Annotated in this window: 53 protein-coding genes (2 of these 53 only partly in view); 26 read left to right on the top strand and 27 right to left on the bottom strand. The window is 69.4% G+C overall.

All coding sequences use genetic code 11. The features are described 5' to 3' along the window. The 6 genes from BUE42_RS21190 to BUE42_RS21215 form a co-directional block, all read left to right on the top strand. Positions 1–648, top strand: the 3' portion of a protein-coding gene (locus BUE42_RS21190) for a helical backbone metal receptor (protein ID WP_073467284.1). It extends 120 nt beyond the left edge of the window; only the last 648 of its 768 coding nucleotides appear in the window; its start codon lies off the left edge, out of view; it ends in the stop codon at positions 646–648. A gap of 28 nt (positions 649–676) precedes the next feature. Beyond that, positions 677–1,315 carry a MarC family protein gene (locus BUE42_RS21195; RefSeq protein ID WP_056802809.1) on the top strand — a complete coding sequence of 213 codons (639 nt, stop codon included), beginning with the start codon at positions 677–679 and terminating at the stop codon, positions 1,313–1,315. An 87-nt stretch (positions 1,316–1,402) separates the two neighbouring features. Further along, complete coding sequence (gene creD / locus BUE42_RS21200; protein ID WP_073467285.1) at positions 1,403–2,794, top strand: cell envelope integrity protein CreD; 1,392 nt, start codon at positions 1,403–1,405, stop codon at positions 2,792–2,794. Between the two features lie 72 nt (positions 2,795–2,866). Then, positions 2,867–3,826, top strand: coding sequence for a quinone oxidoreductase family protein (locus BUE42_RS21205; protein WP_073467286.1), 960 nt, complete (start codon positions 2,867–2,869; stop codon positions 3,824–3,826). Between the two features lie 13 nt (positions 3,827–3,839). Beyond that, on the top strand, positions 3,840–5,519 hold the full coding sequence (locus BUE42_RS21210; protein ID WP_073467287.1) for a GMC family oxidoreductase: 1,680 nt from the start codon (positions 3,840–3,842) through the stop codon (positions 5,517–5,519). Next, positions 5,516–7,831, top strand: coding sequence for a putative bifunctional diguanylate cyclase/phosphodiesterase (locus BUE42_RS21215; protein ID WP_073467288.1), 2,316 nt, complete (start codon positions 5,516–5,518; stop codon positions 7,829–7,831). The genes BUE42_RS21210 and BUE42_RS21215 overlap by 4 nt, the downstream gene beginning before the upstream one ends. On the opposite strand, the gene BUE42_RS21220 is transcribed toward BUE42_RS21215, so the two are convergent. Together BUE42_RS21220 and BUE42_RS21225 are read right to left on the bottom strand one after the other, a co-directional pair. Next, a complete protein-coding gene (locus BUE42_RS21220; RefSeq protein WP_073467289.1) occupies positions 7,819–9,930 on the bottom strand; it encodes a TonB-dependent siderophore receptor in 2,112 nt (703 codons plus the stop codon). The genes BUE42_RS21215 and BUE42_RS21220 overlap by 13 nt on opposite strands. Positions 9,931–10,227: 297 nt before the next feature. Next, positions 10,228–10,671, bottom strand: a complete 444-nt coding sequence (locus tag BUE42_RS21225; protein WP_073467347.1) for a universal stress protein — start codon at positions 10,669–10,671, stop codon at positions 10,228–10,230. A gap of 131 nt (positions 10,672–10,802) precedes the next feature. Between BUE42_RS21225 and BUE42_RS21230 the strand changes: the two genes are divergently transcribed. From BUE42_RS21230 to BUE42_RS21275, 10 genes are all read left to right on the top strand, one after another. Then, on the top strand, positions 10,803–12,002 hold the full coding sequence (locus BUE42_RS21230; RefSeq protein WP_073467290.1) for an acyl-CoA dehydrogenase family protein: 1,200 nt from the start codon (positions 10,803–10,805) through the stop codon (positions 12,000–12,002). A 5-nt stretch (positions 12,003–12,007) separates the two neighbouring features. Continuing rightward, positions 12,008–12,826 carry a methionine ABC transporter ATP-binding protein gene (locus BUE42_RS21235; protein WP_073467348.1) on the top strand — a complete coding sequence of 273 codons (819 nt, stop codon included), beginning with the start codon at positions 12,008–12,010 and terminating at the stop codon, positions 12,824–12,826. Next, a complete protein-coding gene (locus BUE42_RS21240) occupies positions 12,819–13,481 on the top strand; it encodes a methionine ABC transporter permease (protein ID WP_073467291.1) in 663 nt (220 codons plus the stop codon). Before BUE42_RS21235 ends, BUE42_RS21240 begins: the two co-directional genes overlap by 8 nt. 26 nt (positions 13,482–13,507) lie before the next feature. Further along, positions 13,508–14,320, top strand: a complete 813-nt coding sequence (locus BUE42_RS21245; RefSeq protein ID WP_073467292.1) for a MetQ/NlpA family ABC transporter substrate-binding protein — start codon at positions 13,508–13,510, stop codon at positions 14,318–14,320. A gap of 20 nt (positions 14,321–14,340) precedes the next feature. Beyond that, complete coding sequence (locus BUE42_RS21250) at positions 14,341–15,690, top strand: LLM class flavin-dependent oxidoreductase (protein WP_073467349.1); 1,350 nt, start codon at positions 14,341–14,343, stop codon at positions 15,688–15,690. Positions 15,691–15,713: 23 nt separating this feature from the next. Further along, the gene (locus BUE42_RS21255; RefSeq protein WP_073467293.1) at positions 15,714–16,688 is read left to right on the top strand and encodes an aliphatic sulfonate ABC transporter substrate-binding protein; all 975 of its coding nucleotides are present in this window, start codon (positions 15,714–15,716) and stop codon (positions 16,686–16,688) included. Continuing rightward, complete coding sequence (locus BUE42_RS21260; protein WP_073467294.1) at positions 16,678–17,505, top strand: ABC transporter permease; 828 nt, start codon at positions 16,678–16,680, stop codon at positions 17,503–17,505. The genes BUE42_RS21255 and BUE42_RS21260 overlap by 11 nt, the downstream gene beginning before the upstream one ends. Before the next feature lie 30 nt (positions 17,506–17,535). Further along, positions 17,536–18,327, top strand: a complete 792-nt coding sequence (locus BUE42_RS21265) for a MetQ/NlpA family ABC transporter substrate-binding protein (RefSeq protein WP_073467295.1) — start codon at positions 17,536–17,538, stop codon at positions 18,325–18,327. Positions 18,328–18,413: 86 nt separating this feature from the next. Then, positions 18,414–18,947 carry a GrpB family protein gene (locus BUE42_RS21270; protein ID WP_073467296.1) on the top strand — a complete coding sequence of 178 codons (534 nt, stop codon included), beginning with the start codon at positions 18,414–18,416 and terminating at the stop codon, positions 18,945–18,947. Beyond that, the gene (locus tag BUE42_RS21275; protein ID WP_073467297.1) at positions 18,944–19,714 is read left to right on the top strand and encodes a fumarylacetoacetate hydrolase family protein; all 771 of its coding nucleotides are present in this window, start codon (positions 18,944–18,946) and stop codon (positions 19,712–19,714) included. The genes BUE42_RS21270 and BUE42_RS21275 overlap by 4 nt, the downstream gene beginning before the upstream one ends. On the opposite strand, the gene BUE42_RS21280 is transcribed toward BUE42_RS21275, so the two are convergent. The 14 genes from BUE42_RS21280 to BUE42_RS21355 form a co-directional block, all read right to left on the bottom strand. Beyond that, complete coding sequence (locus BUE42_RS21280) at positions 19,699–20,154, bottom strand: GNAT family N-acetyltransferase (RefSeq protein WP_073467298.1); 456 nt, start codon at positions 20,152–20,154, stop codon at positions 19,699–19,701. The two genes, BUE42_RS21275 and BUE42_RS21280, sit on opposite strands and share 16 nt — an antisense overlap. 7 nt (positions 20,155–20,161) lie before the next feature. Further along, positions 20,162–20,623, bottom strand: a complete 462-nt coding sequence (locus BUE42_RS21285) for a GNAT family N-acetyltransferase (protein ID WP_073467299.1) — start codon at positions 20,621–20,623, stop codon at positions 20,162–20,164. 13 nt (positions 20,624–20,636) lie between these two features. Further along, the gene (locus BUE42_RS21290) at positions 20,637–21,191 is read right to left on the bottom strand and encodes a DUF1697 domain-containing protein (RefSeq protein ID WP_073467300.1); all 555 of its coding nucleotides are present in this window, start codon (positions 21,189–21,191) and stop codon (positions 20,637–20,639) included. An 18-nt stretch (positions 21,192–21,209) separates the two neighbouring features. After that, the gene (locus tag BUE42_RS21295; protein ID WP_073467301.1) at positions 21,210–21,542 is read right to left on the bottom strand and encodes a DUF2845 domain-containing protein; all 333 of its coding nucleotides are present in this window, start codon (positions 21,540–21,542) and stop codon (positions 21,210–21,212) included. A 29-nt stretch (positions 21,543–21,571) separates the two neighbouring features. Further along, positions 21,572–22,579, bottom strand: a complete 1,008-nt coding sequence (locus BUE42_RS21300; protein WP_073467302.1) for a 2-dehydropantoate 2-reductase — start codon at positions 22,577–22,579, stop codon at positions 21,572–21,574. A gap of 10 nt (positions 22,580–22,589) precedes the next feature. Further along, a complete protein-coding gene (locus BUE42_RS21305; RefSeq protein ID WP_073467303.1) occupies positions 22,590–24,110 on the bottom strand; it encodes a tripartite tricarboxylate transporter permease in 1,521 nt (506 codons plus the stop codon). A gap of 58 nt (positions 24,111–24,168) precedes the next feature. Next, a complete protein-coding gene (locus tag BUE42_RS21310; protein WP_073467304.1) occupies positions 24,169–24,666 on the bottom strand; it encodes a tripartite tricarboxylate transporter TctB family protein in 498 nt (165 codons plus the stop codon). A 25-nt stretch (positions 24,667–24,691) separates the two neighbouring features. Further along, positions 24,692–25,642, bottom strand: a complete 951-nt coding sequence (locus BUE42_RS21315; protein WP_073467350.1) for a Bug family tripartite tricarboxylate transporter substrate binding protein — start codon at positions 25,640–25,642, stop codon at positions 24,692–24,694. A gap of 193 nt (positions 25,643–25,835) precedes the next feature. Next, positions 25,836–27,359: an acyl--CoA ligase gene (locus tag BUE42_RS21320; protein WP_073467305.1), complete on the bottom strand. Its 1,524-nt coding sequence runs from the start codon at positions 27,357–27,359 to the stop codon at positions 25,836–25,838. 341 nt (positions 27,360–27,700) lie between these two features. Continuing rightward, the gene (locus BUE42_RS21325; RefSeq protein ID WP_056802860.1) at positions 27,701–28,342 is read right to left on the bottom strand and encodes a peroxiredoxin; all 642 of its coding nucleotides are present in this window, start codon (positions 28,340–28,342) and stop codon (positions 27,701–27,703) included. Positions 28,343–28,366: 24 nt separating this feature from the next. Next, entirely contained in the window at positions 28,367–28,969 is a 603-nt protein-coding gene (locus BUE42_RS21330; RefSeq protein WP_073467306.1) for an RBBP9/YdeN family alpha/beta hydrolase, read from the bottom strand. A 26-nt stretch (positions 28,970–28,995) separates the two neighbouring features. After that, positions 28,996–29,214 (bottom strand): TOBE domain-containing protein, encoded by a 219-nt coding sequence (locus tag BUE42_RS21335; RefSeq protein ID WP_073467307.1) that lies wholly within the window; start codon positions 29,212–29,214, stop codon positions 28,996–28,998. Positions 29,215–29,390: 176 nt separating this feature from the next. Next, on the bottom strand, positions 29,391–31,169 hold the full coding sequence (locus tag BUE42_RS31725; RefSeq protein WP_083614363.1) for a carbohydrate-binding protein: 1,779 nt from the start codon (positions 31,167–31,169) through the stop codon (positions 29,391–29,393). 266 nt (positions 31,170–31,435) lie between these two features. Beyond that, positions 31,436–33,538: a glycoside hydrolase family 52 protein gene (locus BUE42_RS21355; protein WP_073467309.1), complete on the bottom strand. Its 2,103-nt coding sequence runs from the start codon at positions 33,536–33,538 to the stop codon at positions 31,436–31,438. Between the two features lie 136 nt (positions 33,539–33,674). Between BUE42_RS21355 and BUE42_RS31730 the strand changes: the two genes are divergently transcribed. Continuing rightward, positions 33,675–34,538, top strand: coding sequence for an AraC family transcriptional regulator (locus BUE42_RS31730; RefSeq protein WP_073467310.1), 864 nt, complete (start codon positions 33,675–33,677; stop codon positions 34,536–34,538). Here the strand turns inward: BUE42_RS31730 and BUE42_RS21365 are convergent. From BUE42_RS21365 to BUE42_RS21405, 9 genes are all read right to left on the bottom strand, one after another. Next, positions 34,492–35,214: an amino acid ABC transporter permease gene (locus tag BUE42_RS21365; RefSeq protein WP_073467311.1), complete on the bottom strand. Its 723-nt coding sequence runs from the start codon at positions 35,212–35,214 to the stop codon at positions 34,492–34,494. The two genes, BUE42_RS31730 and BUE42_RS21365, sit on opposite strands and share 47 nt — an antisense overlap. Positions 35,215–35,232: 18 nt before the next feature. Further along, positions 35,233–35,928, bottom strand: coding sequence for an amino acid ABC transporter permease (locus BUE42_RS21370; RefSeq protein WP_073467312.1), 696 nt, complete (start codon positions 35,926–35,928; stop codon positions 35,233–35,235). Between the two features lie 92 nt (positions 35,929–36,020). Further along, entirely contained in the window at positions 36,021–36,854 is an 834-nt protein-coding gene (locus BUE42_RS21375; protein WP_073467313.1) for an ABC transporter substrate-binding protein, read from the bottom strand. 113 nt (positions 36,855–36,967) lie between these two features. Then, complete coding sequence (locus BUE42_RS21380) at positions 36,968–38,143, bottom strand: trans-sulfuration enzyme family protein (RefSeq protein WP_073467314.1); 1,176 nt, start codon at positions 38,141–38,143, stop codon at positions 36,968–36,970. Further along, positions 38,140–39,513: a pyridoxal-phosphate dependent enzyme gene (locus BUE42_RS21385; RefSeq protein ID WP_073467315.1), complete on the bottom strand. Its 1,374-nt coding sequence runs from the start codon at positions 39,511–39,513 to the stop codon at positions 38,140–38,142. The genes BUE42_RS21380 and BUE42_RS21385 overlap by 4 nt, the downstream gene beginning before the upstream one ends. A 117-nt stretch (positions 39,514–39,630) precedes the next feature. Then, positions 39,631–41,310 (bottom strand): family 2A encapsulin nanocompartment cargo protein cysteine desulfurase, encoded by a 1,680-nt coding sequence (locus BUE42_RS21390; protein ID WP_073467316.1) that lies wholly within the window; start codon positions 41,308–41,310, stop codon positions 39,631–39,633. Positions 41,311–41,317: 7 nt separating this feature from the next. Then, positions 41,318–42,247 carry a family 2A encapsulin nanocompartment shell protein gene (locus tag BUE42_RS21395; protein WP_073467317.1) on the bottom strand — a complete coding sequence of 310 codons (930 nt, stop codon included), beginning with the start codon at positions 42,245–42,247 and terminating at the stop codon, positions 41,318–41,320. A gap of 63 nt (positions 42,248–42,310) precedes the next feature. Further along, positions 42,311–43,195: a serine O-acetyltransferase EpsC gene (gene epsC, locus BUE42_RS21400; protein WP_073467318.1), complete on the bottom strand. Its 885-nt coding sequence runs from the start codon at positions 43,193–43,195 to the stop codon at positions 42,311–42,313. A 2-nt stretch (positions 43,196–43,197) separates the two neighbouring features. Further along, on the bottom strand, positions 43,198–43,680 hold the full coding sequence (locus tag BUE42_RS21405; RefSeq protein WP_073467319.1) for a rhodanese-like domain-containing protein: 483 nt from the start codon (positions 43,678–43,680) through the stop codon (positions 43,198–43,200). A gap of 187 nt (positions 43,681–43,867) precedes the next feature. On the opposite strand from BUE42_RS21405, the gene tauA reads away from it, so the two are divergent. Genes tauA through tauC form a run of 3 tightly spaced genes read left to right on the top strand, consistent with a single transcriptional unit; the run spans position 43,868 to position 46,638 of the window. Continuing rightward, positions 43,868–44,899, top strand: coding sequence for a taurine ABC transporter substrate-binding protein (gene tauA / locus BUE42_RS21410; protein ID WP_073467320.1), 1,032 nt, complete (start codon positions 43,868–43,870; stop codon positions 44,897–44,899). Positions 44,900–44,945: 46 nt separating this feature from the next. Further along, entirely contained in the window at positions 44,946–45,764 is an 819-nt protein-coding gene (locus BUE42_RS21415; protein ID WP_073467321.1) for a taurine ABC transporter ATP-binding protein, read from the top strand. 7 nt (positions 45,765–45,771) lie between these two features. Next, positions 45,772–46,638 carry a taurine ABC transporter permease TauC gene (gene tauC / locus BUE42_RS21420; protein ID WP_083614369.1) on the top strand — a complete coding sequence of 289 codons (867 nt, stop codon included), beginning with the start codon at positions 45,772–45,774 and terminating at the stop codon, positions 46,636–46,638. On the opposite strand, the gene BUE42_RS21425 is transcribed toward tauC, so the two are convergent. Then, positions 46,639–49,065, bottom strand: a complete 2,427-nt coding sequence (locus BUE42_RS21425; protein WP_143171670.1) for a tetratricopeptide repeat protein — start codon at positions 49,063–49,065, stop codon at positions 46,639–46,641. It lies immediately after the preceding gene. 260 nt (positions 49,066–49,325) lie between these two features. On the opposite strand from BUE42_RS21425, the gene tauD reads away from it, so the two are divergent. Together tauD and BUE42_RS21435 are read left to right on the top strand one after the other, a co-directional pair. Next, a complete protein-coding gene (tauD, locus tag BUE42_RS21430; protein ID WP_073467323.1) occupies positions 49,326–50,165 on the top strand; it encodes a taurine dioxygenase in 840 nt (279 codons plus the stop codon). 7 nt (positions 50,166–50,172) lie between these two features. Then, a complete protein-coding gene (locus BUE42_RS21435; RefSeq protein WP_073467324.1) occupies positions 50,173–51,168 on the top strand; it encodes an isopenicillin N synthase family dioxygenase in 996 nt (331 codons plus the stop codon). A 205-nt stretch (positions 51,169–51,373) separates the two neighbouring features. Here the strand turns inward: BUE42_RS21435 and BUE42_RS21440 are convergent, their stop codons facing one another. Beyond that, positions 51,374–52,693, bottom strand: a complete 1,320-nt coding sequence (locus tag BUE42_RS21440; RefSeq protein WP_073467352.1) for an IS110 family RNA-guided transposase — start codon at positions 52,691–52,693, stop codon at positions 51,374–51,376. 430 nt (positions 52,694–53,123) lie between these two features. On the opposite strand from BUE42_RS21440, the gene ssuE reads away from it, so the two are divergent. From ssuE to ssuD, 4 genes are all read left to right on the top strand, one after another. Beyond that, entirely contained in the window at positions 53,124–53,663 is a 540-nt protein-coding gene (gene ssuE / locus BUE42_RS21445) for an NADPH-dependent FMN reductase (RefSeq protein ID WP_073467325.1), read from the top strand. A 73-nt stretch (positions 53,664–53,736) separates the two neighbouring features. Next, positions 53,737–54,717, top strand: a complete 981-nt coding sequence (locus BUE42_RS21450) for a sulfonate ABC transporter substrate-binding protein (RefSeq protein ID WP_073467326.1) — start codon at positions 53,737–53,739, stop codon at positions 54,715–54,717. Further along, positions 54,714–55,679 carry a sulfonate ABC transporter substrate-binding protein gene (locus tag BUE42_RS21455; RefSeq protein ID WP_073467327.1) on the top strand — a complete coding sequence of 322 codons (966 nt, stop codon included), beginning with the start codon at positions 54,714–54,716 and terminating at the stop codon, positions 55,677–55,679. The genes BUE42_RS21450 and BUE42_RS21455 overlap by 4 nt, the downstream gene beginning before the upstream one ends. A gap of 7 nt (positions 55,680–55,686) precedes the next feature. Then, a protein-coding gene (gene ssuD, locus BUE42_RS21460; protein ID WP_073467328.1) for an FMNH2-dependent alkanesulfonate monooxygenase crosses the window boundary here: on the top strand, positions 55,687–55,903 show its 5' end (the start). 953 nt of this gene lie beyond the right edge of the window; the window shows 217 of its 1,170 coding nt (coding positions 1–217); its start codon is at positions 55,687–55,689; the stop codon falls past the right edge of the window.

Raw genomic sequence — 55,903 nt, forward strand, 5'->3', positions numbered from 1 at the left:
GGCGTGCCCAAGGTCGGAGGCACCAAGGCGGTGAACCTCGACAAGCTGCGGCGCCTCGCGCCCACCCATGTCCTCGTCAACGTGGATGAGAACCGGCACGACATCGTGCCGGCGCTGCACGAGATGGGTGCGCAGGTCATCGTCACGCACCCGTGTGGTCCCGAGGACAACCTCGCGCTGGTCGACCAGGTGGCGGCCGTGTTCGACGACGAGCCCGGCGTGCGCGAGCGGGCGCGCTCGCTGCGCGAGGCCTTGCAGCACGAACTAGGGGAAACCCGTGATGACCCATGTCAGTCGCAGCGCGTGCTCTATCTGATCTGGCATGACCCGTGGATGACGGTCGCACGCAACACTTACCTGTCGCGCATGCTGGCGCGCATCGGCTGGCACACCGAGCCGGCGGTCGATGGCGGCCCGCACGGTGCGGCGCGCTACCCGGCGCTGCGTGGCGACGAGCCCTGGCTTGCGCAGGTGGAGCGCGTGCTGCTGAGCTCCGAGCCGTTCGCGTTCGGCGACGCGCACGCCGTGCGGGCCCGGGCGCTGTGCCCGCGGGCGCGCGTGCAGCGGGTCGACGGCGAGCTGCTGAGCTGGTACGGGCCGCGCGCGCTGCCGGGGCTGCGCTACCTGCGCGAACTGGCGCGCAGCTGAAGGCGCGCCCGCGCCCTCAGAATGCCGCATGGACATCTACAAGCCGCTGATCGCCCTGCTCGCCATCGTGAACCCGATCGGCGTGATCCCGTTCTTCATCCACTTCACCGGGGGTTTCACCCGCGAACAGCGCCAGCGCACGATCCGCGTCGCCGCGTTCAGCGCCTTCATCGTGATCGCGGTCAGCGCGATCGCGGGGCTGAAGATCATCGAGTTCTTCGGCATCTCGCTGGCGTCGTTCCAGGTCGGCGGCGGCACGCTGCTGCTGATCTCGGCGTTGCAGATGCTGAACGCCCAGCCCGCCGAGACGCGGCAGGAGGACGTGACCGAAGGCAACACAAAGGTCGATGCCGGCGACAGCATCGCTGTGGTGCCGCTGACCATCCCGCTGCTGACCGGCCCGGCCACCATCTCGACGATGGTGATCTACGCCGACAAGACGCGGCATTGGTGGGAGATCGCGGTGCTGGTCGGCTACGGCGTGGTGATCGGAATCGCCGTGTGGCTGGCCTTCAGTGCATCGGGCCGCATTGCGCGGGTGCTCGGCAAGACCGGCATCAACGTGATGACGCGGCTGATGGGGCTGATCCTCGCGGCGCTCGCGGTCGAGGTGATGTCGGACGGGCTGGTGAAGCTGTTCCCGATCCTCGCGAGCAGCATCCACTGAACGGCTTCATCGACCGGCTTCACCCACGCTTCATGGCGGCTTCACCCGGGCTGGCCACAGTCCGCGGCTTCAACTCCTGGAGCCCGCATGAAGCCCCCACCGCTGCTCGTCAAGGCCGCCGCCATCGGCGCGATCGCCATCCTGTTGTCCGTGGCCCTGGCCCGCATCGGCGACCTGGTCGATGAACGCCAGCGGCGCCTCGCCGAGGCCGAACTGAACGTCGAGCAGAGCCAGGCCGGCCGCCAGACGCTGGCCGGCCCGCTGCTGCGCATGCGCTGCACCGAAGCCTGGGACGTGCAGTACGGCAGCGGCCCCGCCGCCCGCAGCGGCACCGAGAAGCGCGAGTTCATCGTCACCAGCGTGCCGGCCAAGCTCGACGTCGTCGCGACCGCGACGATGGAGCCGCGCTACCGCGGCCTCTTCAAGGTCAACACCTACGGCCTGCATGCCGAGATGGAAGCCACCTGGGCGCCGGTGCGCCCGCCGCTGCGGCACGCGAATGCGCGGCTGCAGTGCGACACGCCGACGCTGCAGGTCGAGGTGGCCGATCCGCGCGGCATCCGGCGCGCCGACCTGCGTGTCGGCAGCGACCTGCTGGCCGTGCAGCCGGGCACTGGCGACGAGAAGAACCCGCAAGGCTTCCAGGCGCGCTTGCCCGAAGGCTGGTTGCGCGCCGACGTGCCGCCGGTCGTGAAGCTGTCGCTCGACCTGGCCGGCACCAGCGCGCTGGGCTGGGTGCCGCTGGCGCGCGAGAACCATGTGCAGCTGTCGTCGAACTGGCCGCATCCGTCGTTCGGCGGGCGATTCCTGCCGACACGGCGCGACGTGCGCAAGAACGGCTTCGACGCCACCTGGGACGTCTCCGCACTCGCCACTGGCATCGCGACCGGCCTGTCGAGCGAGGACACCGCGGCGGCGCTGGTGCCGCTGACCGCTTCGGCGGCCGCGGTCGTCGATGACAGCCGCGAGAAGCGGCCGTCGGAGTCCTTCGACGTGTCCTTCATCGACCCGGTGAACCCTTACTCGCTGAGCGACCGCGCGATCAAGTACGGCCTGCTCTTCATCGGCCTCACCTTCGTCGCGGTCGCGATGGTCGAGCTGCTGCTGCGCCGCCGCGTGCACCCGGTGCAGTACCTGCTCGTGGGCTGCGCGATCAGCATCTTCTTCCTGCTGTTGCTGGCGCTTTCCGAGCACGTCGCCTTCGCGCTGTCGTACGCCATCGCGGCCAGCGCCTGTGCCGGGCTGCTCACCTTCTATGGCCGCCACATGCTGGGCGGCTGGGGCGCCGGCGCGCTGTTCGGTGCCGGCATCGCCGGCCTGTACGGCGCGTTGTACGTGCTGCTGCAGATGGAGCAAAGCTCGCTGCTCACCGGCGCGGTGCTGCTGTTCTGCGTGCTCGCGGGCGTGATGGTGGCGACCCGGCGGCTCGACTGGCACGGCCTGGCCGACACAAACTTGCAACAAGTGGAAGCGCCTTAGCGCAACAACTTGGCAGCGGAGCGCGGTCGGCGCGGCGTCCGCGCCACCCAGGCAGTCGTACCATGCCGCACCATGAATGTGCTCAGCTTCGACAGCTTCGGTGCGCCGGATGTATTGCGCTATCGCCCGCATCCCGACCCGACGCCGGGGCCGGCCCAGGCCCTGGTGCGCACGCGCGCCATCGGCCTGAACTTCGCCGACGTCTATCGGCGCAAGGGCACCTACCACCTGGCCGGCTCGCCGCCGTACATCGCCGGCTATGAAGGCGCCGGCGAGATCGTCGGTGCGCCGGCCGGCAGCGGCTTTGCGGCCGGCGACCGCGTCGGCTTCGCCGACATGCCGTTCGCCAACGCCGAGCTGGTGGCGGTCGATCTCGCGAAGCTGATCCCTCTGCCCGACGACATCGGCTTCGACACCGCGGCCGCCGTGCTGCTGCAGGGCCTCACCGCGCAGTACCTGGTGCGCGACAGCCATGCGCTGAAGCCTGGCGAGCGGGTGCTGGTGCATGCCGCGGCCGGCGGCGTCGGCGGGTTGCTGGTGCAACTGTGCAAGGCGCTCGGCGCGCGCGTGATCGGGCTCACGTCCAGCGAGGCCAAGGCCGCGCAGGCGCGCGAGGCCGGTGCCGATGCGGTCGAGCTGTATTCGCAGGACTGGGTCGCCGCCGCGCAGGCCTTCGCGCCGGGCGGCGTCGACGTGGTCTACGACTCGGTCGGGTCCACGCTGGCCCAGAGCTTTGCCGCGACGCGCACCGGCGGCCACGTCGTCTTCTACGGCATGGCCGGCGGCGAGCCGCCACCGGTCGACCCGCGCATGCTGATGGACACCTCGAAGTCGCTCACCGGCGGCGACCTGTGGAACGTGCTGACCAGCGCCGACGAGCGCCGCAGCCGCGCCGGCGAGCTGTTCGGCTGGGTGCGCAGCGGCCGGCTGCGCGTGCCGGTCGACTCGCGCTTCGCGCTGGCCGACGGCGCCCAGGCGCATGCCCGCCTCGAGAGCCGTGCCTCGACCGGCAAGGTCCTGCTGATTCCCTGAGCGGGCCGTCACGATGCGCGAGATCACCTACGACTACATCGTCTGCGGCGCCGGCACCGCGGGCTGCCTGCTGGCCAACCGGCTGAGTGCCGACCCGACCAAGAGCGTGCTGCTGATCGAGGCCGGCGGCAACGACGACTACCTGTGGATCCACATCCCGGTCGGCTACCTGTACTGCATCGGCAACCCGCGCACCGACTGGCTGTTCCAGACCGATGAAGACCCGGGCCTGAACGGCCGCTCGCTGCGCTACCCGCGCGGCAAGGTGCTGGGCGGCAGCTCCAGCATCAACGGCATGATCTACATGCGCGGCCAGGCACGCGACTACGACCAGTGGGGCGCGCTCGGCAACCCCGGCTGGAGCTGGCGCGAATGCCTGCCGTTCTTCAAGCAGCACGAAGACTTCCACAAGGGCGCCGACGAGTTCCATGCCGCGCCCGGCTTCGACCGCAGCGGCCAGCGCGCCGGCGGCGAATGGCGCGTCGAGAAGCAGCGGCTGCGCTGGGAGATCCTCGACGCATTCGCGCAGGCGGCGCAGCAGGCCGGTATCCCGCACAGCAACGATTTCAACCGCGGCGACAACGAGGGCGTCGGCTACTTCGACGTCAACCAGCGCAGCGGCATCCGCTGGAATGCCGCCAAGGCCTTCCTGCGGCCGGCGCTGCGCCGGCCGAACCTGCAGGTGTGGACCGGCGCGCAGATCGCCCGGCTGCTGATCGAACCCGGGCCGAGCGACGGCTCGTGGGATGGCGTGCCGGAGGCGAACGGCGTCGAGGTGATCCCGCAAGGCGGCGGCGAGCGCGTGCGCGCCCGCGCGGCGCGCGAGGTCATCCTGTGCACCGGCGCGGTCGGCACGCCGCAGCTGTTGCAGCTGTCCGGCATCGGCCCGCGCGCGCTGCTGCAGCAGCATGGCGTGATGGTGATGCGCGATGCCCCCGGCGTCGGCGGCAACCTGCAGGACCACCTGCAGATCCGCGCCGTCTACGAGGTCGACGGCGTGCGCACGCTGAACGCGATGGCGAACTCGCTGTGGGGCAAGGCGATGATCGGTGCCGAGTACCTGCTGCGCCGCAGCGGCCCGATGAGCATGGCGCCGTCGCAGCTCGGCGCGTTCACGCGCAGCGACCCGTCGCAGCCGCACGCCAACCTGCAGTACCACGTGCAGCCGCTGTCGCTCGACGCGTTCGGCCAGCCGCTGCACCGCTTCAACGCGTTCACCGCCAGCGTCTGCAACCTGAACCCGACCAGCCGCGGGCGCATCGACATCCGCAGCGCCGACGCCGCCACCGCGCCGTCGATCCGCGCCAACTACCTCAGCACCGACGAAGACCGCCGCATCGCGGCCGGCTCGCTGCGCGTCACGCGCCACATCGTCGCGCAGCCGGCGCTCGCGCCCTACCACCCGAAGGAGGTCCGGCCCGGCGTGCAGTTCCAGAGCGACGACGAGCTCGCGCGGCTGGCCGGCGACATCGGCACCACCATCTTCCACCCGGTGGGCACCGCGAAGATGGGGCCGGCCAGCGACCCGGACGCGGTCGTCGATGCGCAACTGCGCGTGCACGGCGTCAAGCGGCTGCGCGTGGTCGATGCCAGCGTGATGCCCACCATCACCAGCGGCAACACGAATGCGCCGACGCTGATGCTCGCCGAGCGCGCCGCCCACTGGATCCGCTCGGAAGCGACCGGCACGTGACGCTCGCCCTCGCCATCAACGCCTGCGTGAACCTGATCGTCGGCTGGGCGCTGCTGCTCGCTTGGCGCAGCGACCGCGCGCAGATGTTCTCGCGCGACCTCGGCTGGGCCTTCGCGAGCCAGGCGATGATCCCCGCCGCCTACCTGATGCAGGCGCAGAACCACGGCGCCGTCGCCGCGCTGGGCACGGTCGTGATCGTCGGCGTGTCGGCGCTGTACCTGACGCTGCTGCTGCTGGGCAGCGCCCGCCTGGCCGGCCGCACGCCGACGCGCGTGCAGGGCTTCGCGCTCGGCGCGGTGCTGCTGCTGGTCGCCGCGCTGCTGGTGCCGCTGAACGTGCAGGCGGCACAGGCGGTCAGCGCGAGCCTGCATGTCGCGGCCGGCGTGGTTGCGACCGTCTGGCTGTGGCGGCAGGGCGGCTCGGAGCGCCTCGCCGGGCTGCTGCTGATGCTGCTCGGCATCAACCAGTTCACCTTCGTGTTCTGGGGCGCGGCCGGCATCACGGTGCAGGCCACGGTGGCGGCGATGCTGCGGCTGACGCTCGGCTTGGCGTTGCTGCATGCCGCGGTGCGCCGCTCGCACGAGGAATCGGGGCGGCTGCGCGACCGCTTCCTGCAGCTCACCGAGCATTCGCACCAGGGTGTCGCGGTGGTGCGCGGCGAGGACCTGCTGTATGCCAACCCGGCGCTGCTGAAGATCTACGGGCTGGGCTCGCTGACCGAGGTGCTGACGCTGTGGCGCGAGGCCACGATGCCGCCCGAGGAACGCGAGCAGGCGCGCGACCGCCACCGCAAGATCATCGCCGGCGAGTTGACGCAGGCCAGCTGGCAGGGGATGCGCTACCGCTTCGACGGCACGCCGATCCAGCTGCGCTTCAGCGCCTGGCGCATCGACTGGGACGGTCGCCCGGCCGAGCAGGTGGTGGTCAGCGACGAGACCGCGCAGCACGACGCCGCGCAGGCGATGCTGTACCAGGCGACGCACGACGAGCTGACCGGGCTGCCGAACCGCGTCGCGCTGCTGCAGCGGCTGCGCGACCTGTGCGCGGCCGAGCTGCCGACACCGTTCGCGCTGGTGCTGATGGACGTCGACCGCTTCAAGCTCTTCAACGAGGCGCACGGCCCGTCGATCGGCGACGCGGTGCTGCGCTCGCTGTCGGCGGCGTTGCAGAAGGCCCTGGCGGGACGCGCCGAGGTGATGCGCCTCGGCGAGGACGAGTTCGCGCTGCTCGCGCCCGGCAGCGAGAGCGACCGCACCGCGCACAGCGTCGCGCAGGCGGTGCGCCAGATGTTGATGCAGCCGCTCGCGCTGCCGCAGCATGAGTTCTTCCTCGATGTCTCGATGGGCATGGCGACCTACCCCGCCACCGCGCGCGAGCCGGAGGCGCTGCTGCGCGCGGCCAATGCCGCGATGCACGAGGCCAAGCGCACGCCCGGCACCTCGGTGCAGTTCGCCGAGGAGCGCTTCGAGCGCGGCTCGGGGGCGTCGCTCGATGCCGAGCAGGCGCTGCGTGCCGGCATGAAGAACGACGAGTTCTGCCTGGTCTACCAGCCCAAGGTCGATGCGCAGAACAAGATGCTGGTCGGCTTCGAGGCGCTGGTGCGCTGGGACCGGCCGGGGCTCGGGCGCATCAGCCCGATGGAGTTCATCCCGGCGGCCGAGCGCACCGGGCTGATCGGCCCGCTGGGCAACCTGATCCTGACGCAGGCCTGCCAGCAGATCTCGGAGTGGCGCGGGGCGTTCGGCAAGATGGTGCCGGTGGCGGTGAACGTGTCGCCGCTGCAGCTGCTCGACCCGGGCTTCCCGGAGCTGGTGCTGCGCACGCTGCGGCACTTCGACGTGCCGCCGGCCTTGCTGACGCTCGAGATCACCGAGAGCGCGGCGGTGACCTACATGGAGCAGGCCCGCGAGCAGATCCGGCAGATGCGGGCGCACGGCATCGAGGTCGCGCTGGACGACTTCGGCACCGGCTTCTCGTCGCTGAACATGCTGCGCAGCCTGCCGCTGCGCACCGTGAAGATCGACCGCAGCCTGATCGACCCGATGCCGGCACCCGATGCGACGGCAGTCGTCAAGGCGATCTGCGACCTGGCGTCAGCGCTGCGCCTGGACGTGGTGGCCGAAGGTGTCGAGACGCGTGAGCACGCGCGGGCCGCCACCGCGGCCGGCTGCGACGTGCTGCAAGGCTACCTGTACGCCCGCCCGCTGTCCCCCGCCGACGCCGCGCGCTGGCTGGGCGAAATGCGCAGCCCGGATGCCAATCCGGGACCTGTCGCCATCACGCCACCTCAGGCACCCAGTCAGAGCTTGTAGTCGAGCGACACCGCGACCGTGCGCGGCGCGCCGTAGATCGCTCCGTAAGCCAGCCCGGTGACGTACTTCTTGTCGAACACGTTGTTGACGTTCAAGCGCACGGTGGCGGCCGGGGTCAGTTCATACGCGGCGAACGCGTTGGCCACCAGATAGGCCTCCTGCTTCGCGCTGCCGATCTTGCTGACCTCCGACTGCCAGCGGCCGCCCGCGCCCACGCGCAGCGCCGGCAGCATCGGCACGCGGGTGTCGGCGCGGAAGTTGACGGTGTTGCGAGGCACCCATTCGTAGATGTCGTTGCCGTCCGGGCCGGTCAGGATCAGGCGGGTGTAGCCGAAGGTCAGCCGGGTGTCCTTCGCGATGCGGCCGGTGGCTTCGAACTCGAAGCCCTTGGACTTCACGTCCTTGCCTTCGAACCAGTCCTGTCCGTTGAGCGGGCTGTTCTCGTCGGTGATGGTGCCGGCATAGGTCGCCAGGCCGTCCTGCTTCGCGCTGAACACCGCGAAGGTCGTCAGCAGCGCCTTGTCCAGCCACTCGGCCTTCACGCCGACCTCGGTGTTGACGCCCTTCATCGGGTCGAGGTACTTGCCGTTGATGTCGGTCTGGTCCTGGTTCTGGAAGATGTCCGAGTACGACACGTAGCCGAGCACATCGGGCGTGAAGTCATAGGTCAGGCCGACGTAGGGGCTCGTTTCCTTCGTGACGGGGTAGTCGGTGTTGGTGGCGGTGCTGCCGTAGATCGAGGCACCCTCGCGTGCGAGGCGGACGGCATTCACGCCGAAGACGCCTTTCAGCGAATCGGTGAGTGCGATGTGCGAGGCCGCGTACAGGCGGGTCAGCTTCTGCTCGCCGCGCGTGCTGGGCAGGCGCGGGCCCCAGGCCGGCTCGGCATACACGTCGCCGCCATACGGGAAGGCCGGCAGCGGGTCGGCAGCGTGGGTCAGCGGCTCGTGGCTGTCGACGGCGGTTTTCTCCCGCGACTGGCTCAGGCCGACCAGCAGGCTGTGCTTGCGTCCGAAGGCCGAGAACTCGCCGTTGAGGTTGATGTCCAGCACGTGGTTGTCCGAGCTGCCCTCGCTGCGATAGGGCAGACCGACCAGGCCGGTGTTGTCCGGGTTCAGCACGCCACTGAGCGAGTAGGCATACAGCAGGCGCGTCGATTCGTTGCCGTGGCGGTAGTTGTAGGTCGCCTTGGCTTCCCAGTCGGGCGTCAGGTGGTGGGCGTACTCGACGAAGGCGTTGTACGACTTGTTGTTCCAGTAGGTCCAGTTCTGCGAGGTGGACGAACCGACGTCGAAGTCGGCCTGCGTGCCGTCGGAGCGCAGCAGTGTCAGCGAGCCCCACATCGGCGAGTCCTGCTTGGCGTCGACGGCGGTGACGCCCAGCGTCAGCACGCCGTCGGTGCCGATCTGGCCGTCGACCACGCCGTAGAGGGACGTGCGCTCGTTGTGCAGGTCGCGGATCCAGGAGTCCTTGTCCTCATGGGCGACGACGAAGCGGCCGGCCCAGGAGCCGTCTTCGGCCAGCACCTTGTTGTAGTCCAGCGCGACGCGCTTCAGGCCGTAGGAGCCGAACGACACGTTGGCCTCGCCGCCGTCCTCGTTCTTCGGGCGCTTGCGGATGTAGTTGATCGTGCCCGATGCGTTGCCGACACCGGTCAGCAGCCCGTTGGCGCCGCGGATCAGCTCGATGCGCTCGAACAGGAAGGTGTCCTCGCGGCCGACGACCGTGCCCCACGAATTGGTCATGCCCAGGCCGTCGACCTGCGTCAGCTGGATCTCGAAGCCGCGCGCATTGAAGGTCGCGCGGTTGGTTTCGTACTGCTCGACGTTGATGCCGGTGGCCAGGCCCAGCGCTTCATTGCTGCCGGTCAGGCCGAAATCGGCCATCTCGCCCTGGTCGATGGTGCTGATGGTCTGCGGCGTTTCCTTCACGTCCATCGGCAGGCCGGTGGCGCCCTTCGAGACGCGGTGGGCGCGCTTGCCGGTCACGGAGACCTTGTCGAGGGTGGCTTCTTGCGGTTTGGCTTCTTGCGCACGGGCATCGCCCAGGGCCACGCAGGCCGCGAACGCGCAGGCCGTCATCAGGAATGGTTGCTTCACTGCTACTTCTCCAACGTTGAGATCGAATTGCGTTTCGCCGCCGGCTCTTTCCAGGCAGGGGTCGACCACGCGGTCCGATGGCGGACGCGTTCTGCGTTGGATGGCGGGTGGGTTCGGCCGGCGAGATCCGTCCCAGGCTCGAGGCGGGACGATCGCCGGCGTGCGGCTAGAGGCGGTGGGCCGTGGCTCCCATGCGCCGAGTTTACGGGCGAATAGGAATCGTTCTCAACAAGTCGCTCTGAAAATCCGAGGGATGTCGGGTTCGCGCGACGCGGGCCGGAGAGGCCCGGCTTCGATTCAGTCTGCTTCCGGACGCACCAGCAGCACCGGCACCGGCGAGCTGCGCAGGATCTGCTCGGCATCGCTGCCCAGCAGCCAGCGCCCGACACCGCGGCGGCCGTGCGTGCCGACCACGACCGCGTCGGCGTGCCAGGAGCCGATCTCGTCGACCACCACATCGGCCAGCCGGCGCTGCAGGGTCTCGAACAGCGCGACCTCGGCGGCCACGCCCGCCGCATCGGCGCGCGCCTTGCCTTGGGCCAGCACCTCGTTGCCGGCGCTCTTCAAGACGCTGGCCACGTCGCCCGCATAGCCGCCGAAGCCGGTCGCGAAGCTGAGTTCATCGACCATGTGGACCAGCCGCAGCGTCGCGCCGGTTAGCTTGGCGAGGCGGATCGCCTCGTCGAGCCCGCGGGTGGAGGTGGCACTGCCGTCGATCGGGACGAGGATGCGTTGGTACATGCGCGCCATCTTGCCCCAGCCCCGATACCCGAGCGGCGCACGCAAGTTCATGCGCACAACGCAAACCGCAGATCGACCGGCGATTTCCTTCGTTCGCCGCGCGCAGTCCGCCGACCACACTGCCGGCCACGATGTCCCAGGTCCTCCCGTTGTCCCGCCATGCCGATGCGCATGAGCGAATCTCTGCCGCCACCGCCACCCTCGTCCAGCAGCTCGCCGCCACCGCGGTCGAGCGTGACCGGGCCGGTGGCCATGCCGCCACCGAGCGTGAACACATCCGCGCGAGCGGCCTGCTGACCCTGACGATCCCGCGCGAGCTCGGCGGCCTTGGCGCCGACTGGCCCACCTTCTTCGGTGTGCTGCGCCAGCTCGCGCAGGCCGACAGCGCGCTCGCCCACCTGTTCGGCTTCCACCACCTGCAGCTCGCCGGCGTGCTGCTGTACGGCAACGCCGACCAGCAGCGCACGCTGCTGCGCCGCACCGTCGACGAGCAGTTGTTCTGGGGCAATGCGCTGAACCCGCTCGACAAGCGCGCGGTCGCCCGCGACGTCGACGGTGGCTTCGTGATCGACGGCATCAAGAGCTTCGCGTCCGGCTCGGTGGGCTCCGACCAGCTGACGATCTCCGCCTGGCACGAGCCGACGCAGACGGCGCTGATCGCTGCGCTGCCGACGCGCCGCGACGGCGTCAGCGTGCAGGCCGACTGGGATGCCTTCGGCCAACGCCAGACCGACAGCGGAAACGTCGCGTTCAACGCGGTCCGCATCTCGCACGACGAGGTGCTGCAGGCGCCCGGCGTCGTGCCCGGCGTGCGCGCGACGCTGCGCTCGCAGGTGGCGCAGCTGATCATGGCGAACCTCTACCTCGGCATCGGTCTGGGCGCGTTCGACGAGGCCCGGCACTACACCCGCGAGTCGAGCAAGCCGTGGTTCGCGTCCGGTGTCGCGCAGGCCGGCGACGACCCGTTCATCCAGCACCGCTACGGCGAGCTGTGGCTGCTGCTGCGCCCTGCGATCGCCTTGGCCGACGCAGCAGCGCTCCGGCTCGACCAGGCGCTGCGCCAGGGCCCGGCACTGACGGCGGCCGAGCGCGGCGAGGTCGCGATCGCGGTGGCCGAGGCGAAGGTGTTGTCGCACCGCGCCGGCATCGAGGTCAGCTCGCAGCTCTTCGAGCTGACCGGCGCACGCTCCACCTCGCAGCGCTTCGGCCTCGACCGCTTCTGGCGCAACGCGCGCGTGCACACGCTGCACGACCCGGTCGACTACAAGCTGCGCGACATCGGTCGCTACGTGCTGAGCGGGCAGATTCCCGAGCCGACCGCCTACTCGTGATCGCGATGAGCAACATCCAGAACCTCGACCCCGGCCTGCCGCCGCCGCTCATCCGCCTCGACGGATTGAGCAAGCGCTTCGCGCTGCCCAACGGCACCCGCTTCGACGCGGTGAAGAACGTCTCGCTGCAGGTGCGCCAGGGCGACATCTTCGGGCTGGTCGGCAAGAGCGGCGCCGGCAAGTCGACGCTGCTGCGGCTGATCAACCTGCTCGAGCGGCCCGACCACGGCAGCGTCACCGTCGACGGCCGCGAGCTGACGGCGCTGGGCAAGCGCGAGCTGCGCGAGGCGCGGCAAGGCATCGGCATGATCTTCCAGCAGTTCAACCTGCTGCAGAACGCCAGCGTGTTCGACAACGTCGCGTTCCCGCTGCGCATCCATGGCCGCTGGCGCGCGGCCGAGATCGCGCAGCGCGTGCATGAATGCCTCGCGCTGGTGGACCTGGCGGAGAAGGTCGATGCGCATCCGGCCCAGCTGTCGGGCGGCCAGAAGCAGCGCGTCGCGATCGCCCGCGCGCTGGCCTCGCGGCCGTCGGTGCTGTTGTGCGACGAACCGACCTCCGCCCTCGATGCCGAGACCACGCAGTCGCTGCTGGCCACGCTGCGCGACATCAACGCCCGGCTCGGCGTCACCATCGTGATCGTCACGCACGAGTTGGCGGTGGTGCACACGCTGTGCCGCCACGTCGCGGTGATCGAAGACGGCGCGGTGGCCGAGCAGTTCGCGCTGGCCGAGACCGGCGCCGCGCGCAAGACCGTGCTCGGCCGCACACTCGCCCGGCTGGTGGCCGCGCCGCCGCAAGACGAGGCGGTGGCGTATGCCTGAGAACATCATCGCCATCCTCCCCGAGCTGGGCACCGCGCTCGGCCAGACGCTGCTGATGCTGGTCATCGGCCTGTCGGCCGCGCTGCTGCTCGGCGGGCCGCTCGGCATCTGGCTGTTCCTGCTCGGGCCCGGCCAGTCGCTCGCCAACCGGCCGGTGTTCGCAGTCGTCAACTGGCTGGTGAACACCGTGCGCTCGTTCCCGTTCATCATCCTGCTGGTCGCGCTGGTGCCCTTCACCCGCGTGATCGCCGGCACCTCGATCGGGCCGGTGGCCGCCGCGGTGCCGCTGTCGTTCGCCGCGATCCCGTACTTCGCGCGCCTGGTCGAGCAGAACCTGCGCGACGTGCCGCGCGGCGTGATCGAGGCGGCGCATGCGATGGGCGCCTCCGAGCTGCAGATCATCTGGCGCGTGCTGATCGTCGAGGCGCGCTCGGGCCTGGTGCTCGCGCTGACGGTGCTCGCGATCAGCTTCCTGTCGTACTCCGCCGTGGCCGGCGTGGTCGGCGGCGGCGGCATCGGCGACCTCGCGATCCGCTACGGCTACTACCGCTTCCAGACCGACGTGATGGTGTTCACCGTCGCGATCCTGATCGTGCTGGTACAGGCGATCCAGCTGGTGGGCAACACCATCGCGCGCCGGCTCGACAAGCGCTGAGTTTCATTTCCCAAGGAGTACCCCCCATGTCCCTCGCCCGACGCACGCTGCTCGCCGTCGCACTCTCCGCCGTCGCGCTGGTCGCGGCCGCCCAGCAGAAGAAGGAGATCGTGTTCGGCGCCACCGCCGGCCCGTACGCCGACCAGATCAAGCTCGGCATCAAGCCGCTGCTCGAGAAGAAGGGCTACGTCGTGAAGGTCGTCGAGTTCAACGACTACATCCAGCCGAACCATGCGCTGGCCCAGGGCGCGCTCGACGCGAACGCGTTCCAGCACATCGTCTACCTGACGAAGTTCGCGACCGAGAACAAGCTCGCGATCAGCGAGCTGCTGAAGGTGCCGACCGCGCCGATCGCGATCTACAGCCGCAAGCACAAGACGCTGGACGTGAAGGAAGGCGCCGTCGTCGCGCTGCCGAACGACCCGACCAACGCGGCGCGCGCGCTGGTCGTGCTGCAGGAGATCGGCTGGGTCAAGCTGCGCGAGGGCACCGACCCGATCCGCGCGTCGGAGAAGGACGTGGCCGTCAACATCAAGAAGATCAAGCTGGTGCCGATCGAGGCCGCGCAGCTGCCGCGCTCGCTCGACGACACCGACTACTCGTTCGTCAACGGCAACTTCGCGCTCGCGTCCGGCCTGAAGCTGACGGAGGCGCTCGCGCTCGAGAAGACCGGCCCGACCTACCAGAACGTGGTGGCCGTGCGCACCGCGGACAAGGACACGCCGTGGGTCCGCGACATCGCCGAGGCCTACCGCTCGAAAGAGTTCCTGGCCATCACCGAAACGAAGTTCGCCGGCTTCGTGAAGACCGACTACCAGCAGGCACTCGCAAGCAAGTGATCCGCTTCAACGCCTTCCAGATGAACACGGTCGGGCACCAGTCGCCCGGGCTGTGGACGCACCCACGCGACCGCTCGCACCGCTACACCGACCCGGACCACTGGATCGAGCTCGCGAAGCTGCTGGAGCGCGGCCGCTTCGACGGCGTGTTCCTGGCCGACGTGCTCGGCGTCTACGACGTGTACCAGGGCGCCGCCGATGCCGCGCTGCGCCACGGCGTGCAGGTGCCGCTGAACGACCCGCTCGCGCTGGTGCCGCTGATGGCGCAGGCGACGCAGCACCTCGGCTTCGGTGTGACCTGCGCGCTGACCTACGAGCACCCCTATCCGTTCGCGCGCCGCATCAGCACGCTCGACCACCTGACGCGCGGCCGCATCGGCTGGAACATCGTCACCGGCTACCTCGACAGCGCGGCGCGCAACCTGGGCCTGCCGCAGCAGGCGGCGCACGACGACCGCTACGACGTGGCCGACGAGTACCTGGAGGTCGTCTACAAGCTGTGGGAGCACAGCTGGCAGGACGACGCGGTGGTGCGCGACAAGGCGCGTGGCGTCTTCACCGACCCGGCCCGCGTGCACCCGATCCGCCACCGCGGCGAGCACTACCAGGTGCCCGGCATCCACCTGTGCGAGCCCTCGCCGCAGCGCACGCCGGTGCTGTACCAGGCCGGCGCCTCGCCGCGCGGCAAGGCCTTCGCGGCGCGCCACGCCGAGTGCGTGTTCGTCAGCGGGCCGAGCGTCGCGGTGGTGCGCAAGTATGTCGACGGCATCCGCGCGGCCTTGGTGGCCCAGGGCCGGCCGGCGAACGACGTGCTGATCTATGCGCAGGCGCTGATCATCACCGGCAAAAACGAAGCCGCCGCGAAGGCGAAGCACGCCGAGTACCGCGAGCACATCGACCTCGAAGCCTCGCTCGCGCTGCTGTCGGGCTGGACCGGCGTCGACTTCAGCCGCTTCGCACCGGACGCGACGGTCGAGTACATCGACACCGAAGCCGGCCGCAGCGCGCTCGCGTCGTTCAACCAGGCCGACCCGACACGGGTCTGGACGGTGCAGGAGGCTGCGCAGTTCATCGGCCTCGGCGGCCGCGGGCCGGTGATCGTCGGCGATGCGGTGCAGGTGGCCGACGAGCTGGAGCGCTGGGTCGAGGCGACCGGTGTCGACGGCTTCAACCTCGCGTACGCGGTGGCGCATGAATCGATGCGCGACGTCGTCGAGCATGTCGTGCCCGAGCTGCAGAAGCGAGGCCGCTACCGCCGCGAGTACGCCGGCGGCACGCTGCGCGAGCAGCTGTTCGGGCGCGGCCCGCGGCTCGGCCGGCAGCATGCGGCGCACCAGGTGCGCATCGACGCGCCGCAGGCCGCCGCCTGAATTCCCTTCTCGAAAGTCTTGCCATGAAACGCCGTACTGCCCTGAAAGCCGCCGCCGCCGTGCTGGCCGCCCCTGCCCTCGCGCGCGCCGCCGATGCGAAGGAGCTGCGCCTCGACTACGCGTACTACTCGCCGTCCAGCCTGGTGCTGCGCCGCTTCGGCTGGCTCGAAGAAGATTTCAAGCGCGACGGCGTCAACGTCAAGTGGGTGCTGAGCGCCGGCAGCAACCGCGCGCTGGAGTACCTGAACAGCAACAGCATCGACATCGGCTCCGGCGCCGGGCTGGCAGCGCTGCTTGCCAAGGCCAACGGCAACCCGATCCGCACGCCCTACATCTTCTCGCGCCCGGAATGGACCGCGCTGGTCGTGCCCAAGGGCTCGCCGATCAAGTCGCTGGCCGACCTGAAGGGCAGGAAGGTCGCGGCCACCAAGGGCACCGACCCGTACCTGTTCCTGCTGCGCGCGCTGCACAGCGTGGGCCTGAAGCGCAGCGACATCGAGCATGTCGCGCTGCAGCATGCCGACGGCCGCACCGCACTCGAGCAAGGCCGCGTCGACGCCTGGGCCGGGCTGGATCCGCTGATGGCGGCCAGCGAGCTGGATGCCGGCTCGACGCTGCTGTACCGCAACGTCGCGTTCAACACCTACGGCTTCCTGAACGTGCGCGAGGACGTGCTGGCGCAGCGCCCGAACGACGTGAAGCGCGTGATCGCGGCCTACGAGCGCGCGCGGCTGTGGATCCTCGCGAACCAGAGCGAGGCCGCGAAGATCCTGTCCGACGAGGCCAAGGTCAGCCTGCAGGTCGCGCTGCTGCAGATCAAGCTGCGCACCGACTTCAGCAACCCGCAGCCGTCGGCCGAGCATGTGAAGGCCTTGCAGGCGGCGGCACCGATCCTGCTCGACGAGCAGCTGGTCAAGCCGGGGACGGACCTGAATCGCACGATCACCGAGCTGGTCGACACCCGCTTCGCGACCGGCGTGATCCAGCGTGCCGCCTGAACCGTCGCTGGCGGCTGCGCCGGCACCGTCCGCGGTGCAGCGCTCGCGAAGAAAACGCCGCTGGCGCCTGCCGGTCGGCATCGTGCTGCCGGCGGTGGTGCTCGGCGCGATCGAACTCGCGGCCGCGCTAGGCTGGTCCGGCAGCCGCGCGCTGCCGCCGCCCAGCGAGGTGCTGCGCACGCTGATCGGCCTGGGCGGGCAGGCCCTCGGGCTGCATGTGCTGGCCAGCACCGGCCGCGTCGCCGCGGGCTTCGCGCTCGGCAGCGGGCTGGCGCTCGCAGCCGGCTCGGCGGTCGGCCTGTCGCAGCGCGTGTCGGCCTGGCTCGATCCGAGCGTGCAAGGCTTGCGCGCGATCCCGTCGCTCGCCTGGGTGCCGCTGCTGCTGCTGTGGCTGGGCATAGCCGAGACGCCGAAGATCGTGCTGATCGCGATCGGCGCGTTCTTCCCGGTCTACCTCGGCGTGGCCTCGGGCTTTCGGGGCGTCGACCGCAAGCTGGTCGAGGTTGGCAGGCTGTTCGGCTTCTCGCCGCTGGTGCTGGTGCGGCGCGTGCTGCTGCCGGCCGCGCTGCCGTCGGTGCTGACCGGGCTGCGCAACGGCCTCGGCCTCGCGTGGATGTTCATGGTGGCCGCCGAGCTGATTGCCGCGAGCAACGGCCTGGGCTACCTGCTGACCGATGGCCGCGAGACCGGCCGCGCCGACATCGTGCTCGCCGCGATCGCGCTGCTGGCGCTGCTGGGCAAGCTGAGCGACGGCGCGATGCGCGCGCTGGAGCGCCGGCTGCTGGTGTGGCGCGACGGCTTCGAGCCGTCACCCTGATCCCCCTGTTTCCCTTCACCCCCATCGACCATGACCTTCCATCGCCGTACCCTGCTGTTGTCCTCCCTGCTCCTCATCGCCGCGGCCGCGCCAGCCGCCGCGCAGGAGACGATCAAGATCGCCGTCACCGCCGGCCCGCACGCGCAGATCGCCGAGGAGGCGAAGAAGGTCGCCGAGCGCGACGGGCTGAAGCTGCAGATTGTCGAGTTCAACGACTACATCCAGCCGAATGCCGCGCTCGACGCCGGCGACGTGCAGGCCAACAGCTACCAGCACCTGCCGTTCCTGCAGTCGCAGATCCAGGCGCGCGGCTACAAGATCAGCGCCGTCGGCAACACGGTGACCTTTCCGATGGGCTTCTATTCGAAGAAATACAAGTCGCTGGCCGAGCTGCCGCCGGGCGCGAAGGTCGGCATCCAGAACGACCCGTCGAACAGCGGCCGCGCGCTCGCGCTGCTGCAGAAGTACGGCGTCATCAAGCTGAAGCCGGGCGCCGGCATCAGCGCGACGGTGCAGGACGTGGCCGAGAACCCGAAGAAGCTCCAGATCGTGCAGATCGAGGCGGCGCAGCTGCCGCGCTCGCTCGACGACCTGGACGCGAGCGCGATCAACACCAACTACGCGGTGCAGGCCAAGCTGGTGCCCACGCGCGACGCGATCGCGATCGAGGACCCGAAGAACCCGTACGCCAACCTGCTGGCGGTGCGCACCGAAGACAAGGACAAGCCCTGGGTCGCGAAGCTGGTGAAGGCCTTCCAATCGCCCGAGGTGAAGCAGCTGGTCGAGTCGACGTTCAGCGGCTCGATGGTGCCGGCCTTCTGAGGCGGATTGTCGAGACGGAGGGTCCGGGGGGCTGACTTCGGGGCCGCACAGTGATACTGTGCGGGCGCGTCCGTTGGAGGCCCGCCATGCCCGATACCACCGCCGACACGATCGAACTCGTTCCCTACGATGCCCGCTGGCCTGCGCTGTTCAAGGCCGAGCAGCAGGCGATCCGCGCCGCGTTGGGGCCGGACATCGAGGCCAGCATCGTGCACATCGGCAGCACCGCGGTGCCGGGCCTGCCGGCCAAGCCGATCATCGACATCCTGCTGATCGCGCCGGTGACGGTGCAGTGGCCGTCGTTCATCGAGCCGCTCGAAGGCCTGGGTTACGCGTTCTGGCCCGACAACCCGCGGCGCGACCGCATGTTCTTCGTGAAGGGCATGCCGCCCTATGGCACAGGCCGCACCCACCATGTGCACGTGCGCATGCCGGCCGATGCGCAGGCCGAGTTGCGGTTTCGCGACCAGCTGCGCGCCCACCCTGAGCTGGCCGCGCAGTACGTGGAGGTGAAGCGTGCCCTCGCCGCGCGCTACCGCGACGACCGCGAGGCCTACACCGAAGGCAAGTCGCGCTTCATCCGCGAGCTGCTCGCCGCCGCCTGCGTCGACGGCGCATGAAATGGCTGCGGGGGGTGCACGCCGGGCGTGAGGTCTTCGGGCTGCTGCAAGGCGACGAGGTGGTCGTCCACCGCGGTGACTTGTTCGATTCCCCTTCCCCGACCGGCGAGCGGCTGCCGCTGGCCGGCCTCGACTGGCTGACGCCGTGCCGGCCGTCGAAGATGATCGCGCTGTGGAACAACTTCGCCGCGGCGGCCGAGAAGAACGGCTGGTCGCGGCCGGCCGAGCCGCTGTACTTCCTGAAGGCGCCGAGCAGCTTTGCCGCGCACGGCCAGGCGATCCCGGTGCCGAACCCGGAGGTCGGCCGCGTGGCCTACGAGGGCGAGCTGGCGATCGTGATCGGCCGCCGCGCGAAGGCGGTGCCGGTCGACCAAGCCCCGTCGCACATCTTCGGCTACAGCTGCGCCAACGACGTGACCGCGATGGAGCTGATCGCGCGCGACCCGAGCTTCGCGCAGTGGGCGCGCGCGAAGAGCTTCGACGGCTTCGGCGTGTTCGGCCCGGTGATCGAGACCGAGTTCGATGTGGCCGCCGCGACGCTGCGCACGACCGTCGGCGGCCGCGAGCGCCAGAACTACCCGCTCGCCGACATGTTCTTCACGCCGGTCGAACTGGTGTCTCGCCTGTCGCACGACATGACGCTGGAGCCGGGCGACGTGATCCTGTGCGGCACCTCGCTCGGCGTGCTGCCGATGAAACCGGGCACGGCGGTCGAGGTGACGATCGACGGCATCGGCACGCTGGCCAACGTCTACGGGGCCGGCTGAGTCGACGGCAGGGGCTGAAGCGCCTTCTTCATGAAGTAGCGCGCGAAGCCCGGCGGGTAGTCGTCGATCTGGCCGAAGCAGGCGTAGCCGAGCTTCTCGTAGAAGCCGCGCGCCTGGAACTCGAAGGTGTCGAGCCAGGCGCCGATGCAGCCGCGCTCGATCGCCTCGCGCTCGGCGCGCTGCATGATCTGCGTGCCCAAGCCCTGGCCGCGCGCATCGGCCGGCACCACGAGCAGCTGGATGTACAGCCACTGGAAGCTGGTGTAGCCCCAGGCGCCGCCGGCGACCTGGCCCTGGTTGTCGTGCACCAGCACCGCGAGCGGCCGCTTGCCGCTGGCACCGGCCTGCGACAGGTTGTACTCGACCAGCGGCGCGAGGATCGCCTCGCGCAGTGCCTCGTCGTCGGACTCGGTGAGTGTCAGCGCGTAGGGCGTCGGCATCGGGTGTTCAGAGCATCTTGCGGTAGATGAGGAAGCCGGTGTTCGTCGCGACCCCGTCGTACAGCGTCCTTGCGGTCGCGTTGGTCTCGTGCGTCATCCAGTAGACGCGGCTGGACCCACCCGCGGCGGCACGCTCGTAGACGCCCTCGATCAGCGCTCGGCCGACGCCGCGCCCGCGTGAGGCGGTGGTCGTGAACAGGTCCTGCAGGTAGCAGGTCGGCCCGAGCAGCGTCGTGCTGCGGTGGAACAGGTAGTGCGTCAGGCCCAGCAACTCGCTGCCGCGCGCGGCCACCAGCGCGTGCACCGGTTCGTAGGCATCGAAGAAGCGCGACCAGGTGGCCTGCGTGATCTCGTCGGGCAGCGCTGTCGCGCCCTCGCGGCCGTAGAACGCGTTGTAGCCGTCCCAGAGCGGCTTCCAGGCAGCGAAGTCGTCGCGCGCGACGGGGCGGATCGTGAAGTCGGGTTTCATCGCGGGGCCCAGGTCAGGCAGCGGACACGGCGCGGTGCTTGCGCACCAGCCGCACGAGGGTGTTCCAGGCGCGCGTCGTCAACGGCGAGCCCAGGCGCTTCTCAAGAAAGGCGTTCGGGCTGCCCGGCGAGGCGCCGAGTTTGCGGCTGAGGCTCAGCACCTCGGCGGGCGTCACCGCGATCAGCTCGACGTCGCCGCGTGCGGACGCGAGCGGCAGCATCGGCGGCACCACATCCGGCGAGTGCAGGAAGGACACGCAGAACTCGTAGACGCTCGCGCGGTCGATGCCGGCGAACGGGTCGGTGTCGACCAGTGCGGCCAGGTAGTCGACGGTGCGCACGAAGGCGGGCTCCTTCAAGCCGCAGCGGGCGTTGAGCAACGCATGCGCCCGATCGAACACCTGCCTGGCTTCGTCGAGCGACGAAGCCGCATAGACCAGCGTGCCGTTGGTCAGAAACGAGGCGGCGCTGACGGCGCCCGCGTCCAGGAAGGCGGCTTCGAGCTGCAGCTTCGTCGGGCAGTTCGTCCGCCCGAGGTTCATGTTGCGGAAGAAGACGGCGAAGTCCATGCCTCGCGCGGGCCGCGCCTACTTGACCCGGTCGCCGTAGGTCACCGCGGTGACCTTGCCGGCCTGCAGCCGCAGCGTCGTGATGAACTGCCCGTAGCCGGGGTTGTAGGTCCACTCGTCGACCTTCTCGCACGGCAGCACGACGGCGGTGCCGGACGCGCCGGCGGCGATGGCCTGCGGATCGACCGGCTTGCAGAACGAATCCCGGGCGATGGGCTCACCGCATTTCTGCAGCACGCCGGAGCGCGGCTCGCCGATGCCGATGGTGTTGGAACTGCAGCGCAGCGATTGGGCGCCGGCCGATGCGGACAGGCCCAGCAGCAGCAGCGGCAGGGCGAATGACGACTTCATGATTTCTCCTTGTGGTCCGCAGGGGTGACTCAAGCGGGCGAAACCGCGAGTTTGCCCGCCTGCTGCGCCAGCGTCTGCGCCAACAGCCCTGCCACCGCGTACACCGCCTCGATGTTCGGCGCCGGCGTCTGCGTGATCTGCGCGAGCTCGACCACCGAGCCCACCAGCGCCTGCAGCTCCAGCGCGCGGCCGTGCTCCACGTCCTGCAGCATCGAGGTCTTGTGCGCGCCCACCGCCTCGGCACCGGCGATGCGCTTGTCGAGCGAGATCTTGAACTCCACGCCGAGCTTCTCGCCGATCGCCTGCGCCTCGGTCATCATCCGCGCGGCGAGCTGCCGCGTCGCCGGGAAGCGGCAGATGTCCTGCAGCGTCGCGTGCGTCAGCGCGCTGATCGGGTTGAAGCTCAGGTTGCCCCACAGCTTGACCCAGATCTCGCCGCGGATGTCCTTCGACACCGGCGACTTGAAGCCGGCCCGCATCATCGCCTGCGACAGCGCCTCGATGCGCTCGCTGCGAGAACCGTCGAGCTCGCCGAGCGTGAAGCGGTTGCCCTCGACCACCCGCACCACGCCCGGCTCGACCAGCTCCGAGGCCGGGTAGACGATGCCGCCGATCACGCGCTCCGGCTCGATGTGCGCGCCGATCACGCCGCCCGGGTCGACGCTCTCGAGCGAGCGCCCTTCGTACGGCCCGGCCAGCTTGTGGAAGTACCACCACGGCAGCCCGTTGATCATCGTGACCACCAGCGTGTGCGGGCCGAACAGCTCGCGCAGCTCGGGCAGCACGTCTTTCACCTGGTGCGCCTTCAGCGTCAGCAGCACCACGTCCTGCGGGCCGGCATCGGCCATGCGCTGCACGGCGCGCAGGTTGCGCGCGACCTGCTCGCGGCCGTCTTCCTCGATCAGCTTGAAGCCGTTCGCGTTGATGGCCGCCAGGTTGCGGTTGCGGGCGATGAAGGTGACCTCTTCGCCGGCCAGTGCCAGCCGGGCCCCCAGGTAGCCGCCGATGGCGCCGGCGCCGACGATCGCGAATTTCAAGGCATCTCCTTCAAGGATGTTCTCCGACCGGTGCGGTCCCGCGGGCGTGTGCCCAGGCACGGGCCCGCTGCACCGCCGGCCACAGCAGGATCACCAGCGCCAACGCCGTGATGCCGCCCACCAGCGGGTTCGACCAGAAGATCGAGAGTTTGCCCTGGGACGCGAGCATCGACTGCCGGAAGCTCGCCTCGGCCATGTCGCCCAGCACCAGCGCCAGCACCATCGGCGCGAGCGGGTAGCGCAGCTTCTTGAAGACGTAGCCGACGACGCCGAACACCAGCATCATCACCACGTCGAACATCGAGCTGTGCACGGTGTACGCGCCGATCGCGCAGATCACGATGATCACCGGCGCGATCACCGAGAACGGGATGCGCAGGATCGCCGCCCACCACGGCACCGTCGTCAGCACGACGATCAGCCCGACCAGGTTGCCGAGGTACATCGACGCGATCAGCCCCCAGACGAAATCCTTCTGCTCGATGAACAGCATCGGCCCCGGCTGCAGCCCCCAGATCAGCAGGCCGCCGAGCAGCACCGCCGCGGTCGGCGAGCCGGGGATGCCCAGCGTCAGCATCGGCAGCAGCGCCGAGGTGCCGGCCGCATGCGCCGCGGTCTCGGGCGCGATCACGCCCTGGATCTGCCCCTTGCCGAAGCTCTGCGGGTCGTCGGACATGCGCCGCGCCATGCCGTAGCTCATGAACGAGGCCGGCGTCGCGCCGCCCGGCGTGATGCCCATCCAGCAGCCGATGGCCGTCGAGCGCAGGAAGGTCTTCCAGTGCCGCGCGAGTTCGCCCCAGGTCTGCCACACCACCTTGAAGTTGATCTTCGCGCTCTTGCCCTTGAAGGCCAGGCCCTCCTCCATCGTCAGCAGGATCTCGCCGATGCCGAACAGCCCGATCACCGCGATCAGGAAGTCGAAGCCCTTCAGCAGCTCGGGCACGCCGAAGGTCATGCGCAGCTGGCCGGTCACGCTGTCCATGCCGACGGCGGCGAGCGCGAAGCCGAGCATCATCGACGCGATGGTCTTGGCCGGCGGTTCCTTGCTGGTGCCGACGAAGCTGCAGAAGGTGAGCAGCTGCACCGCGAAGAACTCGGGTGGGCCGAACTTCAGCGCGAACTTCGCGAGCAGCGGCGCGAGGAAGGTGATCAGCAGCACGGCGAACAGCGCGCCGACGAACGACGAGGTGAATGCCGCCGTCAGCGCCTGCGCCGCGCGGCCCTGCTGGGCCATCGGGTAGCCGTCGAAGGTGGTGGCCACCGACCACGGCTCGCCGGGGATGTTGAACAGGATCGAAGTGATCGCCCCGCCGAACAGCGCGCCCCAGTAGATGCACGACAGCATGATGATGGCCGACGTGGGGTTCATCGAGAAGGTCAGCGGCAGCAGGATCGCGACGCCGTTAGCCCCGCCGAGGCCGGGCAGCACGCCGATCAGCACGCCCAGCGTCAGCCCGATCAGCATGAAGCCGAGGTTGGGCAGCGTGAGGGCCACGCCGAAGCCGTGCATCAGGTTGGTGATTTCTTCCATGCGCTTCTCTCCCTGTGGGTTCTTGTGTGCGCGGGCGGAGGAACTTCTACAGCCTTGGCTAGAGACCGAACAGATGCTCGATCGGGCCCTTCGGCAGCGGCACCAGGAACCACTTCTCGAACACCGCGAACAGCAGCAGCGGCACGCCGACCGACACCGCCACGGTCATCGGCCAGCGGTAGTGCCCGTGGCGGCGCATGAAGTAGCCGATCAGCAGCGCCGACGCGAGGTAGATGCCGAGCCCCCAGATCAGCGCGACATACACCACCATCGGCAGCAGCACCGCGACCACCATGCGCAGCTGCGCGCGCTCGGCGAACACCGGGTCGGGCTGCTTGCGGCGTCGGAACTCGCCGAACAGGATGCTCGCGGCGGCCGCCAGCAGCAGCAACCCGATGTAGAACGGAAAGTAGCCGGCGCGCGGGCCGTCGTCGGCCCAGCCAATGCCCACGCGCAGGCTGTCGCCGATGACGATCAGCGCGATCGCGGCCAGCACGCCGGCCATGCCGACCTCCGGCCACCGTTTGCCGACCGGTGCGGATTCAGGTTCGCTCATGCATCACCTCGTTGTGGGGAGAGGTCTATTGCGCCAGAAAGCCGGCCTGCTTCATCAGCTCGCGGTGCATCTGCTCGTTCTTGCCGAGCCAGTCGACGAACTCCGGCCCGCTCATGAAGGTCTGCTTGAACGCACCCTTGTCCATGAAGTCCTTCCATTCCGGCAGCGCGCGCACCTTCTTGAACAGCTCGACGTAGAACGCCACCTGCTCCGGCGTCGCGCCCGGCGGCATGAAGATGCCGCGCAGCATCAGGTAGTCGACCGGCACGCCGGCCGAGGCGCAGGTGGGGATGTCGTTCCAGCTCTGCGTCGGCGTCAGCTTGGTGCTGTACGGCAGCTTGTCCTTGTCCATCACGCACAGCGCGCGCAGCTTGCCGGCGCGCCAGTGTGATTCGGCCTCGATCGGGTTGTTGACCGTCGAGTCGACGTGCTTGCCCACCAGCTGCACCGCGACGTCGCCGCCGCCCTTGTACGGGATGTAGGTGAGCCTCTTGCCGACCGCCTTCTCGAGCATCGCGGTGATGATCTGGTCTTCCTGCTTCGAGCCGGTGCCGCCCATCTTGAAGCTGTTGGCCGGCTGCGCCTTGATCGCGTCGATGTACTCCTTCGCGGTCTTGTACGGCGACTCGGCATTGACCCACAGCACGAACTCGTCCTGCGCGAGCATCGCCACCGGCGTCAGGTCGCGCCAGTTGAACGGCACGCCGGTCGCGAGCGGCGTCGTGAACAGGTTCGACAGCGTGATGACGATCTTGTGCGCATCGCCCTTCGCGCCCTTCACGTCGAGGAAGCCCTCGGCGCCGGCGCCGCCCGCCTTGTTGACGACGATGATCGGCTGCTTCATCAGGTTGTTCTTCGCGACCACGCCCTGGATGAAGCGGGCCATCTGGTCGGCCCCGCCGCCGGTGCCGGCCGGCACCACGAACTCCACCGGCTTGGCCGGCTCCCAGGCCTGTGCCGCCCCGCCCCCGCCCATCGCCCACAGCGCCGTCGCGGCCGCCGCCCACTGCTTGAACTGCTGGTACTTCAAGATCGCTCCTTTTGGTAGTCACGCTGGGGGCACATGCCCCCGGGGTCCATCGGTGTCGTTCTTGTGGGTGCGGCCGCCAACGTCCTCACGGACGCCGACCGCGGGCGACCGGCAGGGTTCGCCCGGGAGGAAAACGGTGTCAGCCGAGGCCGAGCTTCTGCGCCAGGCCGATGCGCTGCAGCTTGCCGGTGGCGCCCTTCGGGATCTCGTCCATGAAGAGGATCTTCTTCGGCACCTTGTAGTCGGCGGCCCGTGTGCTGACGAAGGCCTGCAGCTCGCGCTCGGTGGCCGGCTGGCCTTCGCGCAGCACGACGACCGCGGCGACTTCCTCGCCGAGCTTCGGGTGCGGCATGCCGAAGCACACCACCTGCGCGACGGCCGGGTGGTCCATCAGGATCTCGTCGACCTCGCGCGGGCTGACCTTCTCGCCGCCGCGGTTGATGATTTCCTTCAGCCGCCCGGTCAGGCTGATGTAGCCGTCGGCGTCCATCGTGCCCTGGTCGCCGGTGCGGAACCAGCCGTTCGTGAAGCCCTCGGCATTGGCCTTCGGGTTGTTCTCGTAGCCGCGCGTCACGTTGGCGCCGCGGATCACGATCTCGCCGATGCCGCCGGCCGGCAGCAGGCCGCCGTCGTCGCCCATGATGGCCACCTCGGGCCCGGCCGCGAGGCCGACCGCGCCGGGTTTGCGCGCCTTCGGCGGCAGCGGGTTCGACGCCATCTGGTGCGTGGCCTCGGTCATGCCGTAGGCCTCGATCAGCGGCGCGCCGAACACCTCCTCGAGTTCGCGGATCACCTGCGGCGGCATCGATGACGACGACGAGCGCAGGAAGCGCAGCGGGTGGCGCTTGATCACGTCGGCGTTCTTGCCGGCGCGCGACAGGATCGCCTGGTGCATGGTCGGCACCGCGGTGTACCAGGTGGGCTTCGCCTCATCCATCCAGCCGAAGAACTTCAGCGCGTTGAAGCCCGGCGTGCAGAACACCTGTGAGCCGGCCGACAGCGGCGCGAGCACGCCGGCGATCAGGCCGTGGATGTGGAACAGCGGCATGATGTTCAGCCCGCGGTCGGCGCCGGTGAACGCGAGCGTGCTGCGGATGTTGGTGGCCGAGGCGCACAGGTTGCGCTGCGACAGCGGCACGATCTTCGGGCGCGAGGTGGTGCCGGAGGTGTGCAGCACCATCGAGACGTCGTCGGGCTCGGCCCAGGTTGGTTCGGCGGCCGATGCGGCGATGCTGCCGTCGCGCGGTTCCAGCACGAAGCTGCCGGCACCGGCGCCTTCGTGCACCACCAGGTCGATCACGCGCACGCCGAGCTTGGCGGCCACGTCGATCGCCGGCGAGACGCTGCCGCGCTCGACGATCAGCGCCTTCGCGTTCAGGTCGGACAGGTAGAACTCGAACTCGTCGGCGCGGTAGGCCGGGTTCAGCGGCGCGCTGGTCACGCCGCAGGCGCAGGCGACGAAGCAGGTCGCCATCTCGGGGCCGTTGTTCAGCACGATGGCCACGCGGTCGTTGCGGGCGATGCCCAGGCCGTTGAGCCGCGCGAGGGTCTCGGCGATCAGCCGGCGCAGTTCGCGGTACCGGAGCGGCGGCCGGTCGGGGGCGGAGACGGCAACGTTGTCATCGACGCCGGTGGCAAGCAGATCCTTCAAGCTGTGGGACATCGGTGCCTCGCTAGATGGGAACGAGGCCGCGCGTCGACGACGCACGCCCCCCAACGTGGTGTGTTTCTACTTGTTGTCGGGGGCGAGTGTGCCGCACGAAGCTGGGGGCTGGCAAGAAAGGGGATGCCCGGGCAGGCGCACAGAACCCGTTTGCCCTGGGGAAAACAGGTGCTGCGGCGGCTGCAAAGAAACACCGTTCGCCCTGAGCCTGTCGAAGGGCCCGATCATCCTGAGCCCGTCGAAGGACCTGAGCCTGTCGAAGGCCCTGCGCGCGCTGGGTGCAACCCTTCGACGGACGGGCCTTCGACAGGCTCAGTCCCTGCTCAGGGCGAACGGATGCCTCAGGGCTTGTTCGGCTGCGGCGTCAGCCGCAGGTACGGCGTCACCGCCGTGTAGCCCTTCGGGAACTTCTTCTTGATCAGCTCGGGGTCCTGCAGCGACGGCACGATCACGACGTCGTCGCCGTCTTTCCAGTTGCCCGGCGTCGCGACGCTGTGCGAATCGGTCAGCTGCAGCGAATCGATCACGCGCAGGATCTCGTCGAAGTTGCGGCCGGTGCTGGCCGGGTAGGTGATCGTCAGGCGGATCTTCTTCGCCGGGTCGATCACGAACAGCGAGCGCACCGTGGCGGTGGTGCTCGCGTTCGGGTGGATCAGGTCGTACAGCTCGGCCACCTTGCGGTCGGCATCGGCCAGGATCGGGAAGTTGACCCGCGTCTTCTGCGTCGTGTTGATGTCGTGGATCCACTTCGTGTGCGAGTCGACCGGGTCGACGCTCAGCGCGATGGCCTTCACGTTGCGCTTCGTGAACTCGTCCTTCAGCTTGGCGGTCAGGCCGAGCTCGGTGGTGCACACCGGCGTGAAATCGGCCGGGTGCGAGAACAGCACGCCCCAGCTGTCGCCCAGCCACTTGTGGAAGCTGATCGGGCCGTCGGACGATTGCTGTTCGAAGTCGGGGGCGATGTCGCCCAATCGCAAGCTCATGGTGGTCTCCTGGTGATGGGTGGGTCAGACGGCGAACGAGAACTCGTGCAGGTCGGCGCGCTCGGGCCGCCGTGATTGCTCGACGCGGTGGATCAGGAACTCGGTCAGCTTCTTCGCCGCCGGCAACGGGCCGAAGCCCGCCTCGGCGTTGATGTGGCCGGCGTCGCCGAGGTTCACGAAGCCGCTGCCCCAGGCCTGGGCGAACGATTCTGCGCGCTGCGCGCTCATCCACGGGTCGGTGTCGCTCGCGAGCAGGGTGGCCGGCAGGCGCAGCCGTTGGCGCAGCGGCAGGTCGTCGAGCGCGAAGCGGCCCGGCTCGGCCGGCGCCACCAGCAACGCGCCGCGCACGCCATGGGCGGTTCGCCCGCAGGTCGACAGCAGGTGCTGCGCCAGCGCCAGGCAGCCGAAGCTGTGGGCCACCGCGATCCACGGGCCGAGTGGCTCGGCGGCGAGCGTCTCGCCGATGCGGGTCGCCCAGGTCTCGAGGTCGGCGGTGTCCCAGTCGTCCTGCTCGACGCGCACCGCACGCCGGAAGTGGCCCTGCAGCCAGCTCTGCCAATGCGCCGGACCGCTGCCGCGCAGGCCGGGGATCACCAGCACGCGCACCGGGCTGCCGTGGAATGCCATGGGAGGGTCTCCGTCAGAAGGACTTGTCAGAGAGTGGCGATCGACACCTCGGTCGACTTGACCAGCGCGATCACGTCCTTGCCGACCGTGAGCTTCAGCTCCTTCACCGAACGCGTCGTGATGACCGACGTGACGATCAGGCCGGACGGGGTCTCGACGTCGATCTCGGACACGACCGGTCCTTCGATGATTTCCTTGACCTTGCCGCGGAACTGGTTGCGCACGTTGATGGCGGTGATGCTCATGAGTGACCTCGGGGTGAGAGTGAGCATCGATGATGGGCACGCGGTGCGGCCGTCGCAAGGAATGAAACCGGATCAGGTCATGCGGATAGCGAATTTGGCGGACGAAAAAAAGCGCCTCCACCCCGCAGGGAGAAGGCGCTTGGTCTTGCTAGATCAGGCGTTGGTGCAGGCGCTGGCTACTTCCAGTCAGCTGACTGCAGCAGCGGGTCGACCGGCAGGCCGAAGCTGTTGCCGACCTTCTGGCCGACCGTGCCGGGCGCTGCCAATGCGGCGCTGCCGCACGAGCCGGACGCCGGCTTGATGATGGCCCACAGCATCGCGCCGTCGCGCGGGTTGCGGTTCGACGCCGTGCTGTTCAGCACCGCCGTCGTGAAGCGCTGCACCGAGTACGGCAGGTTCAGCGTCGCGCCGTACTGGTCCTGCAGGATGCGCGAGCCTTCGCACTGCGCGTCGCCGTCGTTGATGACCAACTGGCCGCCGCTCCAACCTTCCGGTGCCGGCTCGAAGCCGATCGACACGATGGTCTTCGACGGGTAGAGGCTGCGGTACTGGTTGTACGCGACCACGCCGTCGAAGTGCTCGTAGCGGGCGTCGTAGCTCATCACGTTGACCAGGTCGAGCATCGCCGCCGTCGCCGGGTACTTCAGCACCACGCCGCGTTCGCGGCCGGCGTTGCCGCCCCAGTACGACATCTTGCCGGCGCAGCGCGAGTCGGCCGTCGTGCCCGAGGTGCAGTCCGCGCCGCTCGACCAGCCGGCCAGCGTCAGCACGCGGCCGCCGCCTGCCAGGTCGACCGCCTTGCGCAGCGCCTTGATGGCGTTGGCGTAGCGGTCCACGTCGCCGTCGACTTCGTAGTCGACATCGAGGCCGTCGAAGCCCATCTCGGTCTGGATCTTGGCCAGCGCGTTGATGATCGGGCCGCCGCCGGCCGCGCCTTCCGCCGCGATCGGACCCCAGTTGTTGTAGGTCGCGCCACCGACGGCCAGGATGATCTTCTGGTTGCGCTTGTGCAGCACGTCGATCGCGGCCTTGATGTCACGCGGCGTCGCGTTGAAGTTGATGCCGGTGCCCGAGAAGCTGTTCGTCGCGATGCCGGCCCACGAGAAGTTCGGGTCCGCGAACGAGGCCATCACGTGCGTGTAGGTCGCCGGCACGCGCGCCAGCTTGCTGGCGTTGTAGACCTCGGCCGGGCTCTTGCCGGTGGCGTCGAACCAGTTGTCGCTCCAGCTCGGGTAGTAGCCGACGTAGACGCGCTTGCTCTGGTTCGCCGACAGGGCGCCGGCCGGCAGGTCGCCCGCGGGTGCGGGGGCCGGAGCGGGGGCAGGTGCGGGCGCCGGCGCAGGCGACGGTGCGGGGGCGGGTGCCGGCGCAGGGGCCGGCGACGGTGCGCCGTTGCAGTTGCCGGTGGGCGACCACGGCTGGCCGCTGCCGACCGGGCCGCTGTTGGTCGACGGGTTGTTGCCCTGCGTCCACCAGTTGGCCTTGTAGTTCACGCCGTTGACGCTGACGACCGCGCCGCCGTTGTAGGCGGTGCTGGCCGACCACGGCATCGCGCAGGTGCCGGGCGCCGGGGCGGGCGACGGGCTCGGCGCGGGGGCCGGTGCGGGTGCGGGGGCAGGTGCCGGAGCGGGCGTCGGGGCGGGGGCCGGCGCGGTGCCGCCGGTCGGCGACCACAGCGTCGGCGTCGCGGCCGGGTTCCAGTTGGTGCCGGCCCAGGCGGTGTGGGTCACGAGCGCGACATACAGCGCGCCGTTGTAGCTGACGATGGTGCCGGCGGTGTAGGTCACGCCTTCTTTCCAGGCCGGGGCCGTCGTGGCTTGCGCCAGCAGCATCCCGTCGAACGACACGGCCTGTGCGGCCACCGCCGCCGTCGCCGGTTGCAGGCTGGCTGCCTGCACCTGCGACCACAAACCGCCGATGGCCACGGCCACCACGGTCATTCCCACGCTCTTCATGATCTGTCCCTTTCAGTGTTGTTGACAACGGAGCACTGAGGGAATTTTCGAAGCCGCCTTCACCGACGACGACGTGTGTCTTGCAACAAGATGCGAGCGCTTTCAGAAACGTAACGGTGATGGCTCCAGCCGCCAAGCCGTGCCCATCGGACGCCAAAGCAAGCGATCAACAGGTATTAGATTGGTTATGTATCGGTCTGCTTTGGTACTTATTCTGTCGCACTGCTTACGTTTCGTTTCAAACAAGGCGGCGTGTGTGAACCCGGTTAACCCTCGGTCAGCCAGATCTGGCTGCTGACGCCGCGCGGGTAGTACTTGGCCGCGAACACCAGGCCGTTCTTCACCTGCTCGCTCCAGCAGTGGACGCTGAGTTCGGGGTGCAGCTGCCAGGTGGCGTGGGCCTGGTCGGCGCGGGCGCCGGCGGTGCCGAGATCCATTTGCAGGATCTCGCGGGCGACGAACTGGCAGACGTAGCTCTTGGCCGGGAAGGTGTTGTCGCTGCGCGAGGTGATGCGCCAGCCGCCATCGGCGAACAGGCAGGTGTCCTCGCGCAGCACGTGCTCGCCGACGTGGCGCTTCAGCGCGGCGAGGTACGGCGCGTACTCGCCGTCCGGGGCCAGTGCGTCGCGGCAGCCGGCGAACCACGGGTAGGCCAGCGCCTCGATGACCGGCAGGATCACCGCGTCATCGTCGGGCGCCTCCAGCAACGCCGGGATCAGGCCGTCGGGCCGGGCGGCCGCCACCACCGTCGCGGCGGCGCGCCGCGCCTGCCGGCGCGCCCGCTCGGCCAGCGCCGGCCGGTCCAGCTGCACGAACAACTGTTGCAGGATGACGTGCGCCGCCCACGCCTTGCCGGCGATGTAGGTGTTGCCGGCCGCCTGGCCGAGCGACGGGTCGAGGCAGTCGTAGGTGGTGATTTCGCGCCCGCCCTCGCAGCGGCTGCTGTCGGCGCGCGGCACGCCGTTGCGCTGCGCCGGCTCGGGGTGGTCGCGGCGCTCCAGGCTCTGCAGGCAGCGCTCCAGCAGCGCGGCATGGCGCCGTGCCCAGGCCGGGTCGCGGCCCTGGTGCACGTACAGCCCGGCGCACAGCGTCCAGTTCAGCAGCTCTTCGGTCGTCATCTGCGAGAAGCAGCCGGTCAGCCCGGCGCGCTCGTAGGCCGAGCGGCCCGGCGGCGCGAAGATGCCGTCGACGCCCATGTCGTGCGTGAAGCTGACGCCGTCCTCGTCTTCGTACGAGTAGCCGGCGGCGTACTGGTCGAGCACGTTGCGGATGGTCCACGGGTGGTGCAGGCCTTCGTACAGCGAGTGGTCCGGCACCAGGTCGAGCGTGTTCAGCATGTTGTACTCGCCCTCGTTGACGACCCACAGCGCGCGGCCGTCGCGATCGAGCAGCTGGGTCGAGTAGAGGTAGGAGCGGGTCGTGTGCGCGACCGTGAAGCGCTGCGCCGGCGACAGCGCGCTGGCCGCCAGCTGCGCATCGGCAGCCCGGCTGGCCTGCACGGCCTCGTCGAAATCCGACAGCGCGAAGCGCGCCACCGACTCGACCGAGTCGAACCAGCGGTTGTAGAGCTGGCGCGTCGCGATGCCGCCGGTGACGACGCCGGCGCGGTGAAAGCAGAACGCGAAGCGCAGCGTGCGCCGCTCGCCGGCCGGCACCTCGGCGCAGACCAGGCCCCAGCCGCCCAGCATCGACGCGCGGTTGCTCACATGCCGGTCGCCCAGCACCGCGAGCGGGTCGAAGCCGATGCCGGACCAGGCGCCGGGCGCGTCGGTCGCGAAGCCCTGTTCCAGGCCGTCGCCGATGCCGGCACCTTCTCCGAACGCCAGGTGCCGCAGCCCGCGCAGCGGATCGATGCCCGACAAGCCCACCGCGACCCGGCGCGCGCGCGTGCCGGCCCGGTTGTCCACCTCGATCTCGGCGCGCACCGCGGGCACGAAGGCGCGCATCGCGTCGAGCGGTTCACTCGCATCGGGATCGGGCAGGTCGCGCACCGGCGTGTACAGCGTGAAGCGCAGGTCACCGGCTTGCCAGCTGTCGGTGGCCAGCGAGAACTCGCGCTGCACTTCGTCCAGCGCGAACAGCCGCGCGCCGAGGCCCGATGCACCGAGGTGCGAGTCGCCCTGGTCGCTGACGAAACGCTGGCGCTCCGCATCGTCGGGCGGCTCGCAGAACGGCAGCGTCTCGAACAGGCCCGGCTGCTGCGCCGATTCGAGCGCGACCAGCACCGATTGGCCGGGCGCGCCGCACAACTCCAGGTCCATGCCGCCGCGGGCACCGGGGAAGCCGAGCGTCAGGCTGGCGTGGGCGCCGACCGGCGCGTGCTGGGTATTGAAGAAGCGGTTGGCGGACAGCGGGTCTGGCGAACGCATGCGGTGTCTCCTGGGTGCCCCTGAGCGCGGCTTGTTGGGTGTAAGGTTCCGATTCTGGAAGGCAGGCCCGCGCCGGACCATGTCCCAAGGCGCGAACGGCATGCCCCAAGCCGCGACACCTCCACCTGCCCCGCGCATGCACCCCGCCCGCTCCGAGCCCAGCGCTCCCGACTACCTGAAGCAGCCCGACGTGCGCACCACGGTGTCGCTGATGGACGCGCACACCCGGCGTGTCGCCGCGCGCTGGCAGTACCCGCGGCACGACCACCCCTACTTCGAGATCTGCCTGCTGCTGTCGGGCGAGCAGCAGGTGCGGCTGACCGGCCGCACGCTGGAGCAGCACGCCGGCGACCTGCTGCTGATCACGCCCTTCGAGGCGCATTCGTCGAGCACGCCGGTCGCCTCGCGCTTGTACTGCGTGCACTTCGATCTTGACGACCTCGAGCTGCGGCGCCTGCTGTGCGGCGCCGGCACGCGCGTGTTCGGCGCCGACAGCACGTTGGCGAACAGCCTGCGGCCCGCGCTGCAGCGCCTGCTGGCGCTGGCCGAGGGCCGCGTGGCCGGCTCGGCACTGGCGCGCCGGCTCGAGACGGCCGCGGCGCTGATGTCGCTGTTCGCGGCCTTGACGCAGGCGCTGGAACGCGACGAGATCGCTGCCGCGCCGGTGCCGCAGCTCGCGCTGCAGACAGCAGGCCGGCTGGCCGAGCTGATCGAGCGCGAGGTGCAGCGCGGCGGCGCCGAGACCTCGCTCGAGGCCGCGATCCGCCGGCTGGGCTATACGCCGGACCACGGCAACGCGCTGTTCCGGCAGGTGTACGGCATGTCGGCGCGCCAGTACCGCTCGACGCTGAAGCTGCGCCGCGCGAAGCTGCTGCTGATGGATGCGCAACTCAGCATCGCAGCCGTCGGCGAGCGCCTCGGCTACGCCAGCGGTGCGCACTTCAGCCGGCAGTTCAAGCGCTGGTGCGGGGTGGCGCCGGCCGACTACCGCCGCTCGTAGCCTGGACGCCCAGGCGCCGCTCCATCGCATACGCGACGCGCGACAGCCCGAAGCACAGCACGAAGTAGGTCAGGGCCAGCGTGCTGTACACCTGCACCGGCTTCGTGAACACCTGCGTGTTGATCTGCGTCGTGATGAAGGCCACCTCGGTCAGCCCGATGATGTAGCCGAGCGAGGTCTCCTTGATCGTCGAGACGAACTGGTTCACCAGCGACGGCAGCATGTGGCGCAGCGCCTGCGGCAGGATCACGTAGCGCAACGCGCCGAAGCGGCCGAAGCCGAGCGAGCGCGCCGCATGCATCTGGCCGTCCGGGATGCCGCGCACGCCGGCGCGCACGATCTCGGCGATGTAGACGCCGTCGAACACCACCAGCGCGATCAGCATCGTGCTGAACTGGTCGGTCTTGTGGCCGGTGACGCTGGGCAGGAAGAAGTAGGCCCAGAACACCACCATCAGCAGCGGGATCCCGCGCACCACGAACACCAGCGCTGTCACCGGCCAGCGCAGCGCGCGGTGCTCGCTGATGCGAGCCAGGCCCAGCAGCAGCCCGAGCGGGAACGCCAGCAGCAGGCCGAGCGCGGCCAGCAACAGCGTCAGCGCGAGCCCGCCCAGCGGGCCGTTCGGGTACTGGCCGATCAGGAAGTAGAGCCAGTAGGTCTGGATCAGCTCGATCATCGTGTTCTCAACGCGGCTTCAACGCGAGCGCACCGGGTATCGGTGCTGGTACCAGCTCGCCAGGCCGGTGATGGTGAGCGAGATCGTCAGGTAGGCCGCGGTCGCGAACGCGAAGGCCTCGACGCTGCGGAAGGTGGCTGATTCGACCTGCGCCGCGCGGTACATCATCTCGGCCACGCCGATCACGGTCGCGATGCTGGTGTTCTTCCACAGGTTCAGCGTCTGCGAGATCAGCGGCGGCACGGTGATGCGCACCGCCTGCGGCAGGATCACCAGCTGCATCGACTGCAGGAAGCCGAGGCCGAGCGCGCGGCTCGCCTCCATCTGCCCCGGCGGCACCGCGCGGATGCCGCTGCGGATGTCCTCGGCCATGTAGGCGGCGGTGTAGAGCGTCAGCGCCGCGACCGCGCTGATCGCCTCGATGTTGGTGGCGTACAGGCGCTGCTTCAGCGCCTCGGGCAGCATCTCGGGCGCGCCGAAGTACCAGAACAGCATGTGCGCGAGCAGCGGCACGTTGCGGATCGCCTCGACGTACGAGACGCCGAGCGCGCGCAGCAGCCGCGACGGCGACAGCCGCAGCATCGCGACCGTGGTCGCCAGCGGCACGGCCAGCACCAGCGTCACGGCCGTCAGTTGCAGCGACAGCACGAAGCCGGCCACCAGCGCATCGTGGTACTGGCCGGAGAGCAGCAGGGAGAAGTCAAAGGAGAGCACAGGGAAGCCCAACAGCAAAGTGCCTCGCCCCCGTGAGAGGGCGAGGCACGCGAGTATCGCGTCAGACGAAACGGATCGGCGAGCGCAGGCCGTTAGCCGTCAATTTTGTCGGACACAAACTTGAAGTCCCGGCTCTGGAACTTCAGCCGCGTGTTCGGCCCGTACCACTTCTGGAACAGCTTGTCGGCGTCACCCGACTTCTCCAGGTCGCGCAGCACGCCGTCGACGACGCCCTTCACGCCGGCCTCGCCCTTGCGGATGCCCAGCGCCAGCGCCTCGGTGCTGATGCTCTGCGGAATGATCAGGTAGTTCTTCGCAGCCGGGCCGAGCTTGCCGAAGTCGTCGATCAGCGAAGCCTCGTCGTTGACGTAGCCGATGCCCTTGCCCTGCTGCAGCGCGAGGAACGCCTGCTGCGTGGTCTCGAAGGTCACGACGTCGACGGTCGGCACCGCCTTGCGGATGTTCGGCTCCTGCGTGCCGCCCTTGACGGTCAGCACCTTCTTGCCGGCGAGCTGCGACAGCTGCGAGATGCCGCTGTCCTTCTTCACCAGCACCTTCTGGCCGGTCACGAAGGTGGTCAGCGAGAAGTCGATCAGCGCCTCGCGCTCCTTGTTGTGCGTCAGCGACGCGGCCAGCAGGTCGACCCGGCCTTGTTGCAGCTCGGGGATGCGCGCGGCCACGGCGAGCTGCTTGAACACCGGCTTCACGCCCAGCTTGGCAGCGATCGCACGGCCGATGTCGACCTCGTAGCCGACCACGTCGCGGGTCTTCGGGTCGACGAAGCTGTTCGGCTCGTCGGTGCCGAGCACGCCGATGACGATCTCGCCCTTCTTCTGGATGTCGGCGAGCTGGTCGGCGTGGGCGCCGACCGAGAACACCGCGGCGGCGGCCGCGACCAGCGTGGACAGGAACAGGCGTTTTTGCATGGAGGTTCTCTTCAGCATGTTGTTGGAATCAAGGCCCGCAGACTAACCAAGGCCGGCCGATCCGCGAACGACTGAATCCGGATAAGCAAAGGCGTGTCGGTTAGATGCCTGCCTCAGATGCGGGCCAGCGCGCCTTCGAGATCGGCACGCTGGTCGGCCAGGTCCTCGACGCCGACGCTCAGCCGCACCAGTGCATCGCCGATGCCCAGCTGCGCGCGCTGCTCGGGGGGAATCGTCGCGTGCGTCATCAGCGCCGGGTGTTCGATCAGGCTCTCGACGCCGCCCAGGCTCTCGGCCAGCGAGAACACTTCGCAGGCCTCGAGGAAGCGGCGCGAGCCGGCCAGGTCGGTCTTCAGCGTGACCGACACCATGCCGCCGAAGCCGTTCATCTGGCGCTTCGCGAGCGCATGCTGCGGGTGCGATTCGAGGCCCGGGTAATGCACGCGCGCGACCTTCGGATGGCGCTCCAGCCACTGCGCGAGCGCGAAGGCGTTCTCCGAATGGCGTTGCATGCGCAACGCGAGCGTCTTCACGCCGCGCAGCGTCAGGAAGCTGTCGAACGGCCCGGCGATCGCGCCGACCGCGTTCTGCAGGAAGCCCAGGCGCTCGGCATGGCCCGCCGCTTCGGCGCGCTGGCCGACCACCGCGACGCCACCGATCACGTCGGAGTGGCCATTGAGGTACTTGGTGCTCGAATGCACGACCACGTCGAAGCCGTGCTCCAGCGGGCGCTGCACGTAGGGACTCGCGAAGGTGTTGTCGGCCGCCGCCAGCAGGCCGTGCTCGTGCGCGATGCGGGCGATGGCCTCCAGGTCGGTCAGCTTCAGCATCGGGTTGCTCGGCGTCTCGACCCAGACCATCTTCGTCTCGGGCCGGATCGCGGCGCGCAACGCCTGCGGGTCCGACAGGTCGACGAAGCTGAAGCGGTGCCCGGCACTGCGCGTGCGCACCTTGTCGAACAGCCGGAAGGTGCCGCCGTACAGGTCGTCGCTCGCGATGATGTGGGCGCCGGCGTCCAGCAATTCCAGCGTGGTCGAGATGGCGGCCAGGCCAGACGCGAACGCGAACGCGCGCGTGCCGCCTTCGAGGTCGGCGACGCAGCGCTCCAGCGCCCAGCGCGTCGGGTTGTGCGAGCGGCCGTAGTCCAGCCCCTTGTGCACGCCGGGGCTCTGCTGCACATAGGTCGAGGTGGCGTAGATCGGCGGCATGATCGCGCCGGTCGTCGGGTCGGGCGACTGGCCGGCGTGGATCGCACGGGTCGCGAACTGGTGGGTGTCCTTGGAGCTCATCGGCGTGCCTTGCGGAGGTGGTTCAGAAGATCGAAGCGGGTGATCAGGCCGTGGAATGTATCGCCGTCGGCGACGATCGCGACCAGGCCGCGGTCCAGCACCTGGCGCAGCGCGGCGATGCTCGAGCCGGGCCGCAGCGTCTCCAGCGCGGTGCTCATCGCCGAGCTGACGGTGTTGACGTAGTGGTCCGGGTCGCCCTGCAGCTGCATCAGCACGTCGGATTCGTCGATGACGCCGGCCAGCCGCGCGCCGTCGAGCACCGGCAGCTGCGACACGTCGGCCAGCCGCATGCGCTGGAACGCGGTCAGCAGCGTGTCGTCGGGCGTCACGCTGACGACGCTGCCTTCGTCGGGCCGGCGCGCGACGATGTCGCGCAGGTCGCCGTACTGCGTACGGGCGAGCAGGCCCTCGTCGATCATCCAGCTGTCGTTGTAGACCTTCGACAGGTAGCGCGTGCCGGTGTCGCACACGAAGGTGGCGACGCGCAGTGGCTTGGTCTGCGCGCGGCAGAAGCGCAGCGCGGTGGCCAGCAGCGTGCCGGTCGATGAGCCGGCCATCAGGCCTTCGGCGCGCAACAGCTCGCGCGAGGTGGCAAAGCTCTCTTCGTCCGAGATCGAGTACGCGTGCTTGATGCCGGACAGGTCGGCGATCGGCGGGATGAAGTCTTCGCCGATGCCTTCGACCGCCCAGGAGCCGGCCGCACCGTGCGTGCCGGTCAGCACCTGGTCGGCGAGGATCGAACCCACCGGGTCGGCGAGCACGAACTCGAGCTTCGGCTGCACGCCGCGGAAGTAGCGCGTCAGCCCGGTCAGCGTGCCCGACGAGCCGACGCCGACGACGATCGCGTCGAGGTCGTGGCCGCTCTGTTCCCAGAGCTCCGGGCCGGTGCCGCGCTCGTGCGCGAGCGGGTTGTTCGGGTTGTTGAACTGGTCGGCGAAGAACGAGTTGGGGATCTCCTTCGCGAGGCGCGCCGCGTAGTCCTGGTAATAGGCCGGGTGGCCCTTGCCGACATCGGAGCGCGTCGTGTGCACCTCGGCGCCGAGCGCCTTCAGGTGCAGCACCTTCTCGGTCGACATCTTGTCGGGCACGACCAGCACGACGCGATAGCCCTTCGCGCGTGCGACGAGGGCGAGGCCCAGGCCGGTGTTGCCGGCGGTCGCCTCGACGACGGTGCCGCCGGGCTGCAGCAGGCCGTCGCGCTCGGCGGCCTCGATCATCGAGACGCCGATGCGGTCCTTGATCGAGCCGCCGGGGTTCTGCGATTCGAGCTTCAGCAGCAGCGTGCACGGGCCGGTGTCGAGGCGCGTGACGCGCACGAGCGGCGTGTTGCCGATCAGGTCGAGCACGGCGGGGTGGGTGGTCGCGTTCATGGGCTTGTCTCCTGAATGAGTGAAGCCGCGCGCCTCGTGAGCACGCGCCCGTAGCCCGGATGCTAATCCGGGATGCATGTCGTCGAGGAGAACCCGGATTGGCATCCGGGCTACGGGTCAGCGCTTGTTCGCGAGCTGTCGGATCACCGCGATGAACCTGTCCACTTCCTCGCAGGTGTTGTAGAACGCCAGCGACGGCCGCACCGTCGCCTCGAGCCCGAAGCGGCGCAGGATCGGCTGCGCGCAATGGTGGCCGGTGCGCACCGCGATGCCCTCGCGGTTCAGCGCCTGCCCGACCTGCTCCGTCGAATACCCGTCGAGCACGAACGACAACACGCTCGCCTTGTCCTCGGCCGTGCCGACCAGCCGCACGCCGGGGATCGGCTGCAATGCATGCGTCGCGTAGCCGAGCAGCGCGTGCTCGTACTGCGCGATGGCGTCCAGTCCGAGCCGCTGCACGTAGTCGATCGCGGCCCCCAGCCCGACCGCATCGGCGATGTTGCCGGTGCCGGCCTCGAAGCGCGTCGGCGCGCCGTGGTACACGGTCTTCTCGAAGGTGACGTCGGCGATCATGTTGCCGCCGCCCTGCCACGGCGGCATGTCCTCCAGGATCTCCTTCTTGCCGTACAGCACGCCGATGCCGGTCGGGCCGAACAGCTTGTGGCCGGAGAACACGAAGAAGTCGGCGTCGATCGCGCGCACGTCGACCCGCATGTGCGACACCGACTGCGCGCCGTCGACCAGCGCCTTCGCGCCGGCCGCGTGGGCGAGCGCCACGATCTCCTGCACGGGCACCACCGTGCCGAGCGCGTTCGACACCTGCGTCACCGCCACCAGCTTGGTCTTCGACCCGAGCAGCTTGCGGTACTCGTCGAGCTTCAGCTGCCCGCGGTCGTCGACCGGGATCACCCGCAACACCGCGCCCTTCTCGGTGGCGAGCTGCTGCCACGGCACGATGTTCGCGTGGTGCTCCAGGTGCGAGACGATGATCTCGTCGCCGGCGCCGATGTGCTTCGCGCCCCAGCTCTTGGCCACCAGGTTGATCGCCTCGGTGGTGCCGCGCACGAACACGATCTCGTCGACCGACGCCGCGCCGAGGAAGCGCTGCACCGTCTTGCGCGCGCCTTCGTACGCATCGGTCGCGCGCGCGGCCAGCTCGTGCGCCGCGCGGTGGATGTTCGAGTTCTCGTGCTCGTAGAAGGTGCTGATGCGGTCGATCACCGATTGCGGCTTCTGCGTGGTCGCGGCGTTGTCGAACCAGACCAGCGGCCGGCCGTTGACGCGCTCCTGCAGGATCGGGAAGTCGCGCCGCACCGCGTTGACGTCGAAGGCCGGCTTCACCGGTGCCGCATGCGATGGCTCACCCAGCGCGCGCTGGCCCGGGTGGCGCGGCGACTCGAGGAAATAGAACGACGGCGAGGCTGGAGCGACCCCGGCGGCCGAGCTGCCGAAGCGGCCGTCCCAGGCCGGTGCCGCGGTGTAGCCCAGGTCGGGCACGCCGTTGCCGGCCGGCGCATGCGGCAGCGATGACGGCAGCTGCGCGGCCAGCGCCGCCGGGTGCTGCGGCGAACTCGGCAGCAGGTTGCTGCCGGGCACGGCCGCCGTCAGCGGCTGTACGTTCGGCGTGGCCGGGCCGGTGCTGCCCGGCGGCGGCGTGAAGCCGGCCGGGTGCGCGTTGGCCGGCACCGAGGGCACCGATGACGGAACCGACGAAGGCACCGCCCCAGGCCAGTTCGCGAAGAGTTCCCCCGCCAGCTTCGCGATCGCGGCCGGGTCGAACGCGTCAATCGTGCTCATCTGCGCGTCACTTGTAGGTGTCCGGATACTCGTGGAACTTGCCGATCTCGACGTCCTCGAGCACGGCCAGCGCGTCAGGCACCTGCACCGCGAGCGAGCAGTACAGCGAGATCAGGTACGACGAGATCGCGTTGCGGTTGATGCCCATGAAGCGCACCGACAGCCCCGGGCTCTGCTCGCCGGCGAGGCCCGGCTGGTACAGCCCGACGACGCCCTGGCGCTTCTCGCCGACGCGCAGCAGCAGGATCTTGCTCTTGCCGTCGGCCACCGGCACCTTGTCGGACGGGATCAGCGGGATGCCGCGCCAGGTGATGAACTGCGAGCCGAACAGGCTCACGGTCGGCGGCGGCACGCCGCGGCGGGTGCATTCGCGGCCGAATGCGGCGATCGCGAGCGGGTGCGTCAGGAAGAAGGCCGGCTCCTTCCAGACCTTGCTCAGCAGCTCGTCCAGGTCGTCGGGGGTCGGCGCGCCGGTCAGCGGGAACACGCGCTGTTCGTCGGCCACGCTCGCGAGCAGCCCGTAGTCCGGGTTGTTGATCAGCTCGCTCTCCTGCCGCTCCTTGATGGTCTCGATCGTCAGGCGCAGCTGCTCCTTGATCTGGTCGTGCGGGCTGCTGTACAGGTCGGAGATGCGGGTGTGCACGTCCAGCACGGTGCTGACCGCGTTCAGGAAGTACTCGCGCGGCTGCTCGTCGTAGTCGACGTAGGTGCTGGGCAGCTCGCCCTCGTCGCGCTGCGACGAACAGGCGACCAGCACGTCCTGCGGATTCTTGACGGTGTTCAGGCGGTAGATGCCGGCCTCGACCGGGACCCACTGCAACAGGTGCGTCAGCCAGCGCGGCGTCAGCGTCGCGAGCGTCGGCGCGGTCTTGGTCGCGTTGGCAAGTTGCCGGGCGGCGTGATCGCCAAGGGCCAGCGGTTGCTGGGTGTCAGCCATGGAAACTCCTGGGAGGGACGAAAAGAGACGGCGCATTGCGCCATGGGGAAAAACTTCAGGCGCTCACGGGCGGCGGTCCTGGCGCGCGCTGGCCTGCGTCACGTTGCTGCCCGGCGGCACGTCGTCGGTCACCCAGACGTTGCCGCCGATGGTCGAGCCGCGGCCGATCACGATGCGGCCGAGCAGCGTCGCGCCGGCGTAGATCACCACGTCGTCCTCCACCTGCGGGTGGCGTGCGAGGCCCTTGCGGATCTTGCCGTCGTCGGTGGGGAAGCGCTTCGCGCCCAGCGTCACCGCCTGGTAGACGCGCACCCGTTCGCCGATCACCGCGGTCTCGCCGATCACGACGCCGGTGCCGTGGTCGATGAAGAAGCCGGCACCGATGGTCGCGCCCGGGTGGATGTCGATGCCGGTGCGGCCGTGCGCCAGCTCGGCGACGATGCGCGCCAGCAGCGGCACGCCCAGCTCGTACAGCCGGTGCGCGACGCGGTGGTGCACCATCGCGTCGATGCCGGGGTAGCACAGCAGCACCTCGTCGACGCTGCGCGCGGCCGGGTCGCCCTGGAAGGCGGCCAGCACGTCGCTGTCGAGCAGGCCGCGGATCGCAGGCAGCGACGCGGCGAAGCGGCGCACCAGGTCGTCGGCATCGACCTCGTGCCGGCCGGCGTGGCGCAGCTCGAGCCGCACCTGCGCGCACAGCGCATGCAGCAGCGTGTCGAGCGTGTGGCCGATGTACCAGTCCTCGCTGTCCTGGCGCAGGTCGGGCGGGCCGAGGCGCATCGGGAACAGCACGCCGCGCAGCGATTCGACGATGCCCTGCAGCGCTTCGCGCGACGGCAGTTCACGCCCACCGGGTTCGCGCTGGCGTTGTTGCGACTCGCGCCAGCGGGTGCGCGCGGCGCGCAGGCCGGCGACGACCTCGGCCACGTCGAAGGCGGATGCCGACATGACTAATCCTGGATCCACGGCAGGCCGTGGAAGCGCCAGCCGTCGTCGTGGCCGCGCTGGCCCTGCGCATTCAGCTCGCCTTCGAAACCTTCGCTGACGTTGAAGGCCTGCGCGAAGCCGGCCTTGGTGGCCGCCTCGGCCGCCGCCGCCGAGCGCTTGCCGCTGCGGCACAGCAGCAGCACGACGGCGGGCTTGGCGACCTTGGCCTCGAGTTCGCGCACGAAGCGCGGGTTGCGCGTCAGGCTGGTGCCGGTGGCCCAGGGCACGTGCACGCTCTCGGCGACGTGGCCGACGAACTTGCGCTCCTCGGCGGTGCGCACGTCGACCAGCACGGCCTGGCCGCTGCGCGTCAGCGCCCAGGCATCGGTCGGCGACAGGCTGCCGGCGAACGGCAGCTTGCCGTCACGGGCGCGCTGGCGGGCTTCTTCGAGCACGGTGGCGCGGGGGAATTCGGTGAGAACTGCGGCAGCAAGCACTGCGGACATCGGAGGTCTCCTTCATGGATCAGGGTCGATGAAGGCTATCGCCACCAATTGCGCCGGCGAACGAAGAAAAGCGCGCTTCGATATCTGCCCGCGTCAGGCGCCGCATGAGCACATCCGAAAACCTTCGTTCGTCCGGCACGGGCCGCGCCGTACCGTGCAGGCCTTGCAGTCACCGAGGAGGAGAACCATGACAAACACGCGTCGCGCTTCCATCGTCCAGGCCCTGGCCATCGCGCTCGGCCTGTTCGCCACCGCGGGCTCGGCCTTCGCGCAAGTCCGCATCGCCTACCAGACCGTCGTCGAACCGGCCAAGGTCGCGCAGGCCGACGGCCTGTACGAGAAAGCCACCGGCCAAGCCATCGAATGGCGCAAGTTCGAGAGCGGCTCTGAAGTCATCACCGCCGTCGCGTCGGGTGACATCCAGATCGGCTACGTCGGCTCCAGCCCGCTGGCCGCCGCGGCCAGCCGCGAGCTGCCGATCGAGACCATCCTGGTGGCCGCCGAGATCGGCAGCGCCGAGGCGCTGGTGGTGCGCAACGGCTCGGGCATCGCGAAGCCGGCCGACCTGGTCGGCAAGAAGATCGCCGTGCCCTTCGTGTCGACCACGCACTACAGCCTGCTGGCCGCGCTGAAGCACTGGGGCATCGATGCGAAGAAGGTCAGCATCATCAACCTGCGCCCGACCGAGATCACTGCGGCCTGGCAGCGTGGCGACATCGACGCAGCCTACGTGTGGGATCCGGCACTCGGCAAGATCAAGGAAAACGGCAAGCTGCTGACCAGCTCGGCCGAGGTGGCGACCTGGGGCGCGCCGACCTTCGATGCGTGGATCGTGCGTCGCGACTTCGCGCAGAAGAACCCGGAGTTCGTCGCGCAGTTCGTGCGCATCACCGGCGAGGCCTATGCGGCCTACCGCAAGGATGCGAAGGCCTTCGTCGCGAACCAAGCCAACGTCGACAAGATCGTCAAGCTGACCGGCGCCGCCGCGGCTGACGTGCCCGAACTGCTGGCCGGCTCGAAGTTCCCGACGTTGGCGGAGCAAGCCTCACCCGCACTGTTGGGCGGAGGCACCGTGAAGGCGTTGACCGACACCGCGAAGTTCCTGAAGGAGCAGGGCAAGGTCGACAAGGTGCTGGCCGATTACGGCAGCTATGTGAGCGTGAAGCATGTGCAGGCCGCGGCCAAGGCCTCGGACCAGGCCGTCGCGGCGGCGCGCTGACACGCCACCACAAGCCACATCAACAAGACACGAAGGAGTTCACGCCGTGGTCGAACTGCAGGCGGTCACTGTAGGGTACCGGGGTGCTGCAGGCTCGGCCACGGCTGTGAACACCCCCGTGCTGGACGCCATCAGCTGGCAGGTGCCGCAAGGCGCGCTGGCGGTGCTGCTGGGGCCTTCGGGTTGCGGCAAGTCCAGCCTGTTGAACGTGATCGCCGGGTTCGTGACGCCGAGCGGCGGGCGGGCGTCGGTGTCGGGCCGGCCGATCACCGGGCCGGGCGCGGACCGCGGCGTCGTGTTCCAGGACGACGCGCTGCTGCCCTGGCTCGATGTGCTGAGCAATGTCGCCCTGCCCTTGCGCCTGCGCGGTGGGGGCCGCGCCGCGCGCGAGGACAGGGCGCGCGGGCTGCTCGCGCTGGTCGGGCTCGAGGGCTTCGAGTCGCGGCCGGTGTGGGAGCTGTCGGGCGGCATGCGCCAGCGCGTCGGCATCGCGCGTGCACTGGCCGCCGACCCCGAGGTGCTGCTGATGGACGAACCCTTCGGCGCGCTCGATGCGCTGACGCGCGAGCGCATGCAGGAGCTGCTGCTGAAGGTGTGGCAGGCCACCGGCAAGACCATCGTGCTGGTGACGCATGGCGTCGAGGAGGCGGTGTTCCTCGCGACCGACCTGGTCGTGCTGTCGCGCCGGCCGGCGCGCATCGTGACGCACCGTGCGCTCGACTTCGGCCGCCGCCATGCGCAGGGCGAGGCGGCGCGGGCGATCAAGTCGCTGCCCGAGTTCGTCGCGGTGCGCGAAGAGGTGCTGGGCGCGGTGTTCGCGCAGGACGACGCACTGGGCGACACACTGAGCGAAGCGCTGCACTGAGCCGGCCATGGATGCGATCTCTCCGATGACCGTGCGTGTGCTGACGCAGCCTGCCGAGCTGGACGACTCCGTGAAGCGGCCGGCCGCGATCGAGGCCACGGCCCCGCTGTGGTCGCGCCCCGTCGTGGTCAGCCTGCTGAGCGTGCTGGTGCTGCTGGCCGCATGGCAGGCGGTGACGGCTGCGCGCTGGATCGAGCCGCTGTTCCTGCCGCCGCCCGCCGCGGTGTGGGAGAAGTTCCTGCGCGTGGCCGGCGAGGGCTACCTGGATGCCACGCTGTGGCAGCACGCCGGCGCGAGCCTGGCGCGTGTGGCGCTGGCGTTGGCCATCGCGGTGTTCACGGCGATCCCGCTCGGCCTGTGGATGGGCCTGTCGCCCACCGCGCGCGGCGTGTTCGATCCGCTGATCGAGTTCTACCGGCCGGTGCCGCCGCTCGCCTACCTGCCGTTGATCGTGATCTGGTTCGGCATCGGCGAGTTGTCGAAGGTGCTGCTGATCACGCTTGCGATCTTCGCGCCGCTGGTGATCGCGACCGCGACCGGCGTGCACCAGGTCGACGAGACGCGCCGGCGCGCCGCGCAATCCTTCGGCGCGACCCGCTGGCAGCTGCTGCGCCACGTGGTGCTGCCGACGGCGCTGCCCGAGATCCTGACCGGGCTGCGCGTCGGGCTGGGGGTCGGCTGGTCGACGCTGGTCGCGGCCGAGCTGGTCGCCGCAACGCGCGGGCTGGGCTTCATGGTGCAGTCGGCCGCGCAGTTCCTGGCGACCGACATCGTGCTGCTCGGCATCTTCACGATCGCGCTGATCGCGTTCGGGCTGGAGCTGGGCCTGCGGGCGCTGCAGCGGCGGCTGGTGCCGTGGCAGGGGCGGGGTTGATCACCTCGGCATGCCGCTCGGCCGGCCTGTCGTCGTGCTGGTGAAGCGGAAGCGGCAGATGTCGAGCACCTTGCCGCTGCGGACTGTCGCGACGCGGTGGTACTCATCGCCCGCCTGCTGCAGAGGCCAAGCGTAAGGCTTCGTCTCGAAGTAGACCCGGCTCCGATGCTCGAAGAAGCGCGCCTGGTTGCCGCAGGTCACCGGATAGCGGGTATCGGCCTGCGCCTCCTGCAGCGCCATCAGCAGGTCGCGGTCGGGCCCGGGGCGCAACACCGTGGCGTCGTCGTCGAGCGTCTCGTAGAAGGTGGCCTCACAACCTGCGCCGGCGCTGCTGGACATGCTCAGCCTGGCCACGCGAACCGGCCTTCCGGCGTTGGCGAAGGCCAGCATCGCCGTGCCGTCGATCTCGGTCCACGGCCAGCGCTCCTTCAGGGCGGCCGGGGGCACCGATGCCTTCTCGTCGAAGTCGATGTCGGGCACGGAGTCGGGATCCTGCAAGGCCTTGCACAGTTGCGGTTCGCTCGCCTGTGCGCCCACCGTTTCCTTCGTGGTCATGGTGAACCGGCAATCGTCGCTTCCGTCCTGTTCCCCATCCATCGAGAACGTCTCGATCGGTTGCCGCAAGCCGCGGTGGTGGAGGATGTGGTGGCGGCCGTCCAGCGTCAGCAGGCCCAGATCGTCGCCACCCCCCTCGCCATTCAACAGCCCGGACTTGATGTCCAGCTGTTCCTCCGTGACGACCTGGTCGGTGACTGCATCGGACACGTCGATCATCGGCACGTGGGCGGTTCCCTGCAGCGAGAAGAGCAGGTCGACCCGCCGGGTGCCCCACGGCACGTCCACGCCGACGCCGGACACCAGCTCCTTCAGGCGGCCCGCGTTCGCCCAGGCGGCGATGCGGGGGCACGTCTCGCGGATGCCGCCGGCCGGGTCGTCACGCAGGAACGAGGTCGACGCCGCCGTCGGCGGACCGCCTGCGGCGAGGTAGGCGCGATAGTGCGACGCGATCTCCTTATTGCGCGACCCGACGTCGCCGCCCGCGCCTGCGAACGTGCCGAGGTCGGCGCGGAGGACATCAGCGAGGTTCAGGTGGGCCAGCGCCCGGCCCGGGTCCAGCGCGATCGCGCGGTGCAGCGCGGCTTGCGCCCGGTACGACGACCGGTTGGTCCTGGCCAGCAGGAACCCGTAGTCGTTCAGGATGGCCGCCGCACGCCGGGGTGGCAGCTCGGCGACGGGAGCCGACACGGCCTCGGCGATGCCGGCTTCTTCAAGTCGTTCGAGGGCCGTCCACTGGCGCGAGAACAGGGCCGTCGGCATCCTGGCGCGAAGGTCCTGGAGCGCCGCCTGGTGCGCCAGTTCCAGCGGACGCCAGTCCACCGGCGCGAGCGGGACGGCATCGAGTCGGAACAGGCGCAGTTGCGCGGGCTTCCAGCGCGCGGCCAGTACCACGTTGCCGACGGCGGCCCGGGGGCTGAAGCCCGCCGGCAGTTGCCACTCGCCGCGAACACCCGGCGATGGCGTGCCCGGCAGCCCGAGATCGAGCACCCGGCCCGATTCGCCGGCGAACGAGAGCACGCTGTCGCTTCGAGCATCGTTCAGCGGGCGGCAGCCGAGCGGCATCGAATCGACGCGAAGGGCCGCGACCCGTGGCAACCCGGCGCCGGGTGCGTAGATGCCGATACGGCGCGTCCGGCCGTCGGGGACCACGATGTGGCCGGAGTCGAGCACGGCGTGGATGCATCCGCGCGCAAAGCGGCCACCGGGTCCGTCCGAGCTTTCTTCGCGGGCGTCGTCTGGAGAGTCGAGGTCCCACAGGCTCAAGCTGCCGTAGGACGTGCGGGCGAGGAAGCCGCCTTGCGGCGACAGCACGCTCACGGCGTCGTACCGGTCATGTGCGATGACCCGCAGGGTGTGGCGGTCGTCGGCCGAGACCACGGCCGTTTCCCATTCATCGGGCTTGCCGGACCCCGGTCGGGTGTAAGCGAAGCGACCGGCCTGTGCTGCCAGCACCAGGTTGCGCGCGAGGTAGTGCTCGCGCCAGCGCACGCGCGGCTGGATGGGCGTGGTGAGGTCGACCGCAATGACCTCGTGGTCGATCGCGGTCTGGTGGTTGCCGGGCGGCCCGGTCACGACGAACAACGCGTTGCGGCCGTCGGCGGACAGCGCCATCGCCGCCGGAGAGGGCAGGTCCAGCGTGCCCGATTCGCGCAGCTGCGCCGGGTCCGTGGCATCGAGGATGCGAAGGGTCGCGCCCTTCCCATCGGCATGCTGTGACACGACGACGAATCGCTTGCCGTCGGCGGAGGCACGTGCGTCGACGACCAGCTCCTGGAGGTCGAGTGCTGCGAGCGGCGTCACTGCGGCTGCGGGCGTGATCCAGAGGCCCAGGCAGAAGAGGAGGACGACGCCGGAAAACAAGGAAGGCATGGACGGTCTCAGCTCAAGGCGCGCAAAGGATGTCCGGGAGGCGACATGACGGCGACGGCGCCCGCGTCGGGTGAGTCCTGCATGCGCGCTCCTCTCTCTCGATGTTCTTGCTTGCGCGGGCAGTCTAGCGGGCCGGGCGCGAAGCTCCACCAGCCCTTCGGAGGGAGCGTGATTCGAATGCATGCCTGTGCGAAAAGCCGATATGCAGCAACGAATTCCTTCGTTGACGGCGCACGGTGCCGTGTCTACGGTGGCGGCCGATGAGCACCTCCCTCACCCTGCAAGCGCTCGGCCCGGCGATCGGCGCGCTGGTGTCCGGCATCGACCTGCGCGATCCGCTCGGCGACGCCGCGCACGACAAGCTGCTGGGCGCTCTGTTGCGCCACCACGTGCTGTTCTTCGAGAACCAGCCGGTCACGCCGCAGCAGCAGCGCGACCTCGCCGCGCGCTTCGGCGGCTTGCACATCTACCCGATCTACCCGCACGTGGCCGAGGTGCCCGAGATCATCGTGCTCGACACCGACGCGAAGAACCTGCCGGACAACGACAACTGGCACACCGACGTCACCTTCATCGAGACGCCGCCGATGGGCGCGCTGCTGTCGGCGCGGCTGCTGCCGCCGTCGGGCGGCGACACGCTGTGGGCGAGCGGCATCGCGGCCTTCGAGAGCCTGTCGGCGCCGCTGCGGCGTATGCTCGATGGCCTCACGGCAGAGCACGACATGGTGAAGTCCTTTCCCGCACACCGCTTCGCCCGCACGCCCGACGAGCGCGTGCGCTGGGACGAAGCGCGCGCGAAGAACCCGCCGGTGGTCCACCCGGTGATCCGCACGCACCCGGTCAGCGGGCTGCGCGGGCTGTTCGTCAACGAAGGCTTCACGACGCACATCGTCGAGCTGGCCGCGAAGGAGAGCGACGCGCTGCTGCGGTTGCTGTTCGAGCATGTCGCGAAGCCGGAGCACACGGTGCGCTGGCGCTGGAAGCTGCACGACCTCGCCTTCTGGGACAACCGGCTGACGCAGCACTATGCAACCGCCGACTACCTGCCAGACCGCCGCGTGATGCACCGTGCGGCGGTGCTGGGCGACAAACCGTTCTGATGCGGTGATGGCGCTGTCGCTGCAACAGCACGTGCCGGTGATCGACCTCGCGTCGCCGGAGCCCGAGGTGGCGCGGCGGATCGGCGAGGCCTGCCGCGCGCACGGCTTCTTCTACGTCGTCGGCCATGGCGTCGACGAGGCACTGATGGATCGCCTGGAAGACCTGAGCCGCCGCTTCTTCGCGCTCGACGAGCCGACCAAGCTGCAATGGCGCATGGCGCTCGGCGGCAGGGCGTGGCGCGGCTACTTTCCGCTGGGCGGCGAGCTGACCTCGGGCCGGCCCGACTGGAAGGAAGGCCTGTACCTCGGCGAGGAACTCGGCGACGACGATCCGCGCGTGCAGGCGCGCACGCCGGTGCATGGGCGCAACCTGTTCCCGGAGCACCCATCGCTGGCCGGCTTCCGCGAGACGCTGCTCGCGACGATGGCGGCGCTGACCCGTCTCGGCCACCGCGTGGTGCGCGCCATCGCGCAGAGCCTGGCGCTGCCGCCGGAGTACTTCGCCGAGCGCTGCACGGCCGACCCGCTGATCCTGTTCCGCCTGTTCAACTACCCGACGCGGCCGGTGCCGGCGGGCACCGATGCGCAGTGGGGCGTCGGCGAGCACACCGACTACGGGCTGCTGACGCTGCTGCGCCAGGACGATGTCGGCGGCCTGCAGGTCAAGACGCGCGAGGGCTGGATCGAGGCGCCGCCGCTGCCGCACAGCTTCGTCTGCAACATCGGCGACATGCTCGACCGGATGACGGGCGGGCTGTACCGCTCGACGCCGCACCGCGTGCGCCTGAACACCTCGGGCCGCGACCGGCTGTCGTTCCCCTTCTTCTTCGACCCGGTCTTCGATGCGCGGGTGCAGACCATCGAGGGCCTGCCGCCGGCCGGCGACGACAGCGCGACGCGCTGGGACCGCGCGAATCCGCATGCGTTCGACGGGACGTATGGGGACTACCTGCTGGGGAAGGTGGGGAAGGTGTTTCCGCAGCTGCGGGATCAGGTGTTGTGACGAGGCGAGACCACTCGGCTGAAAGGCTCCGTTCGGGCTGAGCCTGTCGAAGCCTGTGCATCACCGCCGTTCGCCCTGAGCCTGTCGAAGGGTCGGACTGAGCTCGTCGAAGGCCCGCACGCTTCGGCTGCAACCCTTCGACGGACGGGCCTTCGACAGGCTCAGTCCCTGCTCTCTCAAGAAACAGGAATGACGAGGCGGGTTGTCATGCGGTTTGAATAGTAGGTTGCAGCTGGAATCCCAGGGCGGCGGCACGGCGCTTGAGTGCGGCAACACTGCGCAGGCGCTGCTGCTCTTCGTAATGCTGCTGGCCCTGATCGACGTAAGTCTCACCGCGGGTGAGCATGAAGTACACCATGCGCGCGAGCTTGTGTGCGACGGCTGTGTTGGCCCGTGGGGCGTCCATGCGAGTGCACAGTCGCCGGTAGAACGCGCCCAGCGCCGAGCGACTGTGGGTGAGTGCCAAGGCGGCCATCTTCAGGGCTTGCCGGGCGCGGTTGGCCGATCGTCGGGTCGCCGCGCGTAGAACTTTGCCGCCGCTGATCTTGGTGGCCGGACATAACCCCAGCCACGAACAGAAGTGCTTGACACTGGCGAAATGACTGAGGTCGGTGCCGATCTCCGTCAGCACCGTCAGCACCACACTCGCCCCCAGGCCATCGATGCGGGTGAGGTCCACGCCGGCCCAGTCGGCCAGCGCTTGGCGCAGATCGAACTGTGGCAGGTTCTTGGCTCGCTTGGCGGGGCCTTGCAGTCGAACCGTCTGACCATCAGCCAGCCCTGCCAGCAACGCCTGCAGCTTGGCCTCGCAGTGGCTCACGCGCCGTGCGAGATCGTCGTACATGCCCAGTGCCTGCTCCAGCACGAACAGGTGCTCTTCCCGCCAATTGCCGGTCAACGCCTTGACGATGCTGAGTTCGTCGGCCTTGACGCGGTAGTTGCGATGACTGGCCAGAACCCGCGGGTCTCGCTGGCCGCCCACGATGTCGCGCACGATCGCTTGACCGGTCACGCCCATCATGTCGGAGAGCACTTCGCTGAGCTGGATGTTCATCTGCACCAGCGCCTTGTGCATGCGCTGCACCCAGCGCGCCTGCTCTCGGATCAGCAGCTCGCGCTGACGCGCGACCGCACGCAGCACACAAACGCCATCCGAGGGGCGCCATGCGGCACGCAACAGCCCCAGGCTCATCAGCTTCTGCAGCCACTGGCAGTCCTGAACGTCGCTCTTGCGCCCGGGCACGTACCTCAACTGCCGCGCGTCAACCAGCCATACCTGCAGCCCCCGTCGCTCCAGCACCTCGTACAGAGGGATCCAGTACACGCCGGTGGATTCCAGCGCCACCACATCCACTTCGCACGCCAGCAGCCAGTCCGCCAGTGCGTCCAGTTCATCGGTCGTCGGACCGAACTCCCGCACCGGCTCGCTCGCAGCATGTGAGCCGACGGCCACCCAATGCCGCGAAGCCCCTACATCAATCCCGGCGGCCTGCGGATACACCTCATCTCGCTTGCGCATTGCCATGGTCTGCTCCAACATGGTTGTTGAACGGCAGCGCCATGGGAAACGTCGCTATCGACTCGATCTCTCAAACGGGATGCGGCTCAACGCCGCTCACCAATGTCGCCGACGAACCCCGGACCATGCTCAGGGACGGGCTCACCCACGGTGCCTTCACACCACGAGCTCGCTCCATTGCAGAATCGGTCTTGTCGGCGCTGCCGTTCCCTTTTTAGCTCCACAGCGTTTCTTTGCAACCGCCGGGTCCCTTCGAGGACCTCTTGTGCTCAGGGCGAACGGAATTCAAAACTCTCAACGGCTTTGAGAGTTCTGACTCGGGCAGGTATGCGCTGACCCGATAAGCAAAACCACTTTCATTCGTTGGCGTTCGCCCGACCGGTCCCTATCGTGGCGGCTCGTTGTCATCACCGGGCTTCACCCCGCCCGACCCGCCATGAAGATCGTCAGCATTTCCGGCAGTCCCTCGCTCCGATCGCGCTCGGGCTGGTTGCTCCAGCTCGCGCAGACTCGCCTGGAAGGCACGGGCGACAGCAGCCGCCTGATCGCGGTGCGCGAACTGCCCGCTGCGCCGCTGCTGCATGCCGATGCCCACAACGCGTCGATCCGCGAGGCGCTCAACGAAGTGCGCGATGCCGACCTGCTGCTGGTCGCGACCCCCATCTACAAGGCCGCATACAGCGGCCTGCTGAAGCTGTTCCTCGACCTGCTGCCCACCGACGGCCTGCGCGGCAAGACCGTGCTGCCGCTGGCCACCGGCGGCAGCCTCGCCCACCTGCTCGCGCTCGACTACGCGCTGAAGCCGGTGCTGTCGGCCCTCGGCGCGCGCGACATCCTCGATGGCGTGTTCGCCACCGATGCGCAGTTGCTGCCTCACGAATCCGGCGGCTACGTCCCCGATGACGCGCTGGTCGAACGCCTCGACCGCGCGCTGCAACCCTTGTCTCCTCGCCCGCTTGCCATGAACGCCGGGTGATTCGGCACCCTGGCGCCGTCCCGGGCCGGGGTGTCTTTTTCCTTTTTCCGTCTCCACCTCTGGAAGTACCACCATGAACCTGCGGATCGATTCGCTGTTCTCGACGCGCCGGCTCGGCCTCGTGCTGACCCTGGCGTTGGGTCTCGTCGCCGGCCCGGCTCTCGCGCAGACCCGCACCGAGCTGCGCATCGGCTACCAGAAGTACGGCACGCTGACGATCCTGAAGGCGCGTGGCGACCTCGAGAAGCGCCTCGCGCCGCAAGGCGTCGACGTCAAGTGGACCGAGTTCCCGGCCGGCCCGCAGCTGCTCGAAGGGCTGAACGTCGGCTCGATCGATTTCGGCACCGTCGGCGAAGCGCCACCGATCTTCGCGCAGGCGGCCGGTGCCGACCTGGTCTACGTCGCGAACCAGCCGCCCGCACCGGCCGGCGAGGCGATCGTCGTCGCGAAGGATTCGCCGATCCGCTCGGTCGCCGAGCTGAAGGGCAAAAAGGTCGCGCTGAACAAGGGCTCCAACGTCCACTACCTGCTGGTGAAGGCGCTCGAAAAGGCCGGCGTCAAGTACAGCGAGATCCAGACCGTGTTCCTCGCGCCGGCCGATGCGCGCGCCGCCTTCGAGCGCGGCAGCGTCGACGCCTGGATCATCTGGGATCCGTTCCTGGCCGCGGCCGAGAAGCAGCTCGGCGCACGCGTGCTCGCCGACGGCAAGGGGCTGGTCGCCAACCACCAGTTCTACCTGGCCTCGCGGCCCTATGCCGACAAGCAGCCGCAGGTGATCCGCGCGATCGTCGAAGAACTCGCCAAGCTCGACCGCTGGGCCGAGGGCAACAGCCGGGAGGTGGCCGCCTTCCTCGCGCCGCAGATCGGGCTCGATGTCGGCGTCGCCGAGGTGGCCGCGGGCCGCTTCGCGTACGGCATCGTGCCGATCACGCCGGCGGTGGCCGCGCAGCAGCAGAAGATCGCCGACGCGTTCTTCGAGCTGAAGCTGATCCCGAAGGCGATCCGCATCTCCGATGCGCTGCCGGCCTCGCTGAAGACCGCGAGCACGCCATGAGCTTCACGCGCCGCGAGCTGCTGCAAGCGAGCCTCGGCGCGGCCGCGGCGTCGCTGCCAGGGTTCGCGCATGCGGCCGAGTCGGCGCCCGCGCAGCTGCGCATCGGCTTCCAGAAGGCGGCCGTCAACCTGGTCGTGCTGAAGCAGCAGACCGCGCTCGAGAAGCGCTTCGCCGGCAGCACCGTCAAGTGGATCGAGTTCCCGGCCGGCCCGCAGCTGCTGGAGGCGCTGGCCGTCGGCAGCCTCGAGTTCGGCCTGACCGGCGACACGCCGCCGGTGTTCGCGCAAGCCGCTGGCAAGGACTTGCGCTACGTCGGCGCCGAGCCGCCGAAGCCGCTGTCGTCGGCCATCCTGGTGAAGCCCGACGCGCCGCTGAAGACGCTGGCCGACCTGAAGGGCCGCAAGGTGGCGTTGCAGAAGGGATCGAGCGCGCACTACCTGCTGGTGCGCGCGGTCGACCGGGCCGGGCTGCAGTGGGCCGACATCCAGCCGGTGTACCTCGCGCCGTCCGATGCGCGCGCCGCGTTCGAGCGCGGCAGCGTCGACGCCTGGGCGATCTGGGATCCGTACTACGCCGCTGTCGAGCTTGACCTGAAGCCGCGCGTGCTGGCGAACGGCCGCGACCTGTCGAGCAACAACTCGTTCTACCTCGCGTCGCACGCGCTCACCGAGCAGCACCCGCAGGTGGTGCAGGCGCTGCTGGTCGAGCTGACCCGCGCCGATACCTGGGTGCAGGCCAACCGCAAGGAGGCGGCGCAGCTGATCTCCGACTTCAGCGGACTGAGCCTCGCGACGACCCACCTGTTCATCTCGCGCCGCCCAGTCTCGCCGGCGGCGCCGCTGACGCCGGCGATCGTCGCCGACCAGCAGCGCGTGGCCGATGCGTTCGCGCGGCTCGGGCTGATCCCGCAGCCGGTGCGCGTGGCCGAGATCGTCTGGTCCCCCACCCCGAAGTCCCTGTGACGTCCCTATGAAGATCCTCTGGTTCATCCCCACCCACGGCGATTCGCGCTACCTCGGCACCAGCAAGGGCGCGCGGGCCGCGACCTTCGACTACTTCAAGCAGGTCGCGATCGCGGCCGACAGCCTCGGCTATGAAGGCGTGCTGCTGCCGACCGGCCGCTCCTGCGAAGACTCGTGGGTGCTGGCCGCGAGCCTGATCGACGCGACGCGGCGCCTGAAGTTCC

The organism is Rhizobacter sp. OV335 (genome assembly GCF_900142965.1).
GTDB lineage: Bacteria > Pseudomonadota > Gammaproteobacteria > Burkholderiales > Burkholderiaceae_C > Rhizobacter.

What these genes read in the sequence shown, in the direction of transcription:
- BUE42_RS21195 (WP_056802809.1), top strand. Translation starts at nt 677, where the DNA reads ATGGACATCTACAAGCCGCTGATCGCCCTGCTCGCCATCGTGAACCCG.
- creD (WP_073467285.1), top strand. Translation starts at nt 1,403, where the DNA reads ATGAAGCCCCCACCGCTGCTCGTCAAGGCCGCCGCCATCGGCGCGATC.
- BUE42_RS21205 (WP_073467286.1), top strand. Translation starts at nt 2,867, where the DNA reads ATGAATGTGCTCAGCTTCGACAGCTTCGGTGCGCCGGATGTATTGCGC.
- BUE42_RS21210 (WP_073467287.1), top strand. Translation starts at nt 3,840, where the DNA reads ATGCGCGAGATCACCTACGACTACATCGTCTGCGGCGCCGGCACCGCG.
- BUE42_RS21225 (WP_073467347.1), bottom strand. Translation starts at nt 10,671, where the DNA reads ATGTACCAACGCATCCTCGTCCCGATCGACGGCAGTGCCACCTCCACC.
- BUE42_RS21230 (WP_073467290.1), top strand. Translation starts at nt 10,803, where the DNA reads ATGTCCCAGGTCCTCCCGTTGTCCCGCCATGCCGATGCGCATGAGCGA.
- BUE42_RS21235 (WP_073467348.1), top strand. Translation starts at nt 12,008, where the DNA reads ATGAGCAACATCCAGAACCTCGACCCCGGCCTGCCGCCGCCGCTCATC.
- BUE42_RS21240 (WP_073467291.1), top strand. Translation starts at nt 12,819, where the DNA reads ATGCCTGAGAACATCATCGCCATCCTCCCCGAGCTGGGCACCGCGCTC.
- BUE42_RS21245 (WP_073467292.1), top strand. Translation starts at nt 13,508, where the DNA reads ATGTCCCTCGCCCGACGCACGCTGCTCGCCGTCGCACTCTCCGCCGTC.
- BUE42_RS21250 (WP_073467349.1), top strand. Translation starts at nt 14,341, where the DNA reads ATGAACACGGTCGGGCACCAGTCGCCCGGGCTGTGGACGCACCCACGC.
- BUE42_RS21255 (WP_073467293.1), top strand. Translation starts at nt 15,714, where the DNA reads ATGAAACGCCGTACTGCCCTGAAAGCCGCCGCCGCCGTGCTGGCCGCC.
- BUE42_RS21265 (WP_073467295.1), top strand. Translation starts at nt 17,536, where the DNA reads ATGACCTTCCATCGCCGTACCCTGCTGTTGTCCTCCCTGCTCCTCATC.
- BUE42_RS21270 (WP_073467296.1), top strand. Translation starts at nt 18,414, where the DNA reads ATGCCCGATACCACCGCCGACACGATCGAACTCGTTCCCTACGATGCC.
- BUE42_RS21275 (WP_073467297.1), top strand. Translation starts at nt 18,944, where the DNA reads ATGAAATGGCTGCGGGGGGTGCACGCCGGGCGTGAGGTCTTCGGGCTG.
- BUE42_RS21280 (WP_073467298.1), bottom strand. Translation starts at nt 20,154, where the DNA reads ATGCCGACGCCCTACGCGCTGACACTCACCGAGTCCGACGACGAGGCA.
- BUE42_RS21285 (WP_073467299.1), bottom strand. Translation starts at nt 20,623, where the DNA reads ATGAAACCCGACTTCACGATCCGCCCCGTCGCGCGCGACGACTTCGCT.
- BUE42_RS21290 (WP_073467300.1), bottom strand. Translation starts at nt 21,191, where the DNA reads ATGGACTTCGCCGTCTTCTTCCGCAACATGAACCTCGGGCGGACGAAC.
- BUE42_RS21295 (WP_073467301.1), bottom strand. Translation starts at nt 21,542, where the DNA reads ATGAAGTCGTCATTCGCCCTGCCGCTGCTGCTGCTGGGCCTGTCCGCA.
- BUE42_RS21305 (WP_073467303.1), bottom strand. Translation starts at nt 24,110, where the DNA reads ATGGAAGAAATCACCAACCTGATGCACGGCTTCGGCGTGGCCCTCACG.
- BUE42_RS21310 (WP_073467304.1), bottom strand. Translation starts at nt 24,666, where the DNA reads ATGAGCGAACCTGAATCCGCACCGGTCGGCAAACGGTGGCCGGAGGTC.
- BUE42_RS21315 (WP_073467350.1), bottom strand. Translation starts at nt 25,642, where the DNA reads ATGGGCGGGGGCGGGGCGGCACAGGCCTGGGAGCCGGCCAAGCCGGTG.
- BUE42_RS21320 (WP_073467305.1), bottom strand. Translation starts at nt 27,359, where the DNA reads ATGTCCCACAGCTTGAAGGATCTGCTTGCCACCGGCGTCGATGACAAC.
- BUE42_RS21325 (WP_056802860.1), bottom strand. Translation starts at nt 28,342, where the DNA reads ATGAGCTTGCGATTGGGCGACATCGCCCCCGACTTCGAACAGCAATCG.
- BUE42_RS21330 (WP_073467306.1), bottom strand. Translation starts at nt 28,969, where the DNA reads ATGGCATTCCACGGCAGCCCGGTGCGCGTGCTGGTGATCCCCGGCCTG.
- BUE42_RS21335 (WP_073467307.1), bottom strand. Translation starts at nt 29,214, where the DNA reads ATGAGCATCACCGCCATCAACGTGCGCAACCAGTTCCGCGGCAAGGTC.
- BUE42_RS31725 (WP_083614363.1), bottom strand. Translation starts at nt 31,169, where the DNA reads ATGAAGAGCGTGGGAATGACCGTGGTGGCCGTGGCCATCGGCGGTTTG.
- BUE42_RS21355 (WP_073467309.1), bottom strand. Translation starts at nt 33,538, where the DNA reads ATGCGTTCGCCAGACCCGCTGTCCGCCAACCGCTTCTTCAATACCCAG.
- BUE42_RS31730 (WP_073467310.1), top strand. Translation starts at nt 33,675, where the DNA reads ATGCACCCCGCCCGCTCCGAGCCCAGCGCTCCCGACTACCTGAAGCAG.
- BUE42_RS21365 (WP_073467311.1), bottom strand. Translation starts at nt 35,214, where the DNA reads ATGATCGAGCTGATCCAGACCTACTGGCTCTACTTCCTGATCGGCCAG.
- BUE42_RS21375 (WP_073467313.1), bottom strand. Translation starts at nt 36,854, where the DNA reads ATGCAAAAACGCCTGTTCCTGTCCACGCTGGTCGCGGCCGCCGCCGCG.
- BUE42_RS21380 (WP_073467314.1), bottom strand. Translation starts at nt 38,143, where the DNA reads ATGAGCTCCAAGGACACCCACCAGTTCGCGACCCGTGCGATCCACGCC.
- BUE42_RS21385 (WP_073467315.1), bottom strand. Translation starts at nt 39,513, where the DNA reads ATGAACGCGACCACCCACCCCGCCGTGCTCGACCTGATCGGCAACACG.
- BUE42_RS21390 (WP_073467316.1), bottom strand. Translation starts at nt 41,310, where the DNA reads ATGAGCACGATTGACGCGTTCGACCCGGCCGCGATCGCGAAGCTGGCG.
- BUE42_RS21395 (WP_073467317.1), bottom strand. Translation starts at nt 42,247, where the DNA reads ATGGCTGACACCCAGCAACCGCTGGCCCTTGGCGATCACGCCGCCCGG.
- epsC (WP_073467318.1), bottom strand. Translation starts at nt 43,195, where the DNA reads ATGTCGGCATCCGCCTTCGACGTGGCCGAGGTCGTCGCCGGCCTGCGC.
- BUE42_RS21405 (WP_073467319.1), bottom strand. Translation starts at nt 43,680, where the DNA reads ATGTCCGCAGTGCTTGCTGCCGCAGTTCTCACCGAATTCCCCCGCGCC.
- tauA (WP_073467320.1), top strand. Translation starts at nt 43,868, where the DNA reads ATGACAAACACGCGTCGCGCTTCCATCGTCCAGGCCCTGGCCATCGCG.
- tauC (WP_083614369.1), top strand. Translation starts at nt 45,772, where the DNA reads ATGGATGCGATCTCTCCGATGACCGTGCGTGTGCTGACGCAGCCTGCC.
- BUE42_RS21425 (WP_143171670.1), bottom strand. Translation starts at nt 49,065, where the DNA reads ATGCCTTCCTTGTTTTCCGGCGTCGTCCTCCTCTTCTGCCTGGGCCTC.
- tauD (WP_073467323.1), top strand. Translation starts at nt 49,326, where the DNA reads ATGAGCACCTCCCTCACCCTGCAAGCGCTCGGCCCGGCGATCGGCGCG.
- BUE42_RS21435 (WP_073467324.1), top strand. Translation starts at nt 50,173, where the DNA reads ATGGCGCTGTCGCTGCAACAGCACGTGCCGGTGATCGACCTCGCGTCG.
- BUE42_RS21440 (WP_073467352.1), bottom strand. Translation starts at nt 52,693, where the DNA reads ATGGCAATGCGCAAGCGAGATGAGGTGTATCCGCAGGCCGCCGGGATT.
- ssuE (WP_073467325.1), top strand. Translation starts at nt 53,124, where the DNA reads ATGAAGATCGTCAGCATTTCCGGCAGTCCCTCGCTCCGATCGCGCTCG.
- BUE42_RS21450 (WP_073467326.1), top strand. Translation starts at nt 53,737, where the DNA reads ATGAACCTGCGGATCGATTCGCTGTTCTCGACGCGCCGGCTCGGCCTC.
- BUE42_RS21455 (WP_073467327.1), top strand. Translation starts at nt 54,714, where the DNA reads ATGAGCTTCACGCGCCGCGAGCTGCTGCAAGCGAGCCTCGGCGCGGCC.